Origin of the sequence: Pseudomonas sp. MWU347, assembly GCF_017947305.1 — a bacterium.
In the GTDB taxonomy this organism is placed as follows: domain Bacteria; phylum Pseudomonadota; class Gammaproteobacteria; order Pseudomonadales; family Pseudomonadaceae; genus Aquipseudomonas; species Aquipseudomonas putida_A.
In genome coordinates this window covers 170,527-228,197 of the sequence record NZ_JAFGZB010000007.1, presented here as the reverse complement: position 1 = coordinate 228,197, position 57,671 = coordinate 170,527, and the positions used below count along the sequence as shown (strand labels likewise).

Here is a 57,671-nt window from a genome sequence, read left to right as displayed (position 1 = left end):
CGATCACGCTGCTGTCGAGGTTCACGCCACCGGTGAAGTTGCCGTTATAGGACGAGCGCTGCACGAAGCCGTCGCCATTGACCCAGTCGGTACGGAAGTTGGCCAGGCTCGAAAGACCGACGCCGTAGGTGTCGGTCAGCGCCGTGACCGAAACGCTTTGCAGAATGTGATTCTGCAGATCCTTGCGATAGCCGATCGAGCCATTGTTGTCGCGCCCGCCATCGCGGGCGGTGCGGCTGCCGATGCTGCCGGAAATCTGCTGCCCCGGCCCGCCCAGCGCCATGTTGATGCTCAGGTCGATCCCGCGATTACGCGCCTCGCCACTGCTGTAGCTGCCCGGACGGTCGAACAGCGACAGCCGCCAGTTGGCATCGCTGCCAAACAGCTCGGTGCGCTGCGTCCAGCCCAGGTCCATGCCCACGCCTTCGACGTTGCCTGTACTGTGCGAGACCCGCGCACTCAGCGAATCCTTGCGGCTGATACGGTGGTTGAGCGCCAGCGACGAGTTACTGGTTTCGCCGGTGAACACATTGCGCTGCCGCACCCGGGTACCGTCGGGCAGCGTGTCGTAACTGTTACGGGTATCGAGCCAGCTGCGGTTGTGGCTGACCACCAGACTGCCGGCGCCATAGTTGTACAGGCCCTGCACATCGGCGCCGGTGCCGTGGTCTTCGGTCTGATAGAGATTGGCGAAGAGGCTGATGCTGTCGGCCAGGCTCCAGTCGATCGAAGTGCCGTACTGCAAGGTGTCGCGTACCTGACGCGCCGACAGGCCGAGGATCACCCGCGGGTGCAGCAGGTAGTTGAGGGCGGCGCCGGCGGTGAGATCACCGCTTTGCTGTTCCTCCCAATTGCTCAGCAGTTTGCTTTCCTGCCCGGCGAACACGTTATAGCGCCAGCGCTGGTCGAGGTTTTGCCAGTTCACCGGTTTGTAGACCAGCTCCTGTGTGGTCGCGGTGGTCTGGCCATCCTCGATCAGGCGCACTTCGACTTCATAGATGCCGCCGGGCAAGGACCGGGTATCCAGCGTCTGCAACCCGGCCGGCACGGCTTGCGTATTGATCAGCAGGCCATCGCGATAGATCTCCACCGACGCCTGGCGATTGGCCGTGACGAAAATCGGGTAGACGCTGGGTCGCGGGCTGTCGATCGCCAGGCTGTCGGAGCTGCCATACATCACACCCACCGCCGTATCGGGGCTGGTGCCGAACGAACGGGGCTGGCGGGTCAGGCCTTCGGAATTAGGGGTGAAATAGCCCAGGCGGAAAAAACTGCCCTGCAGTTCGCGCTGGGTGTAGAGCTCGTGTACCGCATGATAGGTCTTGGTGTCCGGCCCGCCGAGGCGCGCCAGTTGCATATTGAAGGCCTGGCTCCAGTTGCCGAGACTGGCACTGGCTTCCAGACCGAAACGTCCGCCCAGATCCTGGTTCTGGCCGCCATTGAGGTTCAGCTGATTGCGCAGCATCAGACCGCTGCTGCCACCCTCGGGCTGCTCGTGGAAGCGTTGTGTCTGCAGATCGCGCTCGGCGTTTTCGGTGGCGATCGAGAGCAGTGAGTTTTCCAGGTTGTAATGCACCGCCAGCAGTTGCTCGGGGCATTGCCCGCTGCAGTTGCCAAGCGCTACGCCGGATTTGAGGAGACTGGCCCAGGTTTCGCGCTCGACGGCACTGATACGGCTGTCACTGGTGTCGGTGAAGTCGAGCAAGGTAATGCGATCATCGCGCGACAATATAATCATTGCCTCGCCCAGCGGTTGTTGATCAAGTTCGACACGAACCGCCAAAGGCACATCAAAGAAATGCTCTTCAAAGTCCGCCGGAAGACCTTTCGCCTGAGCCAGCAAACTTCGCGGGGTATTATCGACTGGAGGCGGCGCCGCCAGTACGCTGCTGCTCAAAAGCAATGCAAGCGCAGCCGCGATGGGCGTCATCGGATACATGGATTAATACTCTGATTACCGGAAGTAAAAGCCCGGCCGGGCAACTTCAAAGTTGCCGGCCGGTTACGTTACTGGACAAGTAACGTCAGGTATTGCCGTTATGACTCAAACCGAAGGTTCGACGACCAGCATGACCACACCGGTGTAATCGCCAGCGGCCGGTTTGGCACCGGTAGCGCTGATCTTGAAGGGCGCGCGATAACGCGTATTGGACTCGGTATCACCGACCACTTCCTGCGAAGTGGTGGTCAGCGTCTTGCCGTTGAGTTCGACTTTCAGGTCGATGGTGTTGTTACCGCCAATCAGCTTCGGCACACCTTCCAGACGTGCATGAACCTTGCCGGCCGTGTGCAGCACGTCGAAGTGCCCGTTGACTTCGCGCATCGAATTGGTGGCCGGGTTGTAGCTCATGTCCTGATCCTTGTTGACCAGATCGGCATCCACCGGCACCGCATAGAAGTCGTCAGCCGGCACGTGCGCCACGAGACTGATGGAGTGCTTGGCTTCAGTGGCGGCAAACGCCATCGAGGCGCTCATGGCCAGGACAGTCAGAGGGGCGGCAAAGGCGAGTTTCTTGAGCATCATTGAATACCTGTCTTATATAAATTAGTTGAGTCGTCGAGCAGTCAAGGCGAACTGAACAGTCACGAGCAGTCAGTGCTCACCGTTAACTTTCAACGCCGAAGAATGTTCAACCAATTTATCTTCAAAGTAAGCAGGCAACGTCCTGCGACCTTGTAGCCTGGACGCTATTAGATGAGAAAGAAAAAACCGCGAAATTCAGGAAAGTTCCTGTTCAACTGTAAGAAGCAGGCTACAGCGCGCCAGCCGAATGACTGCATGCGCCACAACTTGGTAGCAACTTCCGTAAGACATGTACCACACTTTCCCGGAAACAAAGGGCGAAACGGAATATTAGAGAATCAGCACTAATCTGCGCCTTTGCCGGGGGATTTAATACTGCGTTTTCTTGATCATTTTCCGGTTTTTTCGACCGCAGATTCGATCGGTCAGGTGAGCGCCGTTGGTCAGGAACCCTTGTCAACGCCTAAAGATATATCTTAAGTTGTATCTAAACACGACGAGAGAGCAGGAAAATGAGAGACCATCATTCCCCCCATCATCACCGCGAACACGGCGACGGCCGTGACGGCTTCGAAAAACGCCCCGGCCGCGAACGCGGTGGACGCGGCCCACGGGTCTTCGCCCCCGGTGATCTGAAATTGTTGCTGCTGGCGCTGATCGCCGAGCAGCCGTGCCACGGCTATGACCTGATCCGCCAGATCGAAGGCATGTTCGACGGCGCCTACAGCCCAAGCCCCGGCGTGATCTACCCGACCCTGACCTTCCTTGAAGAAAGCGACTTGATCAGCGGCGACGCCGAGGCCGGCAAAAAACGCTACAGCGTGACCGACGCCGGTCGTTTGTCCCTAAGCGAACAAGCGGTAGCGCTGGACGGCGTGCGCATGCGCATCGACGTCAGCAAACGCTCGTTGCGCGGCCATGACCGGCCGCCGGAAATCCACGAGGCGGTGCACAACCTGCGCCACGCCTTGCAACTGCACCACGGACGCTGGAGCGCGGAAGAAATCCAGCGGGTTGCCGCGCTGCTCAACGACACCGCCAAAGCCATCGTCGACGGCCCTGCCGTTCAATCTGCCCCGGAGAAAGCCGAATGACTGCAGTCGATACGCAAACCATTCACCGCGTGATGCACGAAATCAAACGCCGCAAACTCGAAGTCCTGCGCGTGGTCGACCTGACCCCGCGCATGCGCCGCATCACCCTCGGCGGGCCGGAACTGGCCGGGTTCATCAGCCTGGGCACCGACGATCACGTCAAGCTGCTGTTTCCGCAGAATGCCGAACAGGCTGCGGCGCTGGAAACCATGGTGCTCGGCGCCGGCAAGGACAACGGCCCGCTGCCCGAGATGCGCGACTACACCCCGCGCCGCTACGACCTGGAAAAACTCGAGCTGGACATCGACTTCGTCCTGCACGGCGACGGCCCTGCCTCGACCTGGGCTGAACAGGCCAGACCCGGGCAATTCCTGCACATCGGCGGGCCACGCGGTTCGATGATCGTGCCGGACATCTTCGACAGCTATCTGCTGATCGGCGACGAAACCGCCCTCCCCGCCATCGCCCGCCGCCTTGAAGGCCTGGCGGCCAATCGCAAGGCGCTGGTGGTGATCGAAGTGGAGAACGGTGCCGAGCAACAAGTGCTGGAAAGTAAGGCGCAGGTCAATGTGATCTGGGTCCTGCGCGACGGGGGCAAGGACAACCTGCTGACCACCGTCAAACAGTTGCAGGCGCCCAAGGGCAATCTGTATGCATGGGTGGCGACCGAGACCAAGGTCTCGCGGCAGATCCGTCGGGTGCTGCTGGATGAGCATGGACTCAATGAGCAGTTCGTCAAAGCCGTCGGCTACTGGCGCGCCGAGGGTTCGGCAGAAGAGTGATTTACCCTTGTGGGAGCGGGCTTGCTCGCGAATGCGGTCGATCATTTAACCATGATGTTGACTGACCTGACGCCTTCGCGAGCAAGCCCGCTCCCACATTGACCTTTTAACTTCGTCCTGACTGCCAGCGGTCGATCCCGATCACCAGCAAGCCAATCAGCACAAACCCCACCAATATCCCTCCGGCATTGATGAACACCTGTGCATAACCCAGCAGCGCCACATCGATGAACGGATACGCATAAGCGCCAAGCAGATGCCCGCGCAGCAACGCGTAAATGAAATACACCAACGGGTAAATCAGCCACAGCGGCAGGTGCCACAGGCGCAACGTGCCTTTGGGTACGCAAAACCACCAGTAACCGAGAAACAGCAGCGGCATCACGTCGTGCAGCAGTTCGTCAGCGATAAACTGCCAGCCCTGCGGATGCCACAAATGCCGTAGCAGAATGCTGTAAGCCAGCCCCACCACAGCAATGCTAACTGCCACCCCGCTACTGACCCACGGTTGCAGAAACCAGCGCTGCGCAGCGGATTCACGCCGGGTGACCGCGCAGGTCAGCACCGTTGCCACCAGCGTGTTGGTCAACACCGTGAAGTAACTGAAGAAACTCACCAGCCCGCCCAACAGGCTGGCATCGACACTCAGCCGCGCAAGGAAAATCAGGTACAGCTGGATACTCAGCCCGGCCCAACCGAGCGTGGCGATGAGCGTGATCAGGCGTCGCCGCGTAACGGCGTCCATCTCAGAGCGGACGCTTGGTGCGCATCAGTTTCACGTACAAGCGCTCGACCTTCTCCCGCGCCCACGGGGTTTTGCGCAGGAAGGTCAGGCTCGACTTGATGCTCGGATCGCTCTTGAAGCAACGGATATCGATGCGCTCGGCCAACCCCGACCACTCGTAATGCGCCACCAGCGCATTGAGGATCTGTTCGAGGGTTACGCCATGCAGCGGATCGGGAGTGTGGTCGTTCATGCCAGGCCTTTGGACGGAGGGAAAATGCACAAGCCGCGCACCTTAGCCGAGGGGCCGGTCAGGTGGAAGGCCTTGGATCAAATGTAGGCCAACCCGAGAAGATCGCAGCCAGCAGCCATCGCCGCAATGCGCCCGTTTGCCGCACTGTTACCGAATCAGAAATGCTGCATGTCTGCAAAAGCCCTTTGTCTTTTTGTTACAGATCATTATCCTGCCGCCCTTCAGCTGAATCGCTTCACTGCCTGCGTCAAATTGAAGCGCTCGGTTTACCCCCGTAAAACACCAAAAAAAGACTGACCCATGCCTGATTTTTCCTTCTCCCGAGACAGCGCTATCTCAGCCCTGCGCCTGCTCGGCGGCTGCACCGCGCTCGGCTTCGCCACCTACGCCCAGGCGGCTCCCGCCTTCGACAGCGACTCACCGTGGATGCTCGGTGACTGGAACGGCACGCGTACCGAACTGGCGGAAAAAGGCTACGACTTCAAACTCGACTACACCGGCGAAATGGGCAGCAACCTGCACGGCGGCTACGACCACGATCGCACCGCGCGTTACAGCGATCAGTTCGGTCTGGGCACGCACCTGGACCTGCAAAAAATCCTTGGCTGGGACGACGCCGAGTTTCAGCTGACCATCACCAAGCGCAGCGGCAACAACATCAGCAACGACCGGATCAACGATCCACGCGTGGGCGGCTTCACCTCGGCCCAGGAAGTCTGGGGCCGTGGCCAGACCACGCGCCTGACGCAGATGTGGTATCAGCAGAAATTCTTCGACCAGAAGCTCGACATCAAGGTCGGCCGGTTCGGTGAAGGCGAAGACTTCAACAGCTTCCCGTGCGACTTCCAGAACCTGGCGTTCTGCGGCTCGCAGGTCGGCAACTGGGTCGGCGGCATCTGGTACAACTGGCCGGTCAGCCAGTGGGCGCTGCGGGTCAAATATCACCTGACCCCAGAGCTGTACGCCCAGGTCGGCGCCTACGAGCAGAACCCGTCGAACCTCGATCGCGGCAACGGCTTCAAACTCAGCGGCAGCGGCACCCAGGGCGCCGTGTTGCCGGTCGAACTGGTGTGGACGCCGAAACTCAATGGTCTGCCGGGTGAATACCGCGCCGGTTACTACTACAGCAGCGCCAAGGCTGCTGACGTCTATAAGGACCAGAACGGCCAGCCTGCCGCGCTGAGCGGCGAAGCCTACCGCAGCGCGTCGAGCAAGCACGGCGTGTGGTTCGGTGCGCAGCAGCAAGTCACCAGCATCGCCAGCGACCACTCGCGCGGCTTGAGCGTGTTTGCCAACGCGACGATGCACGACAAGAAAACCAACGCGATCGACAACTACGTGCAGGCCGGCGTCGTCTACAAAGGCCCGTTCGATGCCCGCGCCAAAGACGACATCGGTTTCGCCCTGGCCCGCGTCCACGTCAACCCGGCCTTCCGCAAAAACGCCGAAGCGAGCAATCAGGCGCACGCCGTCTACGACTATGACGACCCGTCCTTCCTGCCGCCGCAGGACACCGAATACAGCGCCGAACTGTATTACGGCGTGCACGTTGCCAACTGGCTGACCGTGCGCCCGAACCTGCAATACATCCGCCATCCGGGCGGCGTGGACCAGGTCGATGACGCACTGATCGCGGGGATCAAGATCCAGTCGTCGTTCTAAAGATTTACGCGAATCCCCAAGGTGGGAGCGGGCTTGCTCGCGAAGGCGGCGTGTCAGTCGATGCATCAGCCTTCTGATACACCGCTTTCGCGAGCAAGCCCGCTCCCACAGGGGGATTGATGAAATTCGTTAGCTAGACAAGTTTTTATCTGAACCATACCTGCGCCCAATCGTCATCTAGAGTGACTAAAGCGCGGGACTAAATAAACGTCACGGAGAATCACACTATGAGCACCGAAAGTGCTTCGAGTCGGGGCCGTCTGTTACCGAGCCTGCTCGGCATTCTGCTTCTACTGATGGGCCTGGCCATGTTGGCCGGGGGAGTCAAGCTGAGCATGCTCGGCGGCTCGCTGTACTACCTGCTGGCCGGTATCGGCATTGCGCTGAGCGGCATTCTGTTGCTGCTGCGTCGTCGTGCAGCGCTGGGCCTGTACGCCATCGTGCTGTTCGCCAGCACGGTCTGGGCCTTGTGGGAAGTCGGTCTGGACTGGTGGCAACTGGTGCCGCGTCTGGCCCTGTGGTTCGTTCTCGGCATCGTGATGTTGTTGCCGTGGTTCCGTCGTCCCCTGCTGCTCAATGGCCCGGCGCCGATGGGCACGGGTGGCCTGACCGTGGCCGTGGTGCTGGCCGGCGTCACTGCCCTGGCCAGCCTGTTCACCCACCCGGGCGAAACCTTTGGCGAACTGGGCCGCGACACCGCGGACATGACCAGCACCGCACCGCAAATGCCTGATGGCGACTGGCAGGCCTATGGCCGCACCGAGTTCGGCGACCGCTATTCGCCGCTGAAGCAGATCACTCCGGCCAACGTCGGCAAGCTGCAAGAAGCCTGGCGCATCCAGACCGGCGACCTGCCAACCGCAGATGACCCGGTCGAGCTGACCAACGAAAACACCCCGCTCAAAGTCAACGGCATGCTCTATGCCTGCACCGCGCACAGCAAAGTGCTGGCACTGGACCCGGACACCGGCAAGGAAATCTGGCGCTTCGACCCACAGATCAAAAGCCCGGTGGGCTTCAAGGGCTTCGCCCACATGACCTGCCGTGGCGTGTCGTACTACGACGAAGCCGCTTACGCGAAAGCTGATAACGCCGCCTCGGCCGTTATCTCCGAAGCCGGCAAAGCCGTTGCCCAGGCCTGCCCGCGTCGTCTGTACCTGCCAACTGCCGATGCACGCCTGATCGCCCTGAACGCCGACACCGGCAAGATCTGCGAGGGCTTCGGCAAAAACGGCGTGGTCGACCTGACCCAAGGCATCGGCCCGTTCACCGCCGGTGGCTACTACTCCACCTCGCCAGCGGCGATTACCCGTGATCTGGTGATCATGGGCGGTCACGTCACTGACAACGAGTCGACCAACGAGCCATCGGGCGTGATCCGCGCTTTCGACGTGCGCGACGGCCACCTCGTGTGGAACTGGGACAGCGACAAGCCGGACGCCACCGAGCCGTTGGCGCCGGGCGAAACCTACAGCCGCAACTCGGCCAACATGTGGTCGCTGGCCAGCGTCGACGAAAAACTCGGCATGGTTTACCTGCCACTGGGCAACCAGACTCCAGACCAGTGGGGCGCAGACCGCACCCCAGGCGCCGAGAAATTCAGCGCCGGCATCGTTGCCCTCGACCTGGCCACCGGTAAAGTGCGCTGGAACTACCAGTTCACCCACCACGACCTGTGGGACATGGACGTTGGCAGCCAGCCAACCCTGCTCGACATGAAAACCGCCGACGGCGTGAAACCGGCGCTGATCGCCCCGACCAAACAGGGCAGCCTGTACGTCCTCGACCGTCGTGACGGCACGCCGATCATCCCGATCAAGGAAATCCCGGTTCCGCAAGGCGCCGTGAAAGGCGACCACACCGCACCGACCCAGGCCCGTTCGGACCTCAACCTGCTGGCCCCGGAACTGACCGAAAAAGCCATGTGGGGCGCCAGCCCGTTCGACCAGATGCTGTGCCGCATCCAGTTCAAGGAACTGCGCTACGAAGGCCAATACACGCCTCCGTCGGAACAGGGCAGCCTGATCTATCCGGGTAACGTCGGCGTGTTCAACTGGGGCGGCGTCTCGGTCGACCCGGTTCGCCAGATGCTGTTCACCAGCCCGAACTACATGGCCTTCGTTTCGAAAATGGTGCCACGCGAGAAAGTCGCCGCCGGCAGCAAACGCGAGAGCGAAACCGCTGGCGTGCAGCCAAACACCGGCGCGCCATACGCGGTGATCATGCACCCGTTCATGTCGCCACTGGGCGTACCGTGCCAGGCCCCGGCCTGGGGCTACGTTGCCGGTATCGACCTGACCACCGGTAAAGTTGTGTGGAAACGCAAAAACGGCACCAGCCGCGACAGCTCGCCAATCCCGATCGGCTTCACCCTGGGCGTACCAAGCATGGGCGGTTCGATGGTCACTGCAGGCGGCGTCGGCTTCCTCAGCGGCACCCTCGATCAGTACCTGCGCGCCTACGACGTGAACACCGGTAAAGAACTGTGGAAATCGCGTCTGCCTGCAGGCGGTCAAGCGACTCCGATGACCTACACCGGCAAGGACGGCAAGCAATACGTGCTGCTCGTTGTTGGCGGTCACGGTTCGCTGGGCACCAAGATGGGTGACTATGTGATTGCGTACAAACTGCCGGAATAAGTTTTAGCGGCGGTAAAGGAAAGGCGATGCTCCGTGAGGGGCATCGCCTTTTTTGTGCCCACACTTTCTGAGTCCACCGGACAAACCTGTGGGAGCGGGCTTGCTCGCGAAAGCGGTGTATCAACCAATGAGTTTGCCGGCTGACACATTGCCTTCGCGAGCAAGCCCGCTCTCACACTGGACGGTGTCCGTCCTACAGAAGCGCGTTATACGCGGGAGATTTCCGACAAGTCGCGTCGGTTGTGCCTCGGAAGTTGGCTGGATAGGCTCTGGTGGTCGCTGGAAATTCAGCGGCCGGGCGTCGCGGCCTGATAACTGGTGCATAATCGCCAACCTGACAGCACCTCGGATGCCTGTTGGTTGTGTCATGGCGGCTGTGCGCGGGATACCTTCTTTGGGGGTATGCCGATTCCTCAGTTATCGGTCCGCGAACCCGCGTACAGCTGCCACCTCAGATTGCGTCGCGGCAATTGAAGGTAGCTCCACTTCACCAACTGAGAATTCACCATGATCAAACCCACACCCAATCCCCCAGAAACCTCGCCCTACGAATCCCTCGATTCCAGAAAACTCCACGACGCCGCCGAGCGTGCGCTGGATCACTACCTGAAACCCTCCGCCGCCGCGGTGAGATTCCACAAACCCAGCAGCATGTTCCAGGTCGCCCCGGACATGGACAACGAAAGCCTGCTGGTCCACGCCTGCGAATCACTGGCCCAAGCCAGCCTCATGACCAGCGACATCGCCGCGTACATCGACATCCCGCAGCGCCGGACGATACTGGCCATTCAGCAAATCATCATGCTCGCCGAACTGGCGGTGAATCGGGTGCTGGATAATGTGGAAATCACCCAATCTGCGGCACACAGCTGAGCCATAGTGGGAGCGGGCTTGCTCGCGAAAGCGTCAGCACATCCAACACTTGCGGTGACTGACACACCGCTTTCGCGAGCAAGCTCGCTCCCACAGTGGAATTGGGTGAGTCAGGTGGAGATGGGTCGGCTCGTAGGCCGCCATCGCGAGCAGGCTCACTCCTACAGTTTGAACCCGGTGCATTCAGTTGGAGATCGGTTGGCTGTCAGGCCGCCATCGCTGGCAAGCCAGCTCCCACAGTTTTGATTCGTGTATGCCCCATGCGGCGCAGCCGCCCCACTCAAAACAATGAGCGCAAGCTCGAGTACCGCTCTTGATCTTGATCCACGGGCGACGTCGGAAGGCTGAGTGGAGGGATTGATCCGGGGGTGGGAGCGCAGCGACCGTTTGGCGCAGCCAAACACAGCGAGAGGAGGTGCAGCGAAGCAAACCGGAGGCGCTGCCCCACGGATCAGTCCCGGAGCGAAGGAACCCCGAGCCCCAGCGAGCGGGCCGAACGCAGGAGCAAGCCTTTTCGGTTACCTTTTCGGCGTCTGGAAAAGGTGACTCGCCGTAAGGGCGAAACCGCCAGCCGCCACACCCAAAAAAACGGATATACCCCCAAAACCCCAAGAACCTGGTCGGCCCAAAGGCCGCCAAGTCCAAAGCGTGACGCCTGTCAAAACCCTGAACACCCAAGCAGAAACACCGCCCCCCATTGAAACCACCCAAAGCCTGCCCCATCTAAGACCCATACCCCATTGCGCAGGTGCCCCATGAGCGACCAGCAAGAATTCCCGGACAACCCCGACGACTACACCGAAGCAGAACACATCGAACACACCTCATCCGGCAAAGGCCTGGCCCTGCCCGGCCAGAACCTGCCGGACAAGGTCTACGTCATCCCGATCCACAACCGCCCGTTCTTCCCGGCCCAAGTGCTGCCGGTCATCGTCAACGAAGAACCCTGGGCCGAAACCCTCGATCTGGTGAGCAAATCCGACCACCACTCCCTGGCCCTGTTCTTCATGGACACGCCCCAGGAAGACCCGCGCCACTTCAACACCGGCGCCCTTCCCGAATACGGCACGCTGGTCAAGGTCCATCACGCCAGCCGTGAAAACGGCAAACTGCAATTTGTCGCCCAAGGCCTGAGCCGCGTACGCATCAAGACCTGGCTCAAGCACCACCGCCCGCCGTATCTGGTCGAAGTCGAATACCCGCACCAGCCCACCGAGCCGACCGACGAGGTCAAGGCCTACGGCATGGCGCTGATCAACGCGATCAAGGAACTGCTGCCGCTCAACCCGCTGTACAGCGAAGAGCTGAAGAACTACCTCAACCGCTTCAGCCCCAACGATCCATCGCCGCTGACCGACTTCGCTGCCGCCCTCACGTCGGCGACAGGTAATGAACTGCAAGAAGTGCTCGACTGCGTGCCAATGCTCAAGCGCATGGAAAAAGTCCTGCCGATGCTGCGCAAGGAAGTCGAAGTCGCGCGCCTGCAAAAAGAAATCTCTGCCGAGGTCAACCGCAAGATTGGCGAGCATCAGCGCGAGTTCTTCCTCAAGGAACAACTCAAGGTGATCCAGCAGGAACTCGGCCTGACCAAGGACGACCGCAGCGCCGATCTCGAACAGTTCGAGCAACGCCTGGAAGGCAAAGTGCTGCCGGCACAGGTGCAGAAACGGCTTGAAGAGGAAATGAACAAACTGTCGATCCTTGAAACCGGCTCGCCAGAGTACGCGGTCACCCGCAACTACCTCGACTGGGCGACCTCGGTGCCGTGGGGCGTGTACGGCGAGGACAAACTCGACCTCAAGCACGCGCGCAAGGTGCTCGACAAACACCACGCCGGCCTCGACGACATCAAGGACCGCATCCTCGAATTCCTTGCGGTCGGTGCCTATAAAGGCGAAATCAGCGGCTCCATCGTCTTGCTGGTCGGCCCGCCGGGCGTGGGTAAAACCAGCGTCGGCAAATCCATCGCCGAATCCCTTGGCCGGCCGTTCTACCGCTTCAGCCTCGGCGGCATGCGTGACGAAGCCGAGATCAAGGGCCACCGCCGCACCTACATCGGCGCGCAACCGGGCAAACTGGTGCAGGCGTTGAAAGACGTCGAAGTGATGAACCCGGTGATCATGCTCGACGAGATCGACAAGATGGGCCAGAGCTACCAGGGCGACCCGGCGTCGGCGCTGCTGGAAACCCTCGACCCGGAACAGAACGTCGAATTCCTCGATCACTATCTCGACCTGCGCATGGACCTGTCGAAAGTCCTGTTCGTATGCACCGCCAACACCCTGGATTCGATTCCCGGGCCGTTGCTGGACCGCATGGAAGTGATTCGCCTGTCGGGCTACATCACCGAAGAAAAAGTCGCCATCGCCAAGCGTCACCTGTGGCCGAAACTGCTGGAAAAGGCTGGCGTGTCCAAGGGCAGCCTGAGCATCAGCGACAGCGCACTCAAGGCCTTGATCGACGGTTACGCCCGCGAAGCCGGGGTGCGCCAACTGGAAAAACAGATGGGCAAACTGGTGCGCAAAGCGGTGATGAAGCTGATCGACGACCCGAAAGCAGTGATCAAGCTCGGGCCGAAAGACCTCGAAGCCTCGCTGGGCCATCCGGTGTTCCGCAATGAACAAGTGCTGTCCGGCACCGGCGTCATTACCGGTCTGGCCTGGACCAGCATGGGCGGCGCGACCCTGCCGATCGAAGCCACGCGGATCCATACGCTCAATCGCGGCTTCAAACTCACCGGACAACTGGGCGATGTGATGAAAGAGTCGGCGGAGATCGCCTACAGCTACGTCAGCTCGCACCTCAAACAGTTCGGTGGCGATGCGAAATTCTTCGACGAAGCCTTCGTCCACCTGCACGTACCGGAAGGTGCCACACCGAAAGACGGCCCGAGCGCCGGCGTGACCATGGCCAGCGCCCTGCTCTCGCTCGCCCGCAATCAGCCGCCGAAAAAAGGCGTGGCGATGACCGGCGAACTAACCCTGACCGGGCATGTACTGCCGATTGGCGGCGTGCGTGAGAAGGTGATCGCGGCGCGGCGGCAGAAGATCTTCGAACTGATCCTGCCGGAGCCGAACCGGGGCAACTTTGAGGAGTTGCCGTATTATCTGAAGGAAGGGATTACGGTGCACTTTGCCAAGCGCTTTGCGGATGTAGCGAAAGTTTTGTTCTGATTCATACATTGGTCGTTATCAATCAAACAACGATAACGACCAATACTTCTTCGCATAGCCGAGCACTTCATAATTGCCAAGCGATATAAAAAACTGACATTTCTGACAGTTCCGAAGTTTTCTATCTTGAATAAGCTCTACCTTGTTTCTCCCCCCAGGTTAGACACAGGAGCTTCAAGATGAATAACTCAAAAGATGCAAGGACGTTTGCTCGCGGTATTTTGACAGCCTACATCCCAGAGGACGTCAACTTCTCGACCGATAAACTAATCATAAGTACTCATAAAGAAACCCTAGCCCTGGAAGGAATCTACCGCCGTCCTGACCAACCGAATTTTTCAAGAAACGTCAGGGTTTTCCTGACAAAAAAAGACCAGAAGTATCCGGACAATGGCAGGCATGACTTTCCTGCAGAAAATATCAGAGTCGAATATGACGGAAATTTTAACGCCGATTTTTTAGGACCATTCCGGGAGAAGGCGTTATTTTTCTCAACCTTGACCCTGTCACCCATCGCTACTCCTGTGCGATGGATATAAGTTTCACAAAAGAGGGCAGTGACGAAAGTTTTCCTGTTATTTGCTCATTTACCATGATCCATCAATAGTCTGCTGCTGATCAAAGTCAGCATTTTTGCATCGGCCGACGCTAAGTTGCCGGATTATCTGAAGGAGGGCATTACCGTGCACTTCGCCAAGCGCTTTGCGGATGTGGCGAAAGTGTTGTTCTGACAGTTATCCAGAGCCTGACACGCCGCCTTCGCGAGCAAGCCCGCTCCCACAGGGTTCTGTAGTGAACACAGCATTTGTGGTCACCACACAACTACTGTGGGAGCGGGCTTGCTCGCGAAGGCGTCTGTGGCAACACCACAGAACCGCCTGACCGTCACACTTTGTCTCATCTTCAGTTATGCTCGCCGTTCGTCGTCAACGCCGGAGCCACTGAGCCTATGTCCGCCACTCGCCTGTTTGTCCCTCTCGCCCTCTCTTTGCTGGCCGCCTGCGCCACGCAGCCAAAACAGAACGTGACCGTGGAAAACCAGAGCGAATGCCCCGTGCAGTTGACCAACGGACAAAACCTGATCGTGATGCTGCCGAGCAACCCGACCACGGGCTATCGCTGGGCAATTCAGGACTCCGCCGGCGGCGTGCTACATGCACTCAGCCCTGAGGTTTACAGCAGTCCGAAAGATTCCGGCATGGTCGGCGCGGGCGGTTTTTCCACCTGGCGCTTTCAGGCCTTCGCCACCGGCACCGGCCGCCTGCGCCTGACTTCGCAGCAGCCCTGGGAACCGGAAGTCGAGCCGGCAGAAACGTTCGACTGCGCCATTTCGGTGAACTGATCGTGGGCTGGCTGATTCTGGCGCTGATGGGCGCGGTGACGTTTCTCTACGGTGTGAGCACCCATGCGGTATTGCTCTGCCTGCTGGTCAAACCGTTACCGGTGCTGGCGCTGCTCGGCTGGCTGCACGATGCGCCACCCAGCGACTATCGACGCTGGATCAGTCTGGGGCTGATTTTCTCTGTGCTCGGTGACGTGTTGCTGGCGTGGCCGGGGGATTTGTTTGTGTTTGGCCTCGGTGCGTTTCTGGTGGCGCATCTGGCGTATCTCAAGGCTTACCTCAGCGACTGCAAACGGCTGGCGCTTTTGCCGCTGGTGCTCGCGCTCGGCGTCGGCGCGGTGCTGCTGGGGATTTTGATTTCCAGTGGCCTCGGGCCGTTGCTAGTGCCAGTGGTCGTCTATGGCACCGCGATCAGCGCCATGCTCTGGCGCGCCCTCGCCCGCCTCGGCACCGATGTGCCCAAGCGTTCGGCGCTGCTGGCGGCGGCGGGTGCGCTGGCGTTCGTGTTCTCCGACAGTGTGATCGGCATTGATCGCTTTGTGGCGCCGTTTCATGCTGCGCCGTACGTGATCATCCTCAGTTACTGGCTGGGCCAGTGGGGGATTGCCGCTTCGGCGTTTTCCGTGAAACACCGCTAATTTTGTAGTGAGGGGATTCATCCCCGATGGGCTGCGCAGCGGCCCTGAAACCGGTCAATCAGGTATGTCAGACAGACCGCGGGCACAGATCTTGGGGCTGCTTCGCAGCCCATCGGGGATAAATCCCCTCGCCACGTCGGACAACCCAAGCATCCCGACGCCACTTTGGCTAAAATGCCGGCCTTTTCATCAACACCGCCGGAACCGCCGTGAGCAAAGAACCCGATCGCATTTTCGCCCAGCCGATGGCCCAGGTGCCTGACTTCGCCTTCAACGAGGACGTGGTGCGGGTGTTCCCGGACATGATCAAGCGCTCGGTCCCGGGTTACCCGACCATTGTCGAAAACCTCGGCGTACTCGCGGCGCAATTTGCCCAACCGAACAGCGTTCTGTACGACCTCGGTGCTTCGCTCGGCGCCGTGACTCAAGCCTTGCGCCGTCACGTGCGCACCGACGGTTGCCGGGTGATCGCGGTGGATAACTCGGCGGCGATGATCGAACGCTGCCGCGAGTACCTCAACGGTCAGGATTCGATGTTCCAGGAGCTGCTCCCGGTCGAGGTAATCGAAGGCGATATCCTCGCCCTCGAGTTCAAACCGGCCTCGGTGGTGGCACTGAACTTCACCCTGCAATTCATCGCCCCGGAGCAGCGCACCGCGTTGCTCTCGCGTATTCGCCAGTCGCTGCTGCCCGGCGGCGCGCTGATTCTCTCGGAGAAGCTGCGCTTCAACGACGCCGAAGAACACGCGCTGCTCACCGATCTGCACGTCGCGTTCAAACGCGCCAACGGCTACAGCGAACTGGAAATCGCCCAGAAGCGCAGCGCCATCGAAAACGTCATGAAGCCCGACAGCCTCGAAGAACACCGCGAACGCCTGCTGGCCGCCGGGTTCTCGAAAGTCGTGCCGTGGTTCCAGTGTCTTAACTTTGCCTCGTTGATTGCCTTGCCATGATTGATCTGTCCCCCCTCGCCCGCCGTCTGGCCGGCACCCCGCTGGCCGACTGGGCCAACACCCTGCAAGGGCAACTCGACAAGAAAATGGAGAAAGGTCACGGCGATCTGGAGCGCTGGCAGAGTGCGCTGGACGCGTTGCCGAAACTTGAGCCGACTGAAGTCGATCTGCTCAACGGCCTGAAACTGGACACCGACTGCGACGACGAAACCCGCGCGCAGATGCGCACCGCGCTGATGGGCCTGTCGCCGTGGCGCAAGGGGCCGTTCGACCTGTTCGGGGTGCACGTCGACACCGAATGGCGCTCGGACTGGAAGTGGTCGCGGGTCGCCCCGCATCTGGACCTGAAGGGCAAACGCATCCTCGACGTTGGTTGCGGCAACGGCTATTACATGTGGCGCATGCTCGGCGCCGGTGCCGACAGCGTGATCGGCGTCGATCCGAACTGGCTGTTCTTCTGCCAGTTCCAGGCCGTGCAGCGTTATCTGTCCGAGCCGAATGCCTGGCACCTGCCGTTCCCGTTCGAAGACCTGCCGCCGAACCTCGAAGGCTTCGACACAGTGTTTTCGATGGGCGTGTTCTACCACCGACGTTCGCCGATCGAGCATTTGCTGGCGCTGAAGGATTGCCTGGTCAAGGGCGGCGAACTGGTGCTGGAAACGCTGGTGGTGGAAGGCGACAAGCATCAGGTGCTGGTGCCGGAAGATCGCTACGCGCAAATGCGCAACGTGTGGTTCCTGCCGTCGGTACCGGCGCTGGAATTGTGGCTGCGTCGGGCAGGTTTCACCGATGTGAAATGCGTGGACATCAGCACCACCACCGTTGAAGAACAACGCGGTACCGAGTGGATGAAGTATCAATCGTTGAGCGATTTCCTTGATCCCGAGGATCACAGCAAGACTATCGAAGGGCTGCCGGCGCCGCTGCGCGCGGTGATTGTCGCGAAGAAATAACCCGATCCCCCCTACACGGGAGATCCCCCCTGTGGGAGCGGGCTTGCTCGCGAAAGCGGTGTATCAGGCAACATTTTAATCGCCTGACACACCGCTTTCGCGAGCAAGCCCGCTCCCACATTGGGTCTTGTGTTTATTCAGTGGGTTTTGCGCGACGGGCTCTGAAGAACTCGGTCAGCACCGCCCCACACTCCTCCGCCAGCACCCCACCTTCATACAACACCCGGTGATTCAAAAAGCCCTGGGTAAAGAACTGTCCCTGACTCTGCACAATCCCGGCTTTCGGCTCCAGCGCGCCATACACCACCCGGGCAATGCGTGAATGCACGATCAGCCCGGCGCACATGCTGCACGGTTCCAGCGTCACGTACAGCGTGCTGCCGGGCAGGCGATAGTTGCTGACAGCTTGCGCAGCGGCGCGGATCGCGACCATTTCCGCGTGGGCACTCGGGTCGCTGGTGGTGATCGGGCAGTTGTAGCCACGCCCGATGATTTCACCGTCCTGCACCAGCACCGCGCCCACCGGCACTTCGCCGAGGGCTGCGCCTTGGGCAGCAAGCTCCAGCGCTTCGCGCATGAAATCGCGGTCACGGCTGCGGTCGATGATCGCGGCGGGGCGAATCTGGCGCATCACTTCACCTCGATGGCGGCCATCAGGCCGGTTTCCATGTGGTCGATCACGTGGCAATGGAACATCCATACCCCCGGGTTATCCGCCACCAGCGCCACTTGCGCACGCTCGTTCTTGCCCAGCAGATAGGTGTCGGTGAAGTACGGCGTGATCTTGTGCCGGTTCGACGCAATCACCTTGAAGCTCATGCCGTGCAGGTGAATCGGGTGCTGATACTGAGTCATGTTCTTCAGTTCGAAGATGTAGCTCTGGCCCAGTTTCAGGCTGGCAATCGGCCGATCGGCGCAGGTCTTGTCCGTGATGTCCCAGGCCTTGCCGTTGATCTGCCACAGGCTCGGTGGCTTGCCGTTGTCGACATTCACCGACACCGAACCGACCCATTCGAAATTGAAGTTGAGTTTCTCGGCATTCGCCAGATCCGGCTCGGCCACCGGGTTGGCGGGCAAGGCTTTCGGCCACTCGGTTGGCGCATCGTTATTGGCCACCGAGCGCAAGGTTCCCAGTCGCACCGGGCCGTTGCGCAGCGACAACTCTTCTCCGGCCGGCGGCGCCTTGATCGCCAGGCAAATGCGCATGCCGGGGCCGAGCCAGTATTCCTTGCCCAGCGGCCGCGGCTCGATCGGGTTGCCGTCCAGCGCATAGATCTGCGCTTCGACGCCGGGGATGTTGATGCGATAGGTCAGGGTGTTGTCGAGGTTGAGCAAACGCACCCGGGTGATCTGCCCCGCCGGCAACTCGATCACCGGCGTTGGCACACCGTTGATGGTCGACAAGCGCCCCGCCGTACCGCCACGCGCCGCTTCACGGGGAATGCTGAACTCGACGAAATTGCCTTGCTCGTCGATGTGCCAGTTCTTCAGACTCAGGGTCTTTTCGTACTTGAAACCGGTCGGCTCGCGCTCTTCGACAATCAACGGCCCGACCAGCCCGCGCCCCAGCTCTTCGCTGCTGCTGACGTGCGGGTGATACCAGTAGCTGCCCGCGTCCGGCACGCGGAATTTGTAATCGAAGTATTCACCGGGCAGCACCGGCAATTGCGAGACGTACGGCACACCGTCCATCTCCAGCGGCAAACGGATGCCGTGCCAGTGAATGGTGGTCGCCACCGGCAGGTGGTTGATGAAACGCACCCGCAGCCACTCGCCCTGACGCACACGCAGTTCGGTGCCCGGCGCCGACGGGCCGAACGCCCAGGCCTCGGTCTTGTGCCCTGGCACCAATTCAACGTCCAGTGGCGCCGCGATCAGCTCGTAGTCGTGGCCCGCGTCAGCATCGGCCATCTTGCCCAGCCAGTAGCGCGACGCGCCTCCCGCTCCGACACCAACGACAACAAGACCGGCCAGGCCACCGAGGATTTGGCGACGGGTAAAGGACATGAACTCAACTACCTCACGTATCTGCGTCGGGCACCGGGCCCGCAAAAGGCAAATACGATACACCTGCAATTGCGAAACAGTAAGGGCAGCGCGGCGGATGGACGCAGTTGCGCCTCGCGCGTACACGATTTCAACTGCTCAGGTGACATAACTATGTAGTGCACATGCATCGAACAGCCGCGCCATCCTGTGCCACCCGTTACTCAAGGACAGAGAGCCCAAACACATGCCCAACCCGATGCCCAACGCCGCCGACAAGGCCGCGCTCAAGGCGATTGCCGCCACCGTCATCCAGACCTGCCCGAGCCTGCAGGACGCTGCTCGACAGGTCGCCAGCGACTTGTTGATCAAATACCAGGTCCACGGCCTCGACCCGGATCAGGTGTATTTCCACCGCTTCGACGCCTCGCAAAGCAGTTCGAATGCCTTCACCGGCTGGGAGCACGTGCACGCCACGCCCACGTCAAGCATGACCCTGACCCAGTTGGTGATTCACCGCTTTCGCGTCGCCGATCAGGACAACGCCGACCTGCTCGATGTCTATGGCGGTTTCTATACTGCCGGTCCCGACGCCCGTACCTTCGATGAACGCAATGAAGTGCGCCTGCATAGCAACGATGTGCTCAAGGACTTCTGGAGCATCGACTTCAGCGCGCTGTACGACGCTCAACTGAACGCATTCTGGAACACCAGCGGCAGCGACTTTCGTACCCTGGCCAAGTGTAATTTCCTGATCAAAGCACTGCAGGCGCGGGACAAACGCCAGTTGAGTGACGAGGATTTCCAGTTTGTCACGCAAGCGGCGATCGGCCCTCTGACGTGGCCGGTCAGCCTGCCAATGCTGCAGACCAGCCACCCTTGCCCGAACAGTGTGCGCACGCTGGATCTGACCGGTTACGCCGCTATCAACGTCCTGCGTTTCGTCGCGCCCCAGGGGCGGCAGATCCTCTACCTGCCCGGCGACAGCGATGCCTTCCATGTACGGGAAAGCGCCACCGACCTGCACTTCTGGATCCTGCAGCGGATGAACACACCTGCCGCGCGCGAGACATTCCTTGCGCATTTCTCGCTGGCCGACCGGCAGCAGATCAACGCCAATCTTGGTGACCTGATGAATCGCCTGGTGGCCACGTGGGGCCGCTACGATCACTCGATGATCAATCAGGACAACCGCGCGGTCAGCGGCGACGCCTTCACCTGGCTGAGTGACTCGACCCGTACGGCGATGTTTGCCGAAGCCAGCCTGTCCCTGACCTCCAACGGTGAACTGCGCAAGAAGCTGTGGATCGGCTACCTCAGCGCCGGGGTCAAGGTGTTCGGGCCAATGGCCGTGGTCGGCTGGCCAGTCGCATTGCCGGTGATCGGCGCCAGCATTGCCAACATGGGGCTGAACATCGATCAGGCGGTCAATGGCAAAACCGCCGCCGAGCGCAAAGCCGGGATTCTCGGTGCGGTGCTCAGCGGTATCGACATGCTGTTCAACCTGCTGGTCCTCAAAGGCCCTGGATCGCTGGCCGAGGTCGGCCCCGAGGTGGATGCCGCCGAGGCAGCGGAGATGGCCGACCTGACCGATAAAGGCGGGACGCCGATGGGTGGGCCTCAACTGCCGATTGCCACGCCCTTGATTGAAGACACCCCGCGACCGGTCGTTCCGCCGAACTGGCAAGCCAATGAGTTGCTCGACGGCATTACGCCGGTGAGCGAGCCCGGAAAATTCCAGGGCATTTATCTGCTCGATTCGAACCCCTCAACCGCCATCTTGATGGATGACACCGCCTATTACGTACGCTACGAAGCCGATATCAACGGCAGCGGACAATGGGCGGTCATTGATCCCGAGCATCCCCACGGCTTTACTCGTTCGATCCCGGTACGCCTGAACCCTGAGGGTGAATGGGAAACCATGCCGCGCGCGGGACTCAGCGGCGGCGGCAAGCCTTCGGGTCTGGCCGGATCGAGCAGTCGCAGCCCGGTGGTCGCCCTGCCCGCCTCGCAATACGACGTGCCTGCCCCCCTCAAGACGCATCTGGAGGAAGGCGCCGCCGGGATGAATGACGAAGCCCTGCGTGACTTCTACGACAGCTTGAACGAGTTCGATGCCTACCGCGATTTCAAGGTCATTCGCAAACGCCTGTATCACGATGCACTGGATTTTTTCAGCACGCTGCGCCTGCCCGATCGTCCTCCGGTGCCAGCCCTGGCGGCAGATGCGACCGCCGAAGAAATCATCGAAAAAATCCTCGAACATGCCCGGGGCCTGGTCATCGGCGAGAGCCACACGGCCATCGGCAGCAAGCAATGGCTGATCGAGAACATGCAATTGCTCGCCAGCAAACAGGTGAAGAGCCTGTACATGGAGCACCTGCTGACCGATTTCCATCAAGCCGCGCTGGATGAGTTCTTCCGCACGGGCAACATGCCGCAAAAACTGGAGGCCTATCTCAAGTCACTCGACGTCGGCAACATGACCGATCCGCTCAAGCGCTACACGTTCCTGGAATTGGTCAAGGAAGCCAGAAAGCAGGGGATCCATGTACAAGCCATCGATTGCATGGCGAGTTACCGACTCAACGGCATGGATCTGCCGACCGGCAACAACACCGCGCGGCAGAAAATGATGAATTACTTCGCGCGTCTGATGATCCGTGCCGATCAGTCCGCACGCGGCGCGCACAAATGGGTGGCGCTGATGGGCAACTCTCACTCCAACACTTTTGATGGGGTTGCCGGCGTCAGCGAACTGGAAGAGGCAATCGGCATTCGCGTCGAGGATGTCGCCGAAGGGACTTCACGGGGCATTGAAGTCGATCCCGGGAGAATCCTGCCCTTGGGCGGTACGGCGCACGATCGTTCCGCGCTGGTCAGAGGCGACTTGCGCCTGCAAATCGAAACACCCTGGACCGCGCACACGATGACCGAATTCGAAACCCTGCTGCCTCGCTACGGCATGTACTCCCTGAAGCAGCAACCCAACCTGACGTTCATCGTTCATCGCAGCCGCACCCGAGAACTGGTACGGACCGTCATCGACACCGACGGCAAACATTTCTACATCGAACGCCCCGGCTGGCCTTCGGTGAGCGGTAAACGCTACCCGAGCATGAAAGCGCTGCTGCAAGCTCTGGATGACATGGGCATGCAACTGGGTGGCTGGTCAAAACCGCTGTAACGCAAAAACAGAAAAGCCGTGTGAAACGGATTTCACACGGCTTTTCGGTTGCGGCGATCAAGCCTTTACGGCTTGCGCGGGATCACTCCCACTCAATGGTCGCCGGCGGCTTGCTCGACACGTCGTAAGTGACGCGCGAAATACCTTCGATTTCATTGATGATGCGGCCGGAGACGGTTTCCAGCAGTTCGTAAGGCAGGTGTGCCCAACGTGCGGTCATGAAGTCGATGGTTTCCACGGCACGCAGGGCCACGACCCAGGCGTAACGACGGCCGTCGCCGACCACGCCAACCGATTTCACTGGCTGGAACACCACGAAGGCCTGGCTGACTTTGTGATACCAGTCGGCTTTGCGCAGTTCTTCGATGAAGATATGGTCGGCGCGACGCAGCAGGTCGGCGTATTCCTTCTTCACTTCACCGAGGATGCGCACGCCCAGACCCGGGCCCGGGAACGGGTGACGGTAGACCATGTCGTACGGCAGGCCCAGTTCCAGACCCAGACGACGGACTTCGTCCTTGAACAGTTCGCGCAGTGGCTCGACCAGTTTCAGGTTCATTTCTTCCGGCAGGCCGCCCACGTTGTGGTGCGACTTGATCACGTGGGCCTTGCCGCTTTTCGCGCCAGCCGACTCGATCACGTCCGGGTAGATGGTGCCTTGCGCCAGGTACTTGATGTTGTCCAGCTTGCAGGATTCGGCATCGAACACGTCGATGAAGGTACGGCCGATGATCTTGCGCTTCTTCTCCGGATCGGCTTCGCCGGCCAGGTTGTTCAGGAACTGCTCTTCCGCGTTGGCGCGGATCACCTTGACGCCCATGTTCTCGGCGAACATGGCCATCACTTGCTCGCCTTCGTGCAGACGCAGCAGGCCGTTGTCGACGAAGACGCAGGTCAGTTGGTCGCCGATGGCTTTGTGCAGCAGCGCCGCAACCACCGAGGAGTCAACGCCGCCGGACAGACCCAGCAGCACGTTGTCGGTGCCGACCTGTGCGCGGATGTTGGCGATGGCGTCTTCAGCGATCTTCGACGGAGTCCACAGGGCTTCACAGCCGCAGATGTCCAGCACGAAGCGCGACAGGATGCGGCCGCCCTGCTTGGTGTGGGTCACTTCCGGGTGGAACTGCACGCCGTAGTAAGCGCGCTCGTCGTTGAACATGCCGGCGATCGGGCAGCTTGGGGTGCTGGCCAGGATGTGGAAGTCTTCCGGCATCTTGGTGACCTTGTCACCGTGGCTCATCCACACGTCGAGACCGAACAGGCCGTCGGCGTCGATGTGGTCCTCGATGCCGTCGAGCAGGCGGCTCTTGCCGACTACGTCAACGCGGGCGTAACCGAACTCACGCAGCTCGGAACCTTCAACCTTGCCGCCCAGTTGCTCGGCCATGGTCTGCATGCCGTAGCAGATACCGAAGACCGGCACGCCCAGATCGAAGACTGCCTGTGGGCAGCGCGGGCTGTTGGCTTCGTGCACGGACTCGGGGCCGCCGGCGAGGATGACGCCTTTAGGTGCGAATTCGCGGATCGCCTCTTCGTCCATGTCGAACGGGTGCAGCTCGCAATACACACCGATCTCGCGCACGCGGCGGGCAATCAGTTGGGTGTATTGCGAACCGAAGTCGAGGATCAGGATGCGGTGAGCGTGAATGTCGAGGGCCATGATTCAGTCTCGTCTAAGTAATTCAGAAACAGTCGTGATTCAGAAACAACTCGGGGCTGAATAAAACAGCCCCGGTTGCTTAACGATTTGCTTGAAGCATCAACCTACGCGGTAGTTTGGCGCTTCTTTGGTGATCTGCACGTCGTGAACGTGGGATTCGGCCATACCGGCACCGGTGATCCGCACGAACTCAGGCTTGGTGCGCATTTCTTCGATGTTGGCGCTGCCGGTGTAACCCATCGAGGAACGCAGACCGCCCATCAACTGGTGGATGATCGCCGTCAGGGTGCCTTTGTACGGCACACGGCCTTCGATCCCTTCCGGAACAAGCTTCTCGGCGCCTGCCGAGGAGTCCTGGAAGTAACGGTCGGAAGAACCTTGCGCTTGGGACATGGCGCCCAGCGAACCCATGCCGCGATAAGCCTTGTACGAACGGCCCTGGAACAGTTCGATCTCGCCCGGCGCTTCTTCAGTACCGGCGAACATCGAACCCATCATCACGCAGGACGCACCGGCTACGATGGCCTTGGACAGGTCACCGGAGAAACGGATGCCGCCGTCGGCGATCAACGGCACGCCAGTGCCTTCAAGGGCAGCGGCGACGTTGGCGATGGCACTGATTTGCGGCACGCCGACACCGGCGACGATACGGGTGGTGCAGATCGAGCCAGGGCCGATACCGACCTTGACCGCATCGGCACCCGCTTCGGCCAGGGCCTTGGCGGCTGCGCCGGTGGCGATGTTGCCGCCGATCACCTGCACTTCAGGGAAATTCTCTTTGACCCAGCGAACGCGGTCGATCACACCCTTGGAGTGACCGTGTGCGGTGTCGACCACCACCACGTCCACACCGGCGTTGACCAGCGCGGCAACGCGGTCACCGGTGTCTTTACCGGTACCGACGGCAGCGCCAACGCGCAGACGACCTTGATCGTCCTTGCTGGCCAGCGGGTAGGCTTTGGCTTTTTCGATGTCTTTGACGGTCATCATGCCTTTGAGGGCAAACTTGTCGTCGACGATCAGGACTTTTTCCAGGCGGTGCTTGTGCAGCAACTCGCGGACTTCGTTCTTGTCGGCGCCTTCACGCACGGTGACCAGACGCTCTTTAGGCGTCATCACTTCACGTACGGTGGCTTCCAGACGGGTTTCGAAGCGGACGTCACGGGAGGTGACGATGCCGACCAGGTCGCCATCGTGCAGCACCGGAACGCCGGAAATGTTGTGCATGCGGGTCAGTTCGAACAGGTCACGCACCGTGGCATCAGCCTCGATGGTGATCGGATCTTTCACGACGCCGGCTTCGAACTTCTTGACCTTACGCACTTCGGCAGCTTGCTGCTCGATGGTCATGTTCTTGTGGATGATACCGATACCACCTTCCTGAGCCATGGCGATTGCCAGACGGGCTTCAGTAACGGTGTCCATGGCGGCAGAAACCAGAGGAATATTCAGCTCGATGCCACGGGTAAGGCGGGTCTTGAGACTGACTTCGTTAGGAAGCACCTCGGAATAACCAGGCACTAGGAGAATGTCGTCGAATGTCAGAGCTTCTTGGCTGATACGCAGCATCGCGGGGGCTCCCGAGCGGGAAAATGGAAGCGCGCCATTATAGTCAGACACCCCCTGCTGTTCAATGTAAAACTCAGCTTAATATCAATGTTGCTGATATACGGAGACCCCCGCTGCTACAGCTCCACCTTGACCCAAGAGACAAGTTGATCGAGCCAATCGGCGAACTCATCGATAAAGCTCTGCTTGAACCCGGCTTCCAGCCAGTTGTTGAAGATGAAGCCGAGGTTGGAAAACGCACATTCCTGCAAGAACAGAAAGCCGTTGATGTCGTCTTCATGCCCGCATTCCGGGCAGGTGAAGTTGTCGGTGCGGCCTGGAAACCAGTCTTCCAGGCTTTCGAACAGCGCTTCGCCAACTTCACGGCGGCACTCGGCGCACCCGGCTTCTTCGAGAAAACCCTTGGCCGGGGTGTAGATGCAGCGCTTGACGATGATCTCCAACCCATTGATCGGCTCACCGAAGGGCAGCGCCTCGGGGTGCAGCACCACCGCACGCGCGCCGTCGGCAATCGCATGGGCCATGCGATTGCCGGTGCGGCCGCAAGTGGTCAGCTGTTCTTCGATGATGTTCTTGCGCACCAGCCAGCGCACGATCGCCCGCGCCCGGGGTTCGTGGACCGGCAGGGTGGAGATTTTCGGGACGATGATGCTTTGCGAATTCATGGAAAGTCCTGCGGTATGGCTTCTGACGCCTTCGCGAGCAAGCCCGCTCCCACAGGGATATGCATTCCAATGTGGGAGCGGGCTTGCCCGCGAAGGGGCCCTAAAGGCCGGCAGCTTAATCCCTGACGAAATCCGGTCAAGTGCTCACGCCATACTAATAATGTAGCGCCCGATCAACGCAATCCCGCTCGCCAGCACCAGCCAGGTCACCAATCGGACAAACGCCTCGCGCGACAAGCGCATCGTCAACCGCCGCCCGATCCACAGGCCCAGCGCCATGGCCGGCAACAGACACACCGCCAGCATCAACAAGGGTAGCTCGGCATACACCCCGGCGATGGCGAACAGGCTCAAACGTACCACCGTGCTGCAACTGATCAGCGCACTTTGCGTGGCCCGCGCCGCGTCCTTGGGCAGGCGGCTGTTGAGATAGATCGCATATAGAAAGCCGCCACTGCCAAACAGCGCGCCAAACAGCCCGCCTACCGTGCCCATCGGTAGCGCCCATGCGGCAGACAACTGCGTCGGCCGGGTTTTCACCCACAGGCTGTAAACCGCATAAGTGCTGATGAATAACCCCATCAACAGCAGCAACAGGTCGGATTTGAGGTTGAGCAGGAAAATCACCCCCAACGTGCACCCCACCGCCATGCACGGCAGCAGCCGTAACAACTCAGGCTTCGCCACATCCCGGCGCGAGGGCAGCAGATTGCCGAACGCCGCGACGAAATCCAGCAGCACCAGCAGCGGCACGATTTTCGACAACGGCATGAACAGAATCAGAATCGGCCCCGCGACCAGTGCGGTACCGAACCCGGCAATCCCGAAGACGATATAGGCCAGTGCGATGCCCAGCCCGATCACCGCCCAGCCGCCCGCGCCCCACGTCCACTCGCTCAACAACCCCGCCACGCTCATCGGTCCGCTTCCTTTATAAGCCTGTGATGACTTTAGCCAGCGCCAAGCCTTGCGACTAATATGATCAAAGTCGCCCACCCATCTCAAAAAGGCATACCTGGTGCTTTCAACCCGTCAACTGCGCTATTTCGTGGAAATCGCCGAATGCGGCAGCTTCAGCGCCGCGGCTGAACGCTTGTTCATCGCGCAGTCGGCGCTGAGCCGGCAGATCAAGGACATGGAAGCGCGCCTGCAAACCCCGCTGTTCGAACGCACCGCACGCCAGCCCCGGCTCACGGCGGCGGGTGAGGCGTTTCTGCCCCGGGCCAGAAACCTGCTCAACGAGCTAAGCAAGGCCAGCGCGATGGCGACCGAAGTCGGTAACGGACAACTGGGCACGCTGCGTCTGAGTCATTCCAGCACCGTGTCGATCAACGGGCATTTATTACGTCGGATCAGCACTTATCTCGATCAGCAGCAGGGCGTGTCGCTGGACATCGGCAAGCTGTCCTCCGAGGCGCAGCTTGAGGAACTCGCGGAAGGACGCCTGGACATTGGCCTGTTGCGCCTGCCGGTGCTGCGTCAGCGTGAAGGTATTCAGGTGGTGCCATTGTTCACCGAACGCCTGCTGCTGGCGGTGCCGAACGATCATCGCCTGGCCGATTCAGCCGCTGTCGAATTGGCGCAACTGAAGGACGAGCCGTTTATCTCGATCCCGCATCCGCAGCGTGGCGGGCTCAGTTACTTGTGCGCTGACCTGTGTATGCGTCAGGGCTTTTTTCCCAAAGCGGCGCGGGTGATGTCGCGCAAAACTACGCAGTTGCAGTTGATTCAGGCTGGATTCGGCATCGCCCTGCTGCCCGAATCAATGCAGGACATCGCCCCCGGCGGCGTACGATTCTTACCGCTGAGTGATCCCGATTGCCAAAGCACCGTCGCCCTCGCCTATCGGCAAACCCCCACGTCACTGGTACAACACTTCATCAATATGTTCACAAAACCCTGTGGGAGCGGGCTTGCTCGCGAAAGCGGCGTGTCAGTCGAAACTTGATGTGCCTGCCACACCGCTTTCGCGAGCAAGCCCGCTCCCACAAGGGGTTTTGTGTTGGGTCATGGTGATCGGTAGGCGAATGCCTTTAAACTGCGCCCCATGATTAAAGATCCCTTTGCAAGACTTGGCCTGGACCGTGAAGTCCTGACCGTCAGCCAGCTCAACGGCCGCGCGCGGGTGTTGCTCGAAGACGTGTTCAGCAACATCTGGGTCGAAGGCGAAATCTCCAACCTCGCCCGCCCCGCGTCCGGCCACGTGTATTTCACCCTCAAGGACAGCGGTGCGCAGGTGCGTTGCGCGCTGTTCCGCAATAATGCGGCGCGGGTGCGTCAGGCGCTGAAGGACGGTCTGGCCGTGAAGGTGCGCGGCAAGGTCTCGCTGTTCGAAGGCCGTGGCGACTATCAGCTGATTCTCGATACCGTGGAGCCGGCCGGTGACGGCGCGCTGCGCCTGGCCTTCGATGCACTGAAGGAAAAGCTCAGCGCCGAAGGTCTGTTCAGTGCCGAACGCAAAGTGCCGCTGCCGGCGCATCCGCAACGCATCGGCATCATCAGTTCGCCGACCGGCGCGGTGATTCGCGACATCATCAGCGTGTTCCGCCGCCGGGCGCCGCAGGTGCAACTGACGCTGATCCCGACTGCCGTGCAGGGCCGTGAAGCCACCGCGCAAATCGTCCGCGCCCTGAAACTGGCCGACGCCCGTGGTTTCGACGCGCTGATCCTCGCCCGTGGCGGCGGCTCGCTGGAAGACCTCTGGTGCTTCAACGAAGAAGCCGTGGCCCGCGCGGTCGATGCCTGCGTGACGCCGATTGTCAGCGCCGTCGGGCATGAAACCGACGTGTCGATCAGTGACTTCGTGGCTGACGTGCGCGCCCCAACGCCCTCCGCCGCCGCCGAACTGCTGGCCCCGGATTCGAGCCACCTGATCCGTCAGATCGAAAGTCTGCACCGGCGTCTGGTGATGCGCATGCGCGACCGGCTGATGCGCGATCGTCTGCGCCTGGAAGGCATGGCCCGCCGCCTGCGCCACCCCGGCGAACGCCTGCGTCAGCAAGCACAACGCCTGGATGACCTGGACATGCGTATGCGCCGGGCGTTCGAACGCCAACTGAATACCCGCCGCGAGCGCCTGATCCGTCTGGAAACCCGCCTCGCCGGGCAACACCCGGGGCGGCAACTGGCGATGCTGCGCCAGCGCCTCGACAGCCTCGCCGAACGCCTGCCGCGAGCCATGCGCGAAGGCCTGAAAAGCCGTCGCCTGCAACTGCACAGCCAGATGCAGACGCTGCATGTGGTCAGTCCGCTGGCGACCCTCGGCCGTGGCTACAGCATTCTGCTCGATGAGCGCGGGCACGCGATCCGTAATGCCGCGCAGACCCACACCGGCCAACGCCTGAAGGCCAGACTGGGCGAAGGCGAACTGCAAGTGCGCGTCGAGGATAACCACCTGACGCCTGTCACTCTTTCTTTACTGGACTGATCCATGCCGCGTTTTTTTGCTCCGTTATTGTTGCTGTGCCTGACCTCCTTCAACGCCCACGCCGACAGCTACATCACCCGCTTGCTGAACAAACCGGTGCCGGGCGGCGTCGCGGTGGTCGATCTGGGCAGCGCCGCGCAGGCACCAAAAGCCACCTATCAGGGCAAACCGGTGCTGGTGGTGAAAGAACAGAACAACTGGCTGGCGATTGTCGGTGTGCCGCTGACGGTCAAACCCGGCAGCCAGCAGATCAGCAGCGGCGGACGCAATCTGCCGTTCACGGTTGGCAACAAGAAATACCCGGAACAGCACATCACCCTGAAGAACACTCAGCAGGTCAATCCGAACCCGGCCAACCTCAAGCGCATCGAGGGTGAACTGGCCGAGCAGATCAAGGCTTACCGCAGCTTCAGCCCGAACACCCCGAGCAACCTGCTGCTGGACAAACCGGTCAACGGACCATTGTCGAGCAAGTTCGGTGTGCGCCGCTTCTTCAATGGTGAAGAGCGCAACCCCCATGCCGGTCTCGACTTTGCGGTGCCGGCCGGCACGCCGATCAAGACTCCGGCGGCGGGCAAAGTGATTCTGACCGGCAACTACTTCTTCAACGGCAACACGGTGTTTGTCGATCACGGACAGGGCTTTATCAGCATGTTCTGCCACATGTCGAAAATCGACGTGAAGGTCGGCGATCACCTGGCCCGTGGCGCGGTGGTGGGCAAGGTCGGCTCGACCGGCCGGGCGACCGGGCCGCACATGCACTGGAACATCAGCCTGAACGATGCGCGGGTGGATCCGGCGATTTTCATTGGTGCGTTCCAACCGTAATTCCTGATTGAGGCTACCGGCCCCTTCGGGAGCAAGCCCCCTCCCACACTGGATTTGTGTTGTGAACACGATCAACTGTGGGAGCGGGCTTGCTCGCGAAGGCGGCCCATCCCACACCGCAAATACTGCTCACACCCCACCAGTTTCAATTGCGCCCCAATCCAACCCCGCGCAAACATCAATAAGATCATCCGCCTGAAGCACAATAAAATCGCGCCGATCGCAGCTTTTCGAGTATTCCTCTCAATTTTTTTCGACTGCTTGCCATCCTCTCCCCTCGCGGTTAGGGTTGAAGGCATGAAAACCTCTCACACCCTTATTCAGCTTCGCCAGCACCGTAGTTTGTGCCTCGTCAGCGCACGACTGCCGGGCTGAATCGCTGCGCCTCGTCCCAAGCTGTTCCCCGAACATTCGTTCCACCGGCAGGCCGCCTCTTTTCGGCCCAGACAATAAGGAATTTCCCGATGAGCATGCTCAAAGACCCGTCTTCGAAATACCGCGCGTTCCCCGTCATCAATCTGCCGGATCGCACCTGGCCGTCGAAAACCATCGACGCCGCGCCGATCTGGTGCAGCTCCGATCTGCGTGACGGCAACCAGTCGCTCATCGAGCCGATGGACGCGGTGAAGAAGCTGCGCTTCTGGAAAACCCTCGTTCAGGTGGGTGTGAAGGAAATCGAAGCCTCGTTCCCGGCCGCTTCGCAAACCGACTTCGACTTCGTGCGTACCCTGATCGAAGAAGGCCACATCCCGGACGACACCACCATTCAGGTGCTGACCCAGGGCCGTGAAGACTTGATCGAGCGCACCTTCGAATCCCTGCGCGGGGCGAAGAAAGCCATCGTCCACCTGTACAACGCCACCTCGCCTTCCTTCCGTCGCATCGTCTTCAACCAGGACAAGGACGGCATCAAGGCCATCGCGGTCAACGCCGCCAAGCTGTTCGTCAAGTACGCGGCGATGCAGCCGGACACCGAGTGGACTTTCGAATACTCCCCGGAAACCTTCAGCGCCACCGAGCTGGAGTTTGCCAAGGAAGTCTGTGACGCAGTGATCGAGGTCTGGAATCCGACGCCTGAGCACAAGATGATCCTCAACCTGCCGGCCACCGTTGAATGCGCGACGCCGAACGTCTACGCCGACCAGATCGAATGGTTCGGCCGCAACATCAACCGTCGTGACAGCGTGATCATCAGCCTGCACACCCACAACGACCGTGGCACCGGCGTCGCCGCTACCGAGCTGGGCCTGATGGCAGGTGCGGATCGCGTCGAAGGCTGCCTGTTCGGCAACGGCGAGCGTACCGGTAACGTTGACCTCGTCACTGTGGCACTGAACATGTACACCCAGGGCGTCGACCCTGAACTGGACTTCTCCGACATCGACGGCGTGCGCAAAGTCGTCGAAGAGTGCAACCAGATCCAGGTGCACCCGCGCCACCCGTACGTCGGCGACCTGGTCCACACCGCATTCTCCGGCTCGCACCAGGACGCGATCCGCAAGGGCTTCGCCCAGCAGAAACCGGACACCCTGTGGGAAGTGCCGTATCTGCCGATCGACCCGGCCGACATCGGTCGCAGCTACGAGGCGGTGATTCGTGTGAACAGCCAGTCGGGCAAGGGCGGTATCGCCTACTTGCTGGAGCAGGAATACGGCATCAGCCTGCCGCGTCGCATGCAGATCGAGTTCAGCCAGGTGGTGCAGCGGGAAACCGATCGCCTCGGCCTTGAGATGACCGCCAAGCAGATCCACTCGCTGTTGATCAGCGAATACCTGCAAGCCAACACCCCGTACGCGCTGGTCAGCCATCGTCTGCAGGAAGAAAACGGCAACAGTGCCGTCGAAGTGGAAGTGGCGAGCCAGGGTCAGGGCGAAACCAACCTGCACTGGCGCGGCAAGGGCAACGGTGCGCTGGAAGCACTGGTGGCCGGCCTGCCGATTCCGGTGGAGATCATGGACTACAACGAACATGCGATCGGCGCGGGCACCAATGCCAAGGCAGCGGCTTACATCGAGCTGCGAGTGAACGGTGAGCGTGCGGTGCACGGCGTGGGTATCGATGAAAACATCACCACTGCCAGCTTCAAGGCGCTGTTCAGTGCGCTGAACCGCTCGTTGAGCCAGCCTGAGGCGAAAGCGGCTTAAGCCTTCGCTGACATGCAAAAGGCCCCGGAGTGTGAATTCCGGGGCCTTTTTTATGCCTGCTGGTTTTGTGCTGTCTGATCTGGCCTCTTCGCGAGCAAGCCCGCTCCCACAGGGTATTGCGTTCTACCTGTGGGAGCGGGCTTGCTCGCGAAAGCGGTCGCGAATATCAAGTGAGTTCGAAGGTATCTGCATCCAGATTCGCCGGGAAGCGCTCGCGATACGCCGCCAATGGCGCGGCTTCCAGCACGACCTTGAACACCCCGTCCGCCTCCCCCGCCGCCAGCAACGTCTCGCCCTGGAAATCCAACACCTGACTGTCGCCGGTATAGGCAAAGCCCTTGCCGTCGGTGCCGATCCGGTTCACTGCCGCCACGTAGCACAGGTTTTCAATCGCCCGCGCCGGCAACAAGCGGTTCCAGTGCAGACGCCGCGCACCCGGCCAGTTGGCGGTGTACAGCAGCAGATCGGTGTCCTGCGCGTCGCGACTCCACACCGGGAAGCGCAAGTCGTAGCAAATCAGCGGCCGGATGCGCCAGCCCTTGAGTTCGAACTGCACCTGGCGCTCGCCGGGGGTGTAGTGGTTGTGCTCACCGGCCATGCGGAACAGGTGGCGCTTGTCGTAATGCCAGACTTCGCCGTCCGGGCGTGCCCACAGCAGGCGATTGCGATGGCTGCCGTCCGCCGCCTGAATGATCACGCTGCCGGTGATCACCGCATTCAGTTTCGCGGCCTGCGCCTTCATCCACTTGCTGGTCGGGCCATGCTCGGCTTCGGCGAGGGTTTCCGACTCCATGGAGAAACCGGTGGTGAACATCTCCGGCAGGATGATCAGGTCGGCGCCCCGGGCCTGCTCCAGCAGCACCTCGAAGTGCTCGAGGTTGGCCTGACGGTCATGCCAGGCCAGACTGGTCTGGATCAGCGCCAGATTGAGATCGGGCAATGCACTCAGATCACGCATAGTTTTGCCGCTGCTTCGCGCAGCGTCTCCTCGCGTTTGGCGAAGCACAGGCGCACCAGGCGCTGGCCTTCGGGTGGATTCTGATAGAACACCGACACCGGAATGCTCGCCACGCCGTGTTCGCGGGTCATCCAGATCGCCATGTCGACGTCGTTCAAGTCAGGGCGGATCTGCGAGTAGTCGACCAACTGGAAATACGTGCCGGTGACGCGGGTAAAAGTGAAGCGCGACGGCGCCAGCAAATCGCAGAACAGGTCGCGCTTGGCCTGATAGAAACCCGGAAGCTCTTCGACGTGTACCGGGTGCTCGGCCATGTAATCGGCCAGGGCATATTGCAGCGGCGTGACACCGCAGAAACTGACGTACTGGTGCACTTTGCGCAGCTCGGCGGTCAGCGCCGGGGGCGCAACCACGTAACCGGTTTTCCAGCCCGTCACGTGGTAGGTCTTGCCGAACGAGCTGACCACGAACGCGCGCTGATACAGCTCTTCGTGAGCCAACACACTGACATGCGGCACGCCGTCGAACACCAAGTGTTCGTACACCTCGTCGCTGATCAGATAGATGTCGCGACCACGGATCAACTCCGCCAGTTGATCCAGTTCGGCACGGCTGATCAGTGCACCGCTCGGGTTGTGCGGTGTGTTGATGACGATCATTTTCGTGCGCGGGCTGAGGGCCGCGGCGAGCTTGTCGAAATCGATGGAGAAATCGTGCGGGTTCAGTTGCACATGCACGCAGCGGCCGCCCGCCAACTGCGTCGCCGGTTCATAGCTGTCGTAGCACGGGTCGAACACGATGACTTCGTCACCGCTGTGGATAACCGCCTGAATCGCACAGAAGATCGCCTGGGTCGCGCCCGGCGTCACGGTCACTTCGCTGTCGGCATCGACTTTCACGCCATAGCTGCGCGCGATTTTCGCCGCGATTTGCTCGCGCAGCGCCGGCAGGCCGGTCATCGGTGAATACTGGTTATGGCCGCTGGCGATATGCCGACCGACCGCGTCACGCAGGGACTGCGGGCCGTCGAAATCAGGAAAACCCTGGGACAGGTTAATCGCTCCGGTCTGCGCCGCGAGCTGAGACATCTGCGTGAAAATAGTGATGCCGACGTTCGGCAGCTTACTGGTGATCATCGAGGGGTTCCCTGCTCTACACCCGGCTCTGACGGCGGCGCGGGAGAGCCCGAGAATAGCCCATTCGAATACGATAAAAAAAGTCGTTCCCTACGATGCGCGGCAATACGAAATCACAAAAAGGCACCTTGAACCTACTCGCGCCGGAGGAAAACGGATGAGTGGTCGCGCAATCCGCCCTCCCCTGTAACTTCTGACAGTAGCGGTAAGTTGCAGCAAGCTTTTAACTGGGTCCACGGCACAACCTCGTTATCTCAAGGAATCGCAGTGATGACAAAACGAATGATCATTAAGGCAGGTAATCTGGATACCACGTTTGGCAAAGGCGGCAAGAAAAAACTCAAATTCAATTTCGGGAGTGCCTATCACGCCAATAGTCTTACACTCACCAGCGAGGGCAGGATCTTTATTGCCGGCGACGTGGAACAGCCATCGGGCGATGACTTGCAGCAAAATTTCGCCATAACGTGCCTCAACCAGAAAGGTGAGCCTTACTTGCCTTTCAATAACGGTTATATGGCCGACCGCTTCAACCCCGATGACGCTCGACTGGCCTCTGCCTGTCAACGAATCTTCATAACCGGGTCGAAGGTAGTTCTAGCAGGTGTCTTTACTAATGACCGGCCAACGGATGTCCCCGCTTTTGCCAGACTGAACATGAACGGCCGTTACGACGAGCCATTCGGCAGGGGAGGAAGATATGTCTACAAGTTACCCTGTGACCCGAGCAGTTCAGTGGGCGCCTCACCCACCAGCATAGACAGGCAATCAACCGGTCATTTTGTCTTCGCCTTTGAGCATGTCTGGCATGACCTCGTCACACCGCATGCACTTAACTCGACCGCAGTACTGGCCAGAATCTCCCAAGACGCAAAGCTGGACAATAACTTTGCCCGGGGCAACGGACATCTCACGATCAAACCAGCACCTGGACACAACTTTCGCAAGAAGGGCCTGATCATCCAGAACGATGACCGTATTCTGGTATTTGGAGAACTTTCGGGAGAGAGCAGTGATGCGGTCATCTACCGATTCACGGCTGACGGCGAGATTGATCCGTCATTCGGAAGAGAGGGCGAACTGCGAAAGCCCGACTGGAACATCACCAGCATCGTCGCACTTCCCGGCGATCGTTTGTTGTGCGCTGGGTCACGGGGCGATCAAGCGCTGCTCGCTCGCCTGGAGGCTGATGGCAGTGACGACACCTTTAGAAGCGAGGTGAAGATTCACGATCGTTGCGCGTGGCTGAAGGCTTTGCAACAACCCGACAATACGACGCTGGTTGTGGGTTACGCCGAGAAAAACCTGAACGTTGTCCCGTTATTGGCGCGTTTTCTGGACAATGCTGAATTGGACCCGAACTTTGGCGAAGGCCAGGGCTGGGTAAGTGACGGCATGGGAAACATGCTTGAGCGTGCCATCGATCTCGCGGTGGACGACATTGGCCGAATTCTGGTGCTGGGAAAATCGCAAGGCCTGTCTCCGTATGCGGACTTCTTCCTGCTGCGCTACCAGGGTAGTAACGCCAAAGAGCGCTCAATGACAACCATCAGCCCATAAAAAAGGCGCCGCAAGCGGCGCCTTTCGGGTGAAGACCTGAATCACTTCTTGTCGCGGCGCTTCTTGCTGGCTTTCTTGTTGTGCGACATCAAGCGACGCTTCTTGTTGACCTGGCGGTCGGTCAGCGTGTTCTTGTTGCCTTCGTACGGGTTCTCGCCACCTTTGAACTCGATGCGGATCGGCGTACCGACCAGCTTCAGCACACGGCGGTAAGTGTTCTCCAGATAGCGCACATACGACTTCGGCACTTTCTCGATCTGGTTACCGTGGATCACGATGATCGGCGGGTTAGCACCCCCCAGGTGAGCGTAACGCAGCTTGATCCGGCGGCTGTTGACCATCGGCGGCTGGTGCTCGCTGACCGCGTCTTCGAGAATCTGCGTCAGGCGGCTGGTCGGCCAGCGGGTAACCGCAGACTTGAACGAGTTCTGCACCGAGGCGTAGAGGTTGCCCACGCCAGTACCGTGCAGCGCCGAGATGAAGTGAATGTCGGCGAAGTCGACGAAGAACAGCCGACGTTGCAGCTCGACCTTCACAAAGTCGCGCTCGCTCGGGGTCATGCCGTCCCATTTGTTGATTGCGATCACCAACGCACGACCGGCTTCGAGGGCAAAGCCCAGCAGGTTGAGGTCGTGATCGACCACACCTTCGCGAGCGTCCATCACGAAGATCACCACGTTGGCGTCTTTGATCGCCTGCAGGGTTTTGACCACGGAGAATTTTTCCACTTCTTCGTGGATCTTGCCGCGCTTGCGCACACCGGCGGTGTCGATCAGCGTGTACTTCTCGTCGTTACGCTCGAACGGGATGTAGATACTGTCGCGGGTGGTGCCTGGCTGGTCGTAGACGATGACCCGGTCTTCACCGAGCATGCGGTTGACCAGAGTCGACTTGCCGACGTTCGGACGGCCGATGATGGCGATCTTGATCCCGTCTTTTTCGCTCGGGCCAGGAATGCGCTTGGCTTCCTCACCCTCGGCGACGATCTCTTCTTCTTCGCCTTCCGCCGGTTCGTCATCATCACGCGGGAAATCGCTCAGTGCCGCTTCCAGCAGTTGAGTGATACCACGGCCGTGAGCACCGGCGATCGGGATCGCGTGGCCCATGCCCAGCGGAGCGAATTCGGCGCGGGCCATTTCCGGGTCGATGTTGTCGACCTTGTTGGCAACCACGTGGGAACGCTTGTTACGCTTGCGCAAGTGTTCGGCGATCATCTGGTCGGCGGCGGTGAAACCGGCCTTGGCATCTACCAGAAACAGCACAACATCCGCTTCTTCAATGGCCAGCAGCGACTGCTCGGCCATTTTTTCGTCCATACCGTGTTCGTCACCGGAGATACCACCGGTGTCGATCAGAATGTAGGAACGCCCTTGCCACTTGGCCTCACCGTACTGGCGATCACGGGTCAGACCGGACAAGTCGCCGACGATGGCGTCGCGAGTCCTGGTCAGGCGGTTGAACAAGGTGGATTTGCCGACGTTCGGTCGGCCCACCAGGGCGATTACGGGAACCATGCGGCTCTCCACTTCGTTATTTCAGAAAATACAAAAGCCGCTGCGAGGCAGCGGCTGGTGCTCGGGGCAACACTGTGGGAGCGGGCTTGCTCGCGAAAGACCGTAGCAGCACCGCGTTTAATCAGGCTGTACGCGTCTTCGTTGACGCCCTTCGCGAGCAAGCCCGCTCCCACAAATGAAGCTGCCTGGGGCGTTAACCCCAAGCATAGTTGTTACTTGATGGTCAGGGCTTCCAGTTTGCCGCTGTTGCCATACACATAGATCGTGTTGCCCACCACCAGCGGACGGGCACGCAGGCCGTCACTGTCGATACGCTCACGACCCACAAAACGACCGTCCACCTGGCTCAACAGGTGCAGGTAACCTTCCAGGTCACCGACGGCTACGTAGCTGGAGAACACTTCCGGAGCCGACAATTGGCGGCGAGCCAGCGAGTCGTTGCTCCACAGTGCAGTGGTCGAACGCTCGTCAACGCCTTCAACGGTGCCCGAAGACAGGCTCACGTAGACGTTGCCGAAACCCTGGGCGACACCGGCATAGCTCGATGCATCGCGCTGCCACAATTGGCGACCGCTTTGCAGATCGAGTGCCGCAACGCGACCCTGATAGCTGGCTACGTACAGCGTTTCGCCGGACAGCAGCAGACCGCCATCGATGTCGACCACGCGCTCCAGTTCCGAACGACCGGTTGGAATCGCGACCCGTTGTTCCCAGACCGGCACGCCGTTGGAAATGTCCAGGGCGACCACTTTACCGGTCGACAGGCCAGCCACCGCGAGGCGGTTGGTCACGACGGGGGCGCTGGTGCCGCGCAGGGTCAGTACCGCAGGGGTGCTGTCGTAGGTCCAGCGACGGTCGCCGGTAGCAGCGTCCAGACCGATCAGACGATCGTCCTGAGTCTGTACCACTACGACGTCACCGTTGTTGGCCGGTGGCGCGAGGACTTCGCTGGATACCCGGGCGCGCCACTTCTCTTCGCCGTTGATGGCGTCGAGCGCAACGATTTCACCCTTGAGGGTACCGATCGTGACCAGACCGTAACCCACGCCAACGGCGCCGGAGACAGGCAGTTCAAGATCTTTTTTCCACTTCACGTCGCCATTGCTGCGATCCATGGCCATCAGCACGCCGGTCACGTCGGCGGCGTAAATGGTGTCACCATCGATCGCCGGCACCAGCATGTTGTAGGTTTCGCCCTGACCGTCACCGATCGAACGGCTCCACTGCTTTTGCAGAACCACTTCTTCTTTGAAGTCGGTCAGCTCGGCCGGTGGCAGTTCTTTTTTGCTGTTGCTGCTGCAACCCGCGGCCAGAATGGCCAGAGCCAGCAATGCTGCATGCTTCCAACGGATCACGTCACGCATCCCCTTTGGCCAGGTCGTCGAGCTTGATTTGAAGGCCACCGACTGCCGCTTCATCCGACAGTGCCGCCTTGGCTTTTTGATACGCGGTGTTCGCCTCGTCGGTACGACCCAGCTGAACCAGCAGATCACCCTTGAGTTCTTCGCGAGTGGCCAGGAACGCCTTGTCGGCATCGCCGTCGAGCAGCTTCAGGGCTTCATCGGCCTTGTTCTGCGCACCCAGCACCTGCGCCAGACGCTGACGGGCGATTTCGCCCAGCGCCGGGTTGGCCGGTTTGGCAACGATGGCTTTGAGTTCAGTCGCAGCGTCGTCCAGCTTGCCGCTGTCGACCGCTACTTTGGCCACGAACAGGCTGCCGTACTGCGCGTACGCGGTGCCGCCGAATTCGCTGTTGAGCTTGCCGGCCAGATCCGCAACGCGGGCAGCGTCAGGCTTGCCGTCCGGGGTCAGCGTGGTTTCCAGCAGTTGCTGATAGAGCACCGAGGCGCCTTGCGACTGGTTGCTCTGATACTTGTGAAAAGCCTGCCAGCCGAACACGATGACCAGCGCCAACAGGCCGCCAGTGACCAGAGGTTTGCCGTTGCGTGTCCACCAGTCCTTCAAATCCGCCAACTGTTCGTCTTCGGTACTCGACACCCCAATACTCCTTAATCGCTAAATCGGCTGTTTAGACAGCTTCAACCCTGCACGACGCAGGTGGCCAGGTGAGCGGCAAGCGCATCCCAGGCAATGCTTTGTTGTTCGCCCTGGCCACGCAGGGGTTTGAAACCTACCACTTGCTGGGCCATTTCGTCGTCACCCAGGATCAGTGCGTACAGCGCACCGCTCTTGTCGGCTTTCTTGAACTGGCTTTTGAAGCTGCCGGCGCCGGCATTGACTTGCAGACGCAGGTTTGGAAGCTGGTCACGCACACGCTCGGCCAGGGCCAGACCGGCCAGTTCGGCCTCCTCGCCAAAGGCGCAGAGGTAAACGTCGACCTGACGGGAGATTTCTTCCGGGATCTGCTCCAGGGTTTCGAGCATCAACACCAGACGCTCGATGCCCATGGCGAAACCCACGCCTGTAGTCGGCTTGCCGCCCATCTGCTCGACCAGACCGTCGTAACGACCGCCCGCGCAGACCGTGCCCTGAGCGCCGAGCTTGTCGGTGACCCATTCGAATACGGTTTTGCTGTAGTAATCGAGGCCGCGCACCAGTTTCGGGTTGAGCACGTACGGGATGCCAACCGCGTCCAGACGCGCCTTCAGACCTTCGAAGTGCGCACGGGATTCGTCGTCCAGGTAGTCGGCCATCTTCGGCGCATCGACCAGTACCGCCTGCGTGTCGGCATTTTTGGTGTCGAGCACGCGCAGCGGGTTGGTTTTCAGGCGACGCTGGCTGTCTTCGTCGAGCTTGTCGTGGTGCGCCGAGAGGTACTCGACCAGCGCTTCACGATAGCGACCACGGGACTCGCTGGTGCCCAGGCTGTTGAGTTCGAGCTTGACCGCATCACGGATGCCCAACTCGCCCCACAGGCGCCAGGTCATGATGATCAGCTCGGCATCGATGTCCGGACCGTCGAGGTTGAACACCTCCAGACCGATCTGGTGGAACTGGCGATAACGGCCTTTCTGCGGACGCTCGTGGCGGAACATCGGGCCGATGTACCAGAGTTTCTGCACCTGGCCACCGCCGGTGATGCCGTGCTCGAGCACTGCACGCACGCACGCCGCGGTGCCTTCCGGACGCAGGGTCAGGGAGTCGCCGTTGCGGTCTTCGAAGGTGTACATCTCTTTTTCGACGATGTCGGTCACTTCACCGATCGAGCGTTTGAACAGCTCGGTGAATTCGACGATTGGCATGCGGATCTGCTTGTAACCGTAGTTATCCAGCAGACGCGCGACAGTGCCCTCGAAATAACGCCACAGCGGGGTCTGTTCGGGCAGGATGTCGTTCATGCCACGAATGGCTTGCAGAGACTTGCTCACTTTAAATCCTTAAATTCATTCGGCTTTCAGTCAGGCTCAGCCGCGCGCGATGACCGCTGCGTCAGCTTCGACCTTCTCGGCCGCTTTCTCGCGGATCAGCTTTTCCAGCTCGTCCACCAGATTGTCATTCGTCAGTTTCTGCGACGGCTTGCCGTCGATGTAAATCAGGTTTGGCGTGCCGCCGGTCAAGCCGATATGGGCTTCCTTGGCTTCGCCGGGGCCGTTGACCACGCAACCGATCACCGCGACATCCAGCGGCACCAGCAGGTCTTCAAGGCGCCCTTCCAGCTCGTTCATGGTCTTGACCACATCGAAGTTCTGCCGCGAGCAGCTCGGGCAGGCGATGAAGTTGATGCCACGGGAACGCAGATGCAAAGACTTGAGAATGTCGTAACCGACCTTCACTTCCTCGACCGGATCGGCCGCCAGCGAGATGCGGATAGTATCGCCAATCCCCTCGGCGAGCAGCATACCTAGGCCCACGGCGGATTTCACTGTGCCCGAACGCAAACCACCGGCTTCGGTGATGCCCAGGTGCAGCGGCTGGACGATTTCTTTCGCCAGCAGACGGTAGGCTTCAACGGCCATGAACACGTCGGAGGCTTTCACGCTGACCTTGAAGTCCTGGAAATTCAGGCGCTCGAGGTGCTCGACGTGACGCAGCGCGGACTCGACCAGTGCAGCCGGGGTCGGTTCGCCGTATTTCTTCTGCAGGTCTTTTTCCAGCGAGCCGGCGTTGACGCCGATACGAATCGGAATCCCGCGATCACGGGCGGCATCGACCACGGCACGCACCCGGTCTTCACGACCGATGTTGCCCGGGTTGATGCGCAGGCAGTCCACACCCAGTTCGGCGACGCGCAGCGCGATCTTGTAGTCGAAGTGGATGTCGGCAACCAGCGGCACCTTGACCAGTTGCTTGATCCTGCCGAACGCCTCGGCGGCGTCCATGTCCGGTACCGAAACGCGGACGATGTCGACGCCGGCGGCTTCCAGACGATTGATCTGGGCGACGGTGGCAGCCACATCATTGGTGTCGCTGTTGGTCATGCTCTGCACAGCGATGGGCGCATCGCCGCCAACAGGTACGTTACCGACCCAGATCTTGCGCGAAACGCGACGTTTGATTGGAGATTCGCCGTGCATGACTTATTGACCCAACTTCAGGCGAGCAGTCTCGCCACTGGTGAACGGAGCGATATCGACCGGTTGGCCGTTGTAGCTGACCTGTGCGGCGCGAGCCACACCCAGACGCACCGCCAGTGGCGGCTTGCCGGAAACCGAAACGCTGTCGCCTTTATGTTTCAGACCGCTGAACAGCACTTTGCCGCGACCATCGGTTACCTGTGCCCAGCAATCGGCGGTGAACTGCAGTTGCACCTGGCCGTCGCCAGCCGCTGGGACAGCTGCTTCTGCGGTCGGCGCAGAGGTAGCCGCTACCACTGGTGCGGTGACCGTCGGCGCTGGTGTGGCCGGGGCATTCGGTGCCGGAGTCGCCGGAGCCGCCACAGCCGGGGCCGGTGTATGAACCGGTGCGGCTGGCGTGGTTGCAGCCGGGGCGGCTGGTGCGGTTGCCGGAGCAACCGGCTCGGCACCGGTCGATTCAGCGGTGGTTTCCGATTGCGGCAGGGCCAGCGCGGTTGCGCCTTCGGCCTGACCTTCGGCAACGGCCTGGTCTTCCGGCTCGTCGATCGGGTGAATCTGTGTGGTGCCGTCGGCGCCTTCGACTTCAACGTGCTCCGGGGCCAGGCTGGTCACGTCCTTGCTGCGCTGCGAGGTCTGATCCTGCCACCAGACGAAACCGCCGCCGATGACCGCGACCAGCAACAGCAGGCTGACAATACGCAAAATAGTGTGTGAAACCCGCACCGGCTCTTCGATACGACCCAGCGCATGCACGTTGCTGCCCTGTGAGTCGGTGCCGGTGGACTGGTCGAATTGCTGAACCAGAACAGTCTGATCCATCCCGAGCAATTTGGCATAAGCGCGAATGTAACCGCGAGCGAAGGTATGCCCCGGCAGCTTGTCGAAAGCGCCAGCTTCAAGATTGCTCAGGGAAGTCACGGTGAGGTTGAGCTTGAGGGCCACTTCGGCCAGCGACCAGCCATTGCTTTCGCGGGCCTGGCGCAAAGTCTCACCGGGATTAACGCGAGTCGCTGCTACAACTTCGGGATGCGCCGCTTTCATCATTGCTCCGACAGGTATTGCTGATATTCCGGCGTACCGGGATAGAGTCGTTTTAATTGCAGGCCATAACTGGCGGCCTTGTCGCGATCTTCAAACACTTTTGCCAGCCGAACGCCGAGCAATAGACTACGTGCATTTTGCTCGGTTAGCAGGCTGAAACGGTCGTAATAGTCACGCGCGGGCACATAATGCCTGTCTTCGAAGGACAACTCAGCCATTTCCAGCAAAGCGCGCGGTTGTTGACGGTTCAGCCGCAGGGCTTTTTCCAGTTGCTGCTGTGCCAGATCCCGCTGACCGAGTTTCGAGGCGGTCATGCCGAGGTTCTCGAAGACTCGCGAACGCTCAGGATACAGGGTATCGGCGGCTGCCTGCTCAAAACGCTCGTAGGCTTCCTTGTAACGCTGTTCTTCGTAGAGAAAACTGCCGTAGTTATTGAGGATTCGTGCATCGGTGGGACGCGAGGACAGGGCTTTGCGGAAATGTTCGTCGGCCAGCTTCGGCTCAATTTCGGCCTGGAACACCAGGCCGAGGGCAGCGTTGGCATCAGGATCGGAGCCGTCCAGCTCCAGCGCCTTCTTCAGCGGCACCTTGGCGCGCTCGGTCATCCCTTGCTGCAAGTATCCCAGTCCCAGCTGCACGTACGCGGCACGCGCCTCGTCGCGGCCCTTGCTGGTCTTCATCGGGTTGTAGTCACCCGACAGGACACAACCAGCACACAGGCTGGCCATCAGCAACAGCAGCGCAAAGCGCAGGGACATAGAGATCCTCTCTTAGTTAGTGTTCGCGGCGTTCTGTGCCAGATCGCTGTCGGCGCTCAACTCGCGCACGGCGATGTAACGTTCACTGCGACGGGTGCGATCCAGCACCTGCCCTACCAATTGACCACACGCAGCGTCGATGTCTTCACCACGGGTGGTGCGGACAGTGACGTTAAAGCCGGCCTGATGCAACTGATCCTGGAACCGACGAATGGCGTTGTTGCTCGGCCGTTCGTAACCGGAATGCGGGAACGGGTTGAACGGAATCAGGTTGATCTTGCATGGAATGTCTTTGAGCAGCTCGATCATTTCCACGGCGTGCTCAAGCTTGTCGTTGACGTCCTTGAGCAAGGTGTACTCGATGGTCAGCACGCGTTTCTCGCCCAGGGCGGACATGTAGCGCTGGCACGACTCGAGCAGCATCTTAAGCGGATATTTCTTGTTGATCGGCACCAATTGGTTACGCAATGCGTCATTCGGTGCGTGCAGGGACAACGCCAGGGAGACGTCGATGTGCTTGGCCAGCTCATCGATCATCGGCACCACGCCCGAAGTGGACAGGGTCACGCGGCGCTTGGAGATCCCGTAACCGAGGTCATCCATCATCAGATGCATGGCGGCCACGACGTTGTCGAAGTTCAGCAGCGGTTCGCCCATGCCCATCATCACCACGTTGGTGATGGCGCGGTCGATGGTGGCGGGAACACTGCCGAAGGATTTGTTGGCAATCCACACCTGACCGATGACTTCGGCGGCGGTGAGGTTGCTGTTGAAGCCTTGCTTGCCGGTGGAGCAGAAACTGCAGTCCAGGGCACAGCCTGCCTGGGACGAAACGCACAGCGTGCCGCGTTTGCCCTGGGGAATGTAGACGGTCTCGACACAACTGCCGGACGCCACGCGCACCACCCACTTACGGGTGCCGTCGCTGGAAATGTCCTCGCTGACCACTTCGGGACCACGGACCTCAGCAATAGCCTTGAGCTTGTCGCGCAAGGCTTTGCTGACGTTCGTCATGGCGTCGAAATCATCGACGCCAAAGTGGTGAATCCATTTCATTACCTGACCGGCACGGAAACGCTTCTCCCCGATTGAGTCGAAGAATTTTTCCATTTCCGGCTGGGTCAGACCCAGCAGGTTTGTTTTAACAGTCGATGTAGTCATGGATTCACCTTCACTCTTAAAGCAATGCTTAGCGAGTGGTTACTTCAGTAGCTGCGAAGAAGTACGAGATTTCGCGAGCAGCAGCGGCTTCGGAGTCCGAACCGTGAACGGCGTTGGCGTCGATCGATTCAGCGAAGTCAGCACGGATGGTGCCGGCAGCAGCTTCTTTAGGGTTGGTAGCACCCATCAGCTCACGGTTCAGAGCGATAGCGTTTTCGCCTTCCAGAACCTGAACAACAACAGGACCGGAGATCATGAAAGCAACCAGGTCGCCGAAGAAACCGCGCTCTTTGTGCTCAGCGTAGAAGCCTTCAGCTTCGGCTTTGGACAGCTGCTTCAGTTTCGAAGCTACAACGCGCAGGCCTGCTTTTTCGAAACGAGTGGTGATCTCGCCGATGACGTTTTTTGCAACAGCGTCAGGCTTGATGATGGAGAAAGTACGTTGAACAGCCATGGTGTAACTCCAGAAACGGTAATTTGCGAAAAATTAAACCCGCGAATTATACGCGGGTTCTTGGGTATTGCCTAACCTGCGAGGACGATCAGTCGACTTCTTCGATCCAGAGTGCCTGAACCGCTTCCAACACCTTCTCGCCGACACGGCCAGAGGTGTTGTCGAAGTCAGGCAATTCCATGATCCATCGCTGCAGGTCGACGAAATTGACAGAAAGCGGATCTACATCCGGCTTGGCTTCGGCCAATTCTTCTGCAATGCGTTGAACATCATTCCAACCGTAGCTCATGACAGTCTTACCAGTCAGTGCGGCGCTTCGGCCGCATGGTTAAGCGAATATTTCGGAATCTCGACGGTGATGTCTTCTTCACCAACGATAGCCTGACAGGCCAGACGCGATTGCGCCTCCAGACCCCAGGCGCGATCGAGGAAGTCTTCTTCCAGCTCGTCCGCCTCTTCCAGCGAGTCGAAACCCTCGCGGATGATGCAGTGGCAAGTGGTGCAGGCGCAGACGCCACCGCAGGCGCTTTCCATCTCGATGTGGTGTTCGTGAGCCAGCTCGAGAATCGAAGTGCCGGGCTCGGCCTCGACAACCATGCCTTCAGGGCAGAACTTCTCGTGGGGCAGAAAAATGACCTGCGGCATCAGATATCCTCGATTTCATTCAGATTGCGCCCCGACAGAGCGGCTTTCACCGTCAGATCCATGCGGCGGGCAGCAAAAGCATCGGTCACTTGCGACAGACGTTTGGTCTGCTGCTCGATGGCGTAACCATCGGTGCCTTTCATCAGTTCGGCCAGTTCCTGCATCTGCAGCTCGATGACCATGCGCTCTTCGGCGTCGAGCAAACGCTCGCCATCGGCCTCCAGAGCGCCCTGCACCGCTTCGATCAGGCGTTGGGCATCGACTTGCTGCTCGCGCAGGACGCGGGCGACCTTGTCGTCATTGGCGTGCTGGAACGAGTCCTTGAGCATCTTGGCGATTTCACCGTCGGTCAGACCGTAGGACGGTTTGACCTGAATGCTCGCCTCGACGCCCGAACCCAGTTCGCGGGCAGACACGCTGAGCAGGCCGTCGGCATCGACCTGGAAGGTCACGCGAATCTTCGCCGCACCGGCCACCATCGCTGGAATGCCGCGCAGTTCGAAGCGCGCCAGGGAGCGGCAATCGCTGATCAGCTCGCGCTCACCCTGCAGCACATGGATCGCCATGGCCGACTGGCCGTCTTTATAAGTAGTGAAGTCCTGCGCACGGGCGACCGGGATGGTGGTGTTGCGCGGAATCACCTTTTCCATCAGACCGCCCATGGTTTCCAGCCCAAGGGACAGTGGAATCACGTCGAGCAGCAGCAGTTCGCCGCCATCACGCTTGTTGCCAGCCAGCGTATCCGCCTGGATCGCGGCCCCGATGGCCACCACTTGATCCGGGTCGATTTCGGTCAGTGGCTGACGACCGAAGGCTTCGGCGACGGCTTCACGAACGCGCGGCACACGGGTCGAACCACCGACCATGACCACGGCATGCACGTCTTCCAGCTCGATACCGGAATCACGCACAGCGCGGCGGCAGGCTTTCAGGCTGCGAGCAACCATTGGCTCGATCAGCGCATCGAAGGCTTCGCGGGTCAGCTGCGCTTTCCAGTCACCGTAGGCGACTTCAACGCTGGCCGCATCGGTCAGGGCTTCTTTGGCCGCACAGGCGGTTTGCAGCAGATTGCGTTGTGCGCCCGGGTCGAGATCGGCAGACAGGCCGGCGCTCTCGATAATCCAGCCGGCAATCGCGTGATCGAAGTCATCGCCGCCCAGCGCGCTGTCGCCGCCGGTGGCCAGCACTTCGAAAACACCGCCAGTCAGACGCAGAATCGAAATATCGAAGGTTCCGCCGCCCAGGTCATAGATTGCGACCAGACCTTCGGCGTGTTGATCCAGACCATACGCCACGGCGGCAGCGGTCGGCTCGTTGAGCAGACGCAGCACATTCAGACCGGCGAGTTTCGCAGCATCCTTGGTGGCTTGGCGCTGCGCATCGTCGAAATACGCCGGAACGGTGATCACCGCACCGACCAGCTCGCCACCCAGGGTCGCTTCAGCACGCTGACGCAGGACCTTGAGGATATCAGCGGAGACTTCGACCGGGCTTTTCGGGCCTTGTACGGTGTCGATGAACGGCATGTGCGATTCGCCGCCGACAAAGCGGTATGGCAGTTGCTCGCCCAATTGCTTGACGTCGGACAAACCACGCCCCATCAGGCGCTTGACCGACAGCACAGTATTCAAGGGATCGGAGGACGCGGCCAGTTTGGCCGATTCGCCAACCTCGACGCGGTCGGCGTGATAACGCACGGCGGACGGCAGGATGACCTGCCCGTCAGCGTCGGCCAGTGGCTCGGAAAGACCACTGCGCAACGCAGCGACCAGCGAATTGGTAGTGCCCAAGTCGATCCCCACAGCCAGACGACGCTGGTGCGGTTGAGGACTTTGGCCGGGTTCGGCGATCTGCAGTAGGGCCATCGTGATCAGGACTTATCTGTATATCAGGCGTGCGACCGGAGCGGCACTGGGTTAATCGTCGAGGCGCTCTTCTAACTGGCGCACTTCGTAGGTGAGCTTGTCGAGGAACTGCATGCGCCGCATCAGGCGTTCGGCCTGTTCGCGTTGCGCCGCATCATCCCAACAGGCTGCGAAGCTTTCGTTCAACTGTTCCTGAGCCACCTTCAGGCGACGCTTGAATACCGCGACACCGTCGAGATCGGCGCTGTCCTGGAGGTCTTCGAGCTCTTCGCGCCATTGCATCTGCTGCAAGAGAAACTCGGGGTCATGGACCGTGACTTCCATCGGCACTTCATGCCCGCTGATGGTCAGCAGGTAGCGTGCACGCTGGGCAGGACTCTTGAGCGTCTGATACGCGTCGTTAAGCCGCGCAGACTGCTCGAGCGCTGAGCGCTGCTCGCGCTCGGAAGCGTCGGCAAAGCGGTCAGGATGAACACCGCGCGCCAACTCACGGTAGCGCGTGGCCAATTGCTCGAGATCCAGGCGAAAGCTCGGTTGCAGCTCGAATAAAGCGAAATGACAAGGAATACCCACGACAAGCCTCAGATGTTGAAGCTTTCGCCGCAGCCACATTCACCGCGTACGTTGGGGTTGTTGAACTTGAAGCCTTCGTTCAACCCTTCCTTGACGAAATCGAGCTCGGTGCCGTCCAGGTAAGCCAGGCTTTTCGGGTCGATGATCACTTTCTCGCCGTGACTTTCGAACACCTGATCCTCGGCAACCACCTCGTCGACAAACTCCAGCACGTAGGCAAGGCCGGAACAGCCCGTGGTGCGAACACCCAGACGAATCCCTTCACCTTTGCCGCGCCCGTCGAGGGAGCGTCGCACGTGTCGAGCAGCCGCTTCTGTCATGCTGATAGCCATCGTTGACTCCTTACTCGTCGCGCAATGCTTAGATCAAGCCTTTCTTCTGCTTGTAGTCGCGAACAGCCGCTTTGATAGCGTCTTCAGCGAGTACCGAGCAGTGGATTTTCACTGGCGGCAGAGCCAGTTCTTCGGCCAGCTGAGTGTTCTTGATGGTCTCGGCTTCGTCCAGCGTCTTGCCCTTCATCCACTCGGTGGCCAGGGAGCTGGAAGCGATTGCCGAACCGCAGCCATAGGTCTTGAACTTGGCGTCTTCGATAACGCCCTGATCGTTGACCTTGATCTGCAGACGCATCACGTCGCCGCACGCCGGAGCGCCGACCATGCCGGTGCCGACATCCGGGTCTTCCGCGTTCATCTTGCCGACGTTGCGCGGGTTTTCGTAGTGGTCGATGACCTTTTCGCTGTAAGCCATGGTGCTTAATCCTCACTCATCAGAGAGTCGCTCTTTAAGCCCTGCAACTTGGGGTCGCAGGGCCGGTTCGCGGCGACTTGAAATCAGTGTGCCGCCCACTCGATTTTCGAAATGTCGACACCGTCTTTGTACATGTCCCACAGCGGCGACAGAGCGCGCAGCTTGGTAACGGCCTCGCAGACTTTCTGCGCGGCGTAGTCGATTTCTTCTTCGGTGGTGAAACGGCCGAAGGTGAAACGGATCGAGCTGTGTGCCAGTTCGTCGTTGCGGCCGAGGGCGCGCAGAACGTACGAAGGTTCCAGGGATGCCGAGGTGCAGGCCGAACCGGACGATACCGCCAGATCCTTGAGCGCCATGATCAGCGACTCGCCTTCAACGTAGTTGAAGCTCAGGTTCAGGTTGTGCGGAACGCGGGCGGTCAGGCTGCCGTTGACGTACAGCTCTTCCAGATGCTCGACCTGCTTGTAGAAGCGGTCGCTCAGGGCTTTGATGCGCACGTTTTCGGCAGCCATGTCTTCCTTGGCTACACGGAACGCTTCGCCCATGCCGACGATCTGGTGGGTCGCCAGCGTGCCGGAACGCATGCCGCGCTCGTGACCGCCGCCGTGCATGGTCGCTTCGATGCGCACACGCGGCTTGCGGCTGACGTACAGCGCGCCGATGCCTTTAGGGCCGTAGGTTTTGTGGGCGGAGAACGACATCATGTCGACTTTCAGCTTCTGCAGGTCAATGTCGACCTTGCCAGTGGACTGAGCCGCGTCAACATGCAGCAGAACGCCCTTGGAGCGGGTCAGTTCGCCGATGGCAGCGATGTCGTTGATGGTGCCGATTTCGTTGTTAACGTGCATCACCGACACCAGAATGGTGTCTTCGCGCAGTGCCGCTTCGATCATCGCAGGGGTGATCAGACCGTCTTCAGTCGGCTCGAGGTAGGTCACTTCGAAACCTTCACGCTCCAGTTGGCGCATGGTGTCGAGAACAGCCTTGTGTTCGATCTTGCTGGTGATCAGGTGCTTGCCTTTGGAACCATAGAAATGCGCCGCACCCTTGATCGCCAGGTTGTCGGATTCGGTGGCGCCGGACGTCCAGACGATTTCACGCGGGTCGGCGTTGACCAGGTCGGCCACCTGACGACGGGCGTTTTCGACGGACTCTTCAGCTTTCCAGCCGAACACGTGGGAACGGGACGCCGGGTTACCGAAGTTTCCGTCGACCAGCAGGCATTCACTCATCTTTTGCGCAACGCGCGGATCGACCGGGGTGGTCGCAGAGTAATCAAGGTAAATCGGCAATTTCATGGACTATCTCCTAAATCAGGCTGGCTGGCGTGCCGCTAGCTCTTTGGCTGTCATTCGACGGCGGACGCTTCAATCTTGTCCAGGCGCGGCGCCTTGCCATTGCAACGACGCTGATCCTGACGCTGGGCCACTTCCTGCACCTCACGGCGAGTTACGAGGTCGGCCAAGCTGATACCGCTGAGAAATTCGTGAATCTGCAGGCTCAGGTCGCACCACAGGTGATGAGTCAGGCAGGTGTCGCCGGAATGGCAGTCGCCCTGGCCCTGGCACTTTGTAGCATCGACCGATTCGTTGACCGCATCGATCACCTGAGCCACCTGGATGCCCTGCATGTCGCGCGACAGCTGGTAACCACCGCCTGGACCGCGAACACTGGAAACCAGGTTACTGCGGCGCAGCTTGGCGAAAAGCTGTTCGAGATAGGACAGGGAGATGCCTTGGCGCTCGGAGATATCGGCCAGGGACACCGGCCCGTGCTGCGCGTGCAACGCCAGGTCAAGCATGGCGGTCACGGCGTATCGGCCTTTTGTAGTCAGTCGCATGGACAATTACCACGGAGTTCGGAATGGGCGGGAGTATGCAATTCCCGAGCATTTAAGTCAACTATAAGACCTAGTGCTTTAGTCGGGTTTACCCGCAAAAGAGCGCGCGCATCATAGCAAAGGCTGGCGGCGTACAGCCAGCGGTACCGCGTTATCGTTCTTCGCGAGCAAGCCCGCTCCCACAGGGGGGATGCATTCCAATGTGGGAGCGGGCTTGCTCGCGAAACACAGCGCCCCGGTTTAGCTGGCCTGGCTCTGATCCTTGCCCTTCACGCAAGCGAAATCTTCTTCGCGCAGCTCAGGCAGATCTTTCGCACAGTAATTACTGCCCAGATCCTTCAGCGCGCCGCACATCCCCTCCAGTCGTCCGTCCACCGCTTGCAGGTGATCGAGCAACTGACCGATGGCGCGAGCCACCGGGTCGGGCATGTCTTCGCTGACGCCATAGGCGTCGAAACCAATCTTCTCGGCCATCGCCTTGCGCTTGGCGTCCTGCTCTTCATCGGTTTTGACGATGATCCGCCCCGGAATCCCCACCACTGTGGCGCCCGGCGGCACTTCCTTGGTGACCACTGCATTGGAGCCGACTTTCGCGCCAGCCCCCACCGTGAATGGACCGAGCACTTTGGCACCAGCACCCACGACAACCCCATCACCCAGCGTCGGGTGGCGCTTGCCCTTGTTCCAACTGGTGCCGCCAAGGGTTACGCCCTGATAAATGGTCACGTCATCGCCGATCTCGGCGGTTTCACCAATGACGATGCCCATGCCGTGGTCAATGAAAAAGCGCCGACCAACTTTGGCACCCGGATGAATCTCGATCCCGGTCAACCAACGACCGAAGTTCGACACCAGCCGCGCCAGCCATTTCAGCTCGTTGCGCCACAGCATCCCGGCCAACCGATGAATCCAGATCGCGTGCATACCGGGGTAGCAGGTCAGGACTTCAAAAGCGTTACGCGCCGCCGGGTCTCGATGGAATACGCTCTGGATATCTTCACGCAAACGCTCAAACATCATTCAGTCCTTCCGCTTAAGAAGCTCACCACGGGCCGCTTTCTGGGTTTCCGTGAGGATGCCACGCAAAATATTCATTTCCGCCCGGCTGACCGAGCTGCGTCCGTACAATCGGCGCAGGCGCGCCATCAAGTGCCTTGGCTTTTCCGGATCGAGGAATTCGATGGCAACCAGCGTCTGCTCCAGATGCTCGTAAAAGCGCTCCAGCTCATCCATGGTCGCGAGTTCGGCGCTTTTCACCGAGGCCACTTCTTCTTTCTCGATCTTGGTCGGCTGCCCTTGAGCGGCCAGCCAGGCCATGCGCACTTCGTAGCTCAACACCTGCACCGCCGCCCCGAGGTTCAACGAGCTGAACTCAGGATCGGAGGGGATGTGCACGTGAAAGTGACATCGCTGCAGCTCCTCGTTGGTCAGGCCGGAGTCTTCACGACCGAACACCAACGCGATTTGTGCGCCCTGCCCCGCTTCCTCGACCACTTTGCTCCCGCATTCGCGGGGATCGAGCAGCGGCCAGGGAATACGGCGGTCACGGGCGCTGGTGCCGAGCACCAGATTGCAGCCGACCAAAGCGTCTTCCAGAGTGGCGACGACTTGGGCGTTTTCAAGAATGTCACCGGCACCGGAAGCACGCGCATCGGCTTCGTGGTGCGGAAACAACCGCGGTTCGACCAGCACCAGCCGCGACAGACCCATGTTTTTCATGGCGCGCGCGGCCCCGCCGATGTTGCCGGGGTGGCTGGTATTGACCAGGACGACACGAATGTTCTGCAGCAAGGGAGGCGCTCTCGGACACAGGAAAGGGGTGCAAATCTTACAGAACAGCCTACCGTTAAGCTATGAAAGCGAACAGCGACCTTCACCTGAAGAAAAGTTCTGATAGAATGCGCGGCTTTCTTTAACAACCTTAGGTGACACATCCATGCAGCCCATGCTGAATATCGCGCTGCGCGCCGCCCGCAGCGCCAGTGAACTGATCTTCCGCTCCATCGAGCGCCTGGATACCATCAAGGTCGACGAAAAAGACGCCAAGGATTATGTATCCGAGGTCGATCGCGCCGCCGAACAGAAAATCATCGATGCTCTGCGCAAGGCTTACCCGAATCACTCGATCCAGGGTGAAGAGACCGGCATGCATGTCGGTAACGGCATCGAAGGCGAAGAGTACCTGTGGATCATCGATCCACTGGACGGCACCACCAACTTCCTGCGTGGCATTCCTCACTTTGCCGTCAGCATTGCCTGCAAATACCGTGGTCGCCTGGAACACGCTGTGGTTCTGGACCCGGTTCGCCAGGAAGAATTCACCGCCAGCCGTGGTCGCGGCGCTCAACTGAACGGTCGTCGTCTGCGCGTCAGCGGTCGCACCAGCCTCGACGGCGCTCTGCTGGGTACTGGCTTCCCGTTCCGTGACGACCAGATGGACAACCTCGACAACTACCTGGGCATGTTCCGCGCCCTGGTTGGCCAGACTGCCGGCATCCGCCGCGCCGGCTCCGCCAGCCTGGACCTGGCCTACGTGGCTGCCGGTCGTTTCGACGCGTTCTGGGAGTCGGGCCTGTCCGAGTGGGACATGGCTGCCGGCGCCCTGCTGATTCAAGAAGCTGGCGGCCTGGTGAGCGACTTCACCGGCGGTCACGATTTCCTTGAGAAAGGCCACATCGTTGCCGGCAACACCAAATGCTTCAAGGCAGTCCTGACGGCGATCCAGCCGCACCTGCCGGCTTCGCTGAAGCGTTAAGCTTCCCGCGAAAAGCAAAAAGCACCCTTCGGGGTGCTTTTTTTATGCCTGCGATTTCAGCCTCCACTCGAATCCACTGTGGGAGCGGGCTTACTCGCGAAGGCGGCGCGTCAGCCAACATTAATTCTGGATGGTAGACCGCATTCGCGAGCAAGCCCGCTCCCACAGGGTCTTTGTGGTGAGGCTTGAATGGCAGGCACAAAAAAGCACCCCGCAGGGTGCTCTTTTTTAAACGATCAGACGGTTATTGAGCCGGCTGATTCTGCGACAGAATCAACTTACCTTCCTTGTCCACCGGAATCTGGTTGCCCGGATCACGGTCCATCCGCACTTTGCCTTCCTTGCCATCCAGCGAATAACGCACGTCGTAACCGACAACCTTGTCGCTGATGTCATTCACGGTGTTACAGCGAGTCTGGGTGGTGGTGTAGGTATCGCGGTTCTGCATGCCTTCCTGCACCTTGTTACCGGCATAACCGCCACCGACCGCGCCAGCGACCGTGGCAATCTTCTTGCCGGTACCGCCGCCGATCTGGTTACCCAGCAAACCACCCGCTACCGCACCAATCGCGGTACCGAGGATCTGGTGTTGATCCTTGACCGGCGCCTGGCGGGTTACAGCAACATCCTTGCACACTTCACGTGGAGTCTTGATCTGTGTTTTGACCGGCTCAACGGCCAGCACTTGCGCATACTCAGGGCCGCTTTTAACCAGGCTGTAGGTGGCAACAGCACCCCCGGCAGTCACACCGACAGCACCCAATACCGCACCAACCAGCAACGACTTGTTCACATGAACCTCCTGACCATCACATGCGGGACGCGCCCGCGCTTCTCCCAGCCTTGGAGCATAAAAAAAGGCGCGAGTTCAACTCGCGCCTTTTTCGGGCTGACAGCCGGAGAAACGATGGCCGTTATGGACGGTCGTCGACTTCCTTCTCGGTGTTGGCCGGAGGAATCAGATCCTCGGTGCTCAGGTTCAGCCAGATCAGCACCACGTTCGCGATGTAGATCGACGAGTAGGTACCCGCCAGAACACCGATGAACAGGGCAATGGAGAAGCCGAACAGGTTGTCGCCACCGAAGAACAGCAGCGCAGCGATCGCCAGCAAGGTGGAGATCGACGTCGCCATGGTCCGCAGCAAGGTCTGGGTGGTCGAGATGTTGATGTTCTCGATCAGCGAAGCCTTGCGCAGCACACGGAAGTTCTCACGAACCCGGTCGAACACGACGATGGTGTCGTTCAGCGAGTAACCGATGATCGCCAGTACCGCCGCCAGCACCGTCAGGTCGAAGGTGATCTGGAAGAACGACAGGATACCGACAGTCACGATCACGTCGTGAATCAGCGAAACGATGGCGCCGACCGCGAATTTCCATTGAAAGCGGAAAGCCAGGTAGATCAGGATGCCGCCGAGCGCCAGCAGCATGCCGAGGCCGCCCTGGTCGCGCAGCTCTTCACCGACCTGCGGGCCGACGAACTCGACACGCTTGACCGTCGCCGGGTTGTCGCCGCCGACTTTCTGCAAAGCCTCGGCCACCTGGTGACCCAACTGCGGGTCTTCACCCGGCATGCGCACCAGCAGGTCAGTGGTTGCACCAAAGCTCTGCACGATGGCTTCGTGGTAACCGGAAGTCACCAGCTCTTCACGCACTTTGGTGACGTCGGCCGGACGCTCGTAGGTCAGCTCGATGAGCGTACCGCCGGTGAAGTCCAGGCCCCAGTTCATGCCCTTGTGGACGACGCTGAAAATAGCCAGCAACGTGAGAAACACTGTGACGCCGAACGCGAAGTTGCGAACGCCCATGAAGTTGATTGTACGTAACATGGCAGCCCCTTAAATCCACAACTTCTTGAAGTCACGTCCGCCGAAGATCAGGTTGACCATTGCGCGGGTCACCATGATGGCCGTGAACATCGAGGTAAAGATCCCGAGGGACATGGTCACTGCGAAGCCCTTCACCGGGCCGGTGCCCATGGCGAAGAGGATGCCGCCGACCAGCAGAGTGGTCAGGTTGGCGTCGAGAATCGCGGTGAATGCCCGGCCGAAGCCTTCGTTGATTGCACGCTGCACGGTCATGCCGGCTGCGATCTCTTCACGGATCCGCGAGAAGATCAGCACGTTGGCGTCGACCGCCATACCCATGGTCAGGACGATACCGGCGATACCCGGCAGGGTCAGCGTTGCACCCAGCAGCGACATCAGCGCCAGCAGCAGCACCATGTTCACCGCCAGCGCGACCGTGGCGATCAAACCGAAGAAGCGGTAGATGGCGATGATGAACAGCGAGACGAACAGCATGCCCCACAGCGATGCATCGATACCTTTGGTGATGTTGTCAGCACCCAGGCTCGGACCGATTGTGCGCTCTTCAGCGAAGTACATCGGCGCGGCCAGACCACCGGCACGCAGCAGCAGCGCCAGCTCGGACGATTCACCCTGGCCGTTCAGGCCGGTGATGCGGAACTGCGCTCCCAGCGGCGACTGAATGGTCGCCAGGCTGATGATCTTCTTCTCTTCCTTGAAGGTCTGCACCGGCACGTCTTTCTCGACCCCGTCGACAACCTGCTTGGTGTAAGTGGTCACCGGACGCTGCTCGATGAAGATCACCGCCATGCTGCGACCGACATTCGAACGGGTCGCGCGGCTCATCAGCTCACCACCGTGACCGTCCAGACGGATGTTCACTTCTGGTGTGCCGTGCTCGCCGAAACCAGCCTTGGCGTCAGTTACCTGGTCACCGGTGATGATCAGGCCACGCTCGATCTGCGCAGGAGGACGCTTGCCTTCACGGAACTCGAAGGTTTCGGAAGTGGCTTTCGAAGCCCCCGGCTCTGCAGCCAGACGGAACTCAAGGTTGGCCGTCTTGCCTAGAATACGCTTGGCTTCGGCAGTGTCCTGCACGCCAGGCAGCTCAACCACGATGCGGTTGGCGCCCTGACGCTGAACGATCGGTTCGGCAACACCCAGCTCGTTGACGCGGTTACGTACCGTGGTCAAGTTCTGCTTGATGGAGTATTCACGGATTTCCGCCAGCTTGGCCGGGGTCATCGCCAGACGCAGCACCGGTTGACCGTTGAGGTCGGCCGGAACAATGTCGAAATCGTT

General features: G+C 60.2%; 52 protein-coding genes and 1 pseudogene (2 of these 53 only partly in view). 18 read left to right on the top strand and 35 right to left on the bottom strand.

The genetic code is table 11. From position 1 onward, the window contains the following. Both KCG87_RS16990 and KCG87_RS16985 read right to left on the bottom strand, forming a co-directional pair. Positions 1-1,939 carry the 5' portion of a CS1-pili formation C-terminal domain-containing protein gene (locus KCG87_RS16990; protein ID WP_210558507.1) on the bottom strand. The gene continues 584 nt to the left of window position 1, outside the view, so only the first 1,939 of its 2,523 coding nucleotides appear in the window; it begins with the start codon at positions 1,937-1,939; the stop codon falls past the left edge of the window. 105 nt (positions 1,940-2,044) lie between these two features. After that, positions 2,045-2,521 carry a CS1 type fimbrial major subunit gene (locus KCG87_RS16985; RefSeq protein ID WP_177416203.1) on the bottom strand — a complete coding sequence of 159 codons (477 nt, stop codon included), beginning with the start codon at positions 2,519-2,521 and terminating at the stop codon, positions 2,045-2,047. A gap of 515 nt (positions 2,522-3,036) precedes the next feature. On the opposite strand from KCG87_RS16985, the gene KCG87_RS16980 reads away from it, so the two are divergent. Continuing rightward, entirely contained in the window at positions 3,037-3,618 is a 582-nt protein-coding gene (locus KCG87_RS16980; protein ID WP_027612106.1) for a PadR family transcriptional regulator, read from the top strand. Continuing rightward, positions 3,615-4,400, top strand: a complete 786-nt coding sequence (locus KCG87_RS16975) for a siderophore-interacting protein (protein ID WP_210558508.1) — start codon at positions 3,615-3,617, stop codon at positions 4,398-4,400. Before KCG87_RS16980 ends, KCG87_RS16975 begins: the two co-directional genes overlap by 4 nt. Positions 4,401-4,407: 7 nt before the next feature. Here KCG87_RS16975 and KCG87_RS27625 read toward each other — a convergent pair. The 3 genes and pseudogenes from KCG87_RS27625 to KCG87_RS16965 all read right to left on the bottom strand — a co-directional run. Then, a pseudogene (locus KCG87_RS27625) lies at positions 4,408-4,497 on the bottom strand (metal ABC transporter ATP-binding protein); the annotation flags it as partial. A gap of 9 nt (positions 4,498-4,506) precedes the next feature. Beyond that, the gene (locus tag KCG87_RS16970; protein ID WP_115988973.1) at positions 4,507-5,145 is read right to left on the bottom strand and encodes a Pr6Pr family membrane protein; all 639 of its coding nucleotides are present in this window, start codon (positions 5,143-5,145) and stop codon (positions 4,507-4,509) included. A 1-nt stretch (position 5,146) separates the two neighbouring features. Further along, the gene (locus tag KCG87_RS16965; protein ID WP_003227831.1) at positions 5,147-5,377 is read right to left on the bottom strand and encodes a VF530 family protein; all 231 of its coding nucleotides are present in this window, start codon (positions 5,375-5,377) and stop codon (positions 5,147-5,149) included. A 300-nt stretch (positions 5,378-5,677) separates the two neighbouring features. On the opposite strand from KCG87_RS16965, the gene KCG87_RS16960 reads away from it, so the two are divergent. From KCG87_RS16960 to cmoB, 9 genes are all read left to right on the top strand, one after another. Further along, a complete protein-coding gene (locus tag KCG87_RS16960) occupies positions 5,678-7,039 on the top strand; it encodes a carbohydrate porin (protein ID WP_210558509.1) in 1,362 nt (453 codons plus the stop codon). 227 nt (positions 7,040-7,266) lie between these two features. Continuing rightward, entirely contained in the window at positions 7,267-9,678 is a 2,412-nt protein-coding gene (locus tag KCG87_RS16955; protein ID WP_210558510.1) for a glucose/quinate/shikimate family membrane-bound PQQ-dependent dehydrogenase, read from the top strand. Between the two features lie 507 nt (positions 9,679-10,185). After that, entirely contained in the window at positions 10,186-10,551 is a 366-nt protein-coding gene (locus KCG87_RS16950; protein ID WP_027612112.1) for a DUF6124 family protein, read from the top strand. Between the two features lie 755 nt (positions 10,552-11,306). Beyond that, complete coding sequence (lon, locus tag KCG87_RS16945) at positions 11,307-13,724, top strand: endopeptidase La (protein WP_210558511.1); 2,418 nt, start codon at positions 11,307-11,309, stop codon at positions 13,722-13,724. A gap of 179 nt (positions 13,725-13,903) precedes the next feature. Then, entirely contained in the window at positions 13,904-14,263 is a 360-nt protein-coding gene (locus KCG87_RS16940; protein WP_210558512.1) for a hypothetical protein, read from the top strand. Positions 14,264-14,673: 410 nt separating this feature from the next. Next, positions 14,674-15,066 carry a protease inhibitor I42 family protein gene (locus KCG87_RS16935; protein WP_007964468.1) on the top strand — a complete coding sequence of 131 codons (393 nt, stop codon included), beginning with the start codon at positions 14,674-14,676 and terminating at the stop codon, positions 15,064-15,066. Between the two features lie 2 nt (positions 15,067-15,068). Beyond that, positions 15,069-15,704 (top strand): lysoplasmalogenase, encoded by a 636-nt coding sequence (locus KCG87_RS16930; protein WP_210558513.1) that lies wholly within the window; start codon positions 15,069-15,071, stop codon positions 15,702-15,704. Positions 15,705-15,949: 245 nt separating this feature from the next. Further along, positions 15,950-16,657 carry a carboxy-S-adenosyl-L-methionine synthase CmoA gene (gene cmoA / locus KCG87_RS16925; protein WP_245223473.1) on the top strand — a complete coding sequence of 236 codons (708 nt, stop codon included), beginning with the start codon at positions 15,950-15,952 and terminating at the stop codon, positions 16,655-16,657. Next, complete coding sequence (cmoB, locus tag KCG87_RS16920; protein WP_210558514.1) at positions 16,654-17,610, top strand: tRNA 5-methoxyuridine(34)/uridine 5-oxyacetic acid(34) synthase CmoB; 957 nt, start codon at positions 16,654-16,656, stop codon at positions 17,608-17,610. Before cmoA ends, cmoB begins: the two co-directional genes overlap by 4 nt. Positions 17,611-17,743: 133 nt before the next feature. Here the strand turns inward: cmoB and tadA are convergent, their stop codons facing one another. Both tadA and KCG87_RS16910 read right to left on the bottom strand, forming a co-directional pair. Beyond that, complete coding sequence (tadA, locus tag KCG87_RS16915) at positions 17,744-18,241, bottom strand: tRNA adenosine(34) deaminase TadA (RefSeq protein WP_210558515.1); 498 nt, start codon at positions 18,239-18,241, stop codon at positions 17,744-17,746. After that, on the bottom strand, positions 18,241-19,617 hold the full coding sequence (locus tag KCG87_RS16910) for a multicopper oxidase family protein (RefSeq protein ID WP_095136913.1): 1,377 nt from the start codon (positions 19,615-19,617) through the stop codon (positions 18,241-18,243). Before KCG87_RS16910 ends, tadA begins: the two co-directional genes overlap by 1 nt. Before the next feature lie 226 nt (positions 19,618-19,843). Here KCG87_RS16910 and KCG87_RS16905 point away from each other — a divergent pair, with 226 nt between their 5' ends. After that, positions 19,844-22,786, top strand: coding sequence for a membrane-targeted effector domain-containing toxin (locus KCG87_RS16905; protein WP_210558516.1), 2,943 nt, complete (start codon positions 19,844-19,846; stop codon positions 22,784-22,786). Between the two features lie 82 nt (positions 22,787-22,868). On the opposite strand, the gene guaA is transcribed toward KCG87_RS16905, so the two are convergent. The 4 genes from guaA to KCG87_RS16885 form a co-directional block, all read right to left on the bottom strand. After that, positions 22,869-24,446 (bottom strand): glutamine-hydrolyzing GMP synthase, encoded by a 1,578-nt coding sequence (gene guaA, locus KCG87_RS16900; RefSeq protein ID WP_003227864.1) that lies wholly within the window; start codon positions 24,444-24,446, stop codon positions 22,869-22,871. A gap of 99 nt (positions 24,447-24,545) precedes the next feature. Next, the gene (guaB, locus tag KCG87_RS16895; RefSeq protein ID WP_027612123.1) at positions 24,546-26,015 is read right to left on the bottom strand and encodes an IMP dehydrogenase; all 1,470 of its coding nucleotides are present in this window, start codon (positions 26,013-26,015) and stop codon (positions 24,546-24,548) included. A gap of 116 nt (positions 26,016-26,131) precedes the next feature. Further along, entirely contained in the window at positions 26,132-26,680 is a 549-nt protein-coding gene (locus KCG87_RS16890) for a sugar ABC transporter ATPase (RefSeq protein ID WP_210558517.1), read from the bottom strand. A 144-nt stretch (positions 26,681-26,824) separates the two neighbouring features. Beyond that, positions 26,825-27,598, bottom strand: coding sequence for a sulfite exporter TauE/SafE family protein (locus KCG87_RS16885; protein WP_210558518.1), 774 nt, complete (start codon positions 27,596-27,598; stop codon positions 26,825-26,827). 100 nt (positions 27,599-27,698) lie between these two features. Between KCG87_RS16885 and KCG87_RS16880 the strand changes: the two genes are divergently transcribed. From KCG87_RS16880 to leuA, 4 genes are all read left to right on the top strand, one after another. Then, positions 27,699-28,628, top strand: coding sequence for a LysR family transcriptional regulator (locus tag KCG87_RS16880; RefSeq protein ID WP_210558519.1), 930 nt, complete (start codon positions 27,699-27,701; stop codon positions 28,626-28,628). 99 nt (positions 28,629-28,727) lie between these two features. Beyond that, positions 28,728-30,107, top strand: coding sequence for an exodeoxyribonuclease VII large subunit (gene xseA / locus KCG87_RS16875; protein ID WP_210558520.1), 1,380 nt, complete (start codon positions 28,728-28,730; stop codon positions 30,105-30,107). A gap of 3 nt (positions 30,108-30,110) precedes the next feature. Beyond that, a complete protein-coding gene (locus tag KCG87_RS16870; RefSeq protein WP_210558521.1) occupies positions 30,111-30,935 on the top strand; it encodes a peptidoglycan DD-metalloendopeptidase family protein in 825 nt (274 codons plus the stop codon). A gap of 464 nt (positions 30,936-31,399) precedes the next feature. Next, positions 31,400-33,079 carry a 2-isopropylmalate synthase gene (gene leuA / locus KCG87_RS16865; protein WP_003227879.1) on the top strand — a complete coding sequence of 560 codons (1,680 nt, stop codon included), beginning with the start codon at positions 31,400-31,402 and terminating at the stop codon, positions 33,077-33,079. A 166-nt stretch (positions 33,080-33,245) separates the two neighbouring features. Here leuA and KCG87_RS16860 read toward each other — a convergent pair whose 3' ends face one another. Both KCG87_RS16860 and KCG87_RS16855 read right to left on the bottom strand, forming a co-directional pair. Further along, positions 33,246-34,037, bottom strand: coding sequence for an amidohydrolase (locus KCG87_RS16860; RefSeq protein WP_098965474.1), 792 nt, complete (start codon positions 34,035-34,037; stop codon positions 33,246-33,248). Continuing rightward, the gene (locus tag KCG87_RS16855) at positions 34,025-35,173 is read right to left on the bottom strand and encodes a pyridoxal phosphate-dependent aminotransferase (RefSeq protein ID WP_210558522.1); all 1,149 of its coding nucleotides are present in this window, start codon (positions 35,171-35,173) and stop codon (positions 34,025-34,027) included. Before KCG87_RS16855 ends, KCG87_RS16860 begins: the two co-directional genes overlap by 13 nt. A 270-nt stretch (positions 35,174-35,443) precedes the next feature. Here KCG87_RS16855 and KCG87_RS16850 point away from each other — a divergent pair, with 270 nt between their 5' ends. Then, positions 35,444-36,733: a hypothetical protein gene (locus tag KCG87_RS16850; protein WP_210558523.1), complete on the top strand. Its 1,290-nt coding sequence runs from the start codon at positions 35,444-35,446 to the stop codon at positions 36,731-36,733. 41 nt (positions 36,734-36,774) lie between these two features. Here KCG87_RS16850 and der read toward each other — a convergent pair whose 3' ends face one another. From der to trmJ, 19 genes are all read right to left on the bottom strand, one after another. Continuing rightward, a complete protein-coding gene (gene der / locus KCG87_RS16845; protein ID WP_027612132.1) occupies positions 36,775-38,247 on the bottom strand; it encodes a ribosome biogenesis GTPase Der in 1,473 nt (490 codons plus the stop codon). A gap of 212 nt (positions 38,248-38,459) precedes the next feature. Beyond that, entirely contained in the window at positions 38,460-39,611 is a 1,152-nt protein-coding gene (gene bamB, locus KCG87_RS16840; protein ID WP_027612133.1) for an outer membrane protein assembly factor BamB, read from the bottom strand. Continuing rightward, positions 39,604-40,245 carry a tetratricopeptide repeat protein gene (locus KCG87_RS16835; protein ID WP_007964436.1) on the bottom strand — a complete coding sequence of 214 codons (642 nt, stop codon included), beginning with the start codon at positions 40,243-40,245 and terminating at the stop codon, positions 39,604-39,606. The genes bamB and KCG87_RS16835 overlap by 8 nt, the downstream gene beginning before the upstream one ends. 41 nt (positions 40,246-40,286) lie before the next feature. After that, the gene (gene hisS, locus KCG87_RS16830; RefSeq protein WP_027612134.1) at positions 40,287-41,576 is read right to left on the bottom strand and encodes a histidine--tRNA ligase; all 1,290 of its coding nucleotides are present in this window, start codon (positions 41,574-41,576) and stop codon (positions 40,287-40,289) included. A 36-nt stretch (positions 41,577-41,612) separates the two neighbouring features. Continuing rightward, positions 41,613-42,722: a flavodoxin-dependent (E)-4-hydroxy-3-methylbut-2-enyl-diphosphate synthase gene (ispG, locus tag KCG87_RS16825; protein ID WP_007964434.1), complete on the bottom strand. Its 1,110-nt coding sequence runs from the start codon at positions 42,720-42,722 to the stop codon at positions 41,613-41,615. Positions 42,723-42,725: 3 nt separating this feature from the next. Further along, positions 42,726-43,763: a RodZ family helix-turn-helix domain-containing protein gene (locus tag KCG87_RS16820; protein WP_134787275.1), complete on the bottom strand. Its 1,038-nt coding sequence runs from the start codon at positions 43,761-43,763 to the stop codon at positions 42,726-42,728. After that, positions 43,763-44,521 (bottom strand): type IV pilus biogenesis/stability protein PilW, encoded by a 759-nt coding sequence (pilW, locus tag KCG87_RS16815; protein ID WP_210558524.1) that lies wholly within the window; start codon positions 44,519-44,521, stop codon positions 43,763-43,765. Before pilW ends, KCG87_RS16820 begins: the two co-directional genes overlap by 1 nt. A gap of 12 nt (positions 44,522-44,533) precedes the next feature. Beyond that, the gene (gene rlmN, locus KCG87_RS16810) at positions 44,534-45,682 is read right to left on the bottom strand and encodes a 23S rRNA (adenine(2503)-C(2))-methyltransferase RlmN (RefSeq protein WP_003227893.1); all 1,149 of its coding nucleotides are present in this window, start codon (positions 45,680-45,682) and stop codon (positions 44,534-44,536) included. 28 nt (positions 45,683-45,710) lie between these two features. Continuing rightward, positions 45,711-46,136 carry a nucleoside-diphosphate kinase gene (gene ndk, locus KCG87_RS16805; RefSeq protein ID WP_007964426.1) on the bottom strand — a complete coding sequence of 142 codons (426 nt, stop codon included), beginning with the start codon at positions 46,134-46,136 and terminating at the stop codon, positions 45,711-45,713. An 88-nt stretch (positions 46,137-46,224) separates the two neighbouring features. Continuing rightward, positions 46,225-46,425, bottom strand: coding sequence for a Fe-S cluster assembly protein IscX (gene iscX / locus KCG87_RS16800; RefSeq protein WP_027619659.1), 201 nt, complete (start codon positions 46,423-46,425; stop codon positions 46,225-46,227). Positions 46,426-46,439: 14 nt separating this feature from the next. Next, positions 46,440-46,781: an ISC system 2Fe-2S type ferredoxin gene (gene fdx, locus KCG87_RS16795; RefSeq protein WP_007964424.1), complete on the bottom strand. Its 342-nt coding sequence runs from the start codon at positions 46,779-46,781 to the stop codon at positions 46,440-46,442. Then, a complete protein-coding gene (gene hscA / locus KCG87_RS16790) occupies positions 46,781-48,646 on the bottom strand; it encodes a Fe-S protein assembly chaperone HscA (RefSeq protein ID WP_003227899.1) in 1,866 nt (621 codons plus the stop codon). The genes fdx and hscA overlap by 1 nt, the downstream gene beginning before the upstream one ends. Positions 48,647-48,697: 51 nt before the next feature. After that, positions 48,698-49,219: a co-chaperone HscB gene (gene hscB / locus KCG87_RS16785; protein WP_003227901.1), complete on the bottom strand. Its 522-nt coding sequence runs from the start codon at positions 49,217-49,219 to the stop codon at positions 48,698-48,700. Between the two features lie 8 nt (positions 49,220-49,227). After that, positions 49,228-49,551, bottom strand: coding sequence for an iron-sulfur cluster assembly protein IscA (gene iscA / locus KCG87_RS16780; protein ID WP_003227904.1), 324 nt, complete (start codon positions 49,549-49,551; stop codon positions 49,228-49,230). A gap of 28 nt (positions 49,552-49,579) precedes the next feature. Next, positions 49,580-49,966 (bottom strand): Fe-S cluster assembly scaffold IscU, encoded by a 387-nt coding sequence (gene iscU / locus KCG87_RS16775; RefSeq protein ID WP_003227907.1) that lies wholly within the window; start codon positions 49,964-49,966, stop codon positions 49,580-49,582. Between the two features lie 83 nt (positions 49,967-50,049). Next, a complete protein-coding gene (locus tag KCG87_RS16770; RefSeq protein ID WP_007964423.1) occupies positions 50,050-51,264 on the bottom strand; it encodes an IscS subfamily cysteine desulfurase in 1,215 nt (404 codons plus the stop codon). 50 nt (positions 51,265-51,314) lie between these two features. Next, the gene (gene iscR / locus KCG87_RS16765) at positions 51,315-51,806 is read right to left on the bottom strand and encodes a Fe-S cluster assembly transcriptional regulator IscR (protein ID WP_007956690.1); all 492 of its coding nucleotides are present in this window, start codon (positions 51,804-51,806) and stop codon (positions 51,315-51,317) included. A 240-nt stretch (positions 51,807-52,046) separates the two neighbouring features. Further along, positions 52,047-52,823, bottom strand: a complete 777-nt coding sequence (gene cysE, locus KCG87_RS16760) for a serine O-acetyltransferase (RefSeq protein WP_003227913.1) — start codon at positions 52,821-52,823, stop codon at positions 52,047-52,049. A gap of 3 nt (positions 52,824-52,826) precedes the next feature. After that, positions 52,827-53,597 (bottom strand): tRNA (cytosine(32)/uridine(32)-2'-O)-methyltransferase TrmJ, encoded by a 771-nt coding sequence (trmJ, locus tag KCG87_RS16755; protein ID WP_027612138.1) that lies wholly within the window; start codon positions 53,595-53,597, stop codon positions 52,827-52,829. Between the two features lie 145 nt (positions 53,598-53,742). On the opposite strand from trmJ, the gene suhB reads away from it, so the two are divergent. Next, positions 53,743-54,561 (top strand): inositol-phosphate phosphatase, encoded by an 819-nt coding sequence (suhB, locus tag KCG87_RS16750; protein WP_003227916.1) that lies wholly within the window; start codon positions 53,743-53,745, stop codon positions 54,559-54,561. A gap of 244 nt (positions 54,562-54,805) precedes the next feature. Here suhB and KCG87_RS16745 read toward each other — a convergent pair whose 3' ends face one another. The 3 genes from KCG87_RS16745 to secD all read right to left on the bottom strand — a co-directional run. After that, positions 54,806-55,354, bottom strand: coding sequence for a glycine zipper 2TM domain-containing protein (locus KCG87_RS16745; protein ID WP_027612139.1), 549 nt, complete (start codon positions 55,352-55,354; stop codon positions 54,806-54,808). Between the two features lie 121 nt (positions 55,355-55,475). Continuing rightward, the gene (gene secF / locus KCG87_RS16740; protein WP_003227920.1) at positions 55,476-56,390 is read right to left on the bottom strand and encodes a protein translocase subunit SecF; all 915 of its coding nucleotides are present in this window, start codon (positions 56,388-56,390) and stop codon (positions 55,476-55,478) included. 9 nt (positions 56,391-56,399) lie between these two features. After that, positions 56,400-57,671: the 3' portion of a protein translocase subunit SecD gene (secD, locus tag KCG87_RS16735; RefSeq protein WP_098965483.1), read on the bottom strand. The gene runs 597 nt beyond the window's last position; 1,272 of the gene's 1,869 nt are visible here — the last part of the coding sequence; the start codon falls outside the window, past its right edge; it ends in the stop codon at positions 56,400-56,402.

Excerpts from the sequence above, each read along its gene's own strand:
- KCG87_RS16940 (WP_210558512.1), top strand. The coding sequence starts at position 13,904 with ATGAATAACTCAAAAGATGCAAGGACGTTTGCTCGCGGTATTTTGACA.
- KCG87_RS16980 (WP_027612106.1), top strand. The coding sequence starts at position 3,037 with ATGAGAGACCATCATTCCCCCCATCATCACCGCGAACACGGCGACGGC.
- iscX (WP_027619659.1), bottom strand. The coding sequence starts at position 46,425 with ATGAGCTACGGTTGGAATGATGTTCAACGCATTGCAGAAGAATTGGCC.
- KCG87_RS16910 (WP_095136913.1), bottom strand. The coding sequence starts at position 19,617 with ATGTCCTTTACCCGTCGCCAAATCCTCGGTGGCCTGGCCGGTCTTGTT.
- KCG87_RS16770 (WP_007964423.1), bottom strand. The coding sequence starts at position 51,264 with ATGAAATTGCCGATTTACCTTGATTACTCTGCGACCACCCCGGTCGAT.
- der (WP_027612132.1), bottom strand. The coding sequence starts at position 38,247 with ATGGTTCCCGTAATCGCCCTGGTGGGCCGACCGAACGTCGGCAAATCC.
- KCG87_RS16855 (WP_210558522.1), bottom strand. The coding sequence starts at position 35,173 with ATGATCACCAGTAAGCTGCCGAACGTCGGCATCACTATTTTCACGCAG.
- cmoB (WP_210558514.1), top strand. The coding sequence starts at position 16,654 with ATGATTGATCTGTCCCCCCTCGCCCGCCGTCTGGCCGGCACCCCGCTG.
- KCG87_RS16860 (WP_098965474.1), bottom strand. The coding sequence starts at position 34,037 with ATGCGTGATCTGAGTGCATTGCCCGATCTCAATCTGGCGCTGATCCAG.
- secF (WP_003227920.1), bottom strand. The coding sequence starts at position 56,390 with ATGTTACGTACAATCAACTTCATGGGCGTTCGCAACTTCGCGTTCGGC.
- rlmN (WP_003227893.1), bottom strand. The coding sequence starts at position 45,682 with ATGACTACATCGACTGTTAAAACAAACCTGCTGGGTCTGACCCAGCCG.
- KCG87_RS16820 (WP_134787275.1), bottom strand. The coding sequence starts at position 43,763 with ATGAAAGCGGCGCATCCCGAAGTTGTAGCAGCGACTCGCGTTAATCCC.
- iscU (WP_003227907.1), bottom strand. The coding sequence starts at position 49,966 with ATGGCTTACAGCGAAAAGGTCATCGACCACTACGAAAACCCGCGCAAC.
- KCG87_RS16885 (WP_210558518.1), bottom strand. The coding sequence starts at position 27,598 with ATGAGCGTGGCGGGGTTGTTGAGCGAGTGGACGTGGGGCGCGGGCGGC.
- KCG87_RS16905 (WP_210558516.1), top strand. The coding sequence starts at position 19,844 with ATGCCCAACCCGATGCCCAACGCCGCCGACAAGGCCGCGCTCAAGGCG.
- fdx (WP_007964424.1), bottom strand. The coding sequence starts at position 46,781 with ATGCCGCAGGTCATTTTTCTGCCCCACGAGAAGTTCTGCCCTGAAGGC.
- lon (WP_210558511.1), top strand. The coding sequence starts at position 11,307 with ATGAGCGACCAGCAAGAATTCCCGGACAACCCCGACGACTACACCGAA.
- KCG87_RS16985 (WP_177416203.1), bottom strand. The coding sequence starts at position 2,521 with ATGCTCAAGAAACTCGCCTTTGCCGCCCCTCTGACTGTCCTGGCCATG.
- KCG87_RS16890 (WP_210558517.1), bottom strand. The coding sequence starts at position 26,680 with ATGAATTCGCAAAGCATCATCGTCCCGAAAATCTCCACCCTGCCGGTC.
- KCG87_RS16850 (WP_210558523.1), top strand. The coding sequence starts at position 35,444 with ATGACAAAACGAATGATCATTAAGGCAGGTAATCTGGATACCACGTTT.
- ispG (WP_007964434.1), bottom strand. The coding sequence starts at position 42,722 with ATGCACGGCGAATCTCCAATCAAACGTCGCGTTTCGCGCAAGATCTGG.
- ndk (WP_007964426.1), bottom strand. The coding sequence starts at position 46,136 with ATGGCTGTTCAACGTACTTTCTCCATCATCAAGCCTGACGCTGTTGCA.
- KCG87_RS16950 (WP_027612112.1), top strand. The coding sequence starts at position 10,186 with ATGATCAAACCCACACCCAATCCCCCAGAAACCTCGCCCTACGAATCC.
- KCG87_RS16955 (WP_210558510.1), top strand. The coding sequence starts at position 7,267 with ATGAGCACCGAAAGTGCTTCGAGTCGGGGCCGTCTGTTACCGAGCCTG.
- KCG87_RS16965 (WP_003227831.1), bottom strand. The coding sequence starts at position 5,377 with ATGAACGACCACACTCCCGATCCGCTGCATGGCGTAACCCTCGAACAG.
- KCG87_RS16970 (WP_115988973.1), bottom strand. The coding sequence starts at position 5,145 with ATGGACGCCGTTACGCGGCGACGCCTGATCACGCTCATCGCCACGCTC.
- tadA (WP_210558515.1), bottom strand. The coding sequence starts at position 18,241 with ATGCGCCAGATTCGCCCCGCCGCGATCATCGACCGCAGCCGTGACCGC.
- iscA (WP_003227904.1), bottom strand. The coding sequence starts at position 49,551 with ATGGCTATCAGCATGACAGAAGCGGCTGCTCGACACGTGCGACGCTCC.
- hscA (WP_003227899.1), bottom strand. The coding sequence starts at position 48,646 with ATGGCCCTACTGCAGATCGCCGAACCCGGCCAAAGTCCTCAACCGCAC.
- bamB (WP_027612133.1), bottom strand. The coding sequence starts at position 39,611 with ATGCGTGACGTGATCCGTTGGAAGCATGCAGCATTGCTGGCTCTGGCC.
- xseA (WP_210558520.1), top strand. The coding sequence starts at position 28,728 with ATGATTAAAGATCCCTTTGCAAGACTTGGCCTGGACCGTGAAGTCCTG.
- iscR (WP_007956690.1), bottom strand. The coding sequence starts at position 51,806 with ATGCGACTGACTACAAAAGGCCGATACGCCGTGACCGCCATGCTTGAC.
- guaB (WP_027612123.1), bottom strand. The coding sequence starts at position 26,015 with ATGCTGCGTATCAGCCAAGAAGCTCTGACATTCGACGACATTCTCCTA.
- leuA (WP_003227879.1), top strand. The coding sequence starts at position 31,400 with ATGAGCATGCTCAAAGACCCGTCTTCGAAATACCGCGCGTTCCCCGTC.
- KCG87_RS16975 (WP_210558508.1), top strand. The coding sequence starts at position 3,615 with ATGACTGCAGTCGATACGCAAACCATTCACCGCGTGATGCACGAAATC.
- KCG87_RS16960 (WP_210558509.1), top strand. The coding sequence starts at position 5,678 with ATGCCTGATTTTTCCTTCTCCCGAGACAGCGCTATCTCAGCCCTGCGC.
- cmoA (WP_245223473.1), top strand. The coding sequence starts at position 15,950 with ATGGCCCAGGTGCCTGACTTCGCCTTCAACGAGGACGTGGTGCGGGTG.
- suhB (WP_003227916.1), top strand. The coding sequence starts at position 53,743 with ATGCAGCCCATGCTGAATATCGCGCTGCGCGCCGCCCGCAGCGCCAGT.
- KCG87_RS16870 (WP_210558521.1), top strand. The coding sequence starts at position 30,111 with ATGCCGCGTTTTTTTGCTCCGTTATTGTTGCTGTGCCTGACCTCCTTC.
- cysE (WP_003227913.1), bottom strand. The coding sequence starts at position 52,823 with ATGTTTGAGCGTTTGCGTGAAGATATCCAGAGCGTATTCCATCGAGAC.
- pilW (WP_210558524.1), bottom strand. The coding sequence starts at position 44,521 with ATGTCCCTGCGCTTTGCGCTGCTGTTGCTGATGGCCAGCCTGTGTGCT.
- guaA (WP_003227864.1), bottom strand. The coding sequence starts at position 24,446 with ATGGCCCTCGACATTCACGCTCACCGCATCCTGATCCTCGACTTCGGT.
- KCG87_RS16935 (WP_007964468.1), top strand. The coding sequence starts at position 14,674 with ATGTCCGCCACTCGCCTGTTTGTCCCTCTCGCCCTCTCTTTGCTGGCC.